The sequence below is a fragment of the Grimontia sp. AD028 genome, assembly GCF_000973155.1.
Classification (GTDB): Bacteria; Pseudomonadota; Gammaproteobacteria; order Enterobacterales; family Vibrionaceae; genus Enterovibrio; species Enterovibrio indicus.
Map to the genome: position 1 here is coordinate 1 of NZ_LASY01000021.1, position 49167 is coordinate 49167.

A 49167-nucleotide genomic window follows, 5' to 3' on the forward strand; every position below is an offset into this window, starting at 1 on the left:
TTACTACGATTGGTATTAGCATTGCCCCCTGCCACAAAAACACCAATAATGTGACCTGCTTTAAATCATTCAATGCCAAGGCGATATGTCAGCATCTACTTTCAAAACCTGGCTCGATGCCGCCCGTCCGAAAACTTTGCCACTGGCGATAGCCTGTATTCTGTGTGGCAGTGCTGTTGCGGCGCAGACCTCGCAATTTTCCTTCACCCTCATGGTATTGGCACTGGTGACCGCGCTGCTTCTGCAGATCCTGTCGAACCTTGCCAATGATTACGGTGATGCGGTAAAAGGCACGGATAACGATGACCGTCTCGGCCCTAAACGCGCGATTCAGCAAGGCCTTGTTACGCCAGCCACAATGAAAAAAGCCATGATTCTCAACGTGGTCCTGACAATCGTCGTTGGCGCGGTACTGGTACTGACGGCATTCGACAAGCCTGCTGACATCCTCAGTTTTATCGGCCTCGGCGCCCTCGCGATTGTCGCAGCCATTTGCTACACCGTGGGTAATAAACCTTATGGCTACCAAGGGTTAGGCGATCTGTCCGTGCTGATTTTCTTTGGCTGGCTCGGTGTAGCTGGTACCTATTATTTGCAAGCAGGCACGTTAAATTCCGTCGTCCTACTGCCTGCCACGGCATGTGGTTTATTGGCCGTTGGCGTACTTAACATCAACAACCTGCGAGACATTGATAATGATCGCGCCTGCGGCAAACACACCTTGGTAGTCCGAATGGGACCAAAATGGGGCCGTGCTTATCATCAGGTGTTGCTCGCCACTGCCTTCGTAAGCTTTGCCCTCTTCTCACTGCTTCAACCTGTGGGTTGGTCAGGTTGGCTGTTCCTGTTAGCACTGCCTTTGGCAGCAAAACACGGTCTTGCCGTTTGGCAATCGCCGGATGGTGAAACCCTTCGTCCAATGATGGGTGATATTGTAAAACTCGCACTGCTAACTAACGTCTTGTTTGCGGCAGGCATCTTAATTAGTTGATACAGTGACAAAGGTGACGACAAGCGGCCTGATGAATTGTGCCGTGAGTCATTGCAAAGCCTTAGCTTGTCGTATACTTTTTTGCTGAGGGTGACGCGAAACCCAATCTTGGCGCCACAACGATTCAGCTCCAATTGCCTAAGAGAAGTCTGACTATGGAATACAATACCTCCGAACTGTGTGACATGTACCTGGATCAGGTTGATGTTCTTGAACCGATGATGAGTTCATACGGTGGCCGCAGCTCTTTTGGTGGTCAGGTGACAACCATCAAGTGCTTTGAAGACAATGGACTGATTCGTGAAGTGGCCGAGCAGGACGGCGAAGGCCGTGTAATGCTGGTAGACGGTGGCGGCTCACTGCGCCGTGCATTGGTTGATGCAGACATTGCCGCCATGGCTGCTGACAACAACTGGGAAGGTATTGTGGTGTATGGTTGTGTACGCGATGTCGATACCATTGACGAGCTGGATATCGGTATTCAGGCGCTGGCATCTATTCCAGTGGGAGCAGATAGCCAAAGTATTGGTGAAGTGGATGTACCAGTGAATTTCGGTGGCGTGACTTTCTTGCCGGAAGACCACCTGTATGCAGATACCACAGGCGTTATCCTTTCTCAGGAAGCCATTGATATTGAGTAATTCGCTGCTTCCTGCAGAGAGAAAAACAGAGCCTTAAGGCTCTGTTTTTGTTTTGGCTTATTCGACTTCTTCAATTTTACCAAGCAGGCTGCGAATGCGTTGTTGCCATGCTTCGTGATCAGCCTTCAGGCGAGCATTTTCCTGCTCCAGCGCTTCACGGCCTTCACGAATCGAGTTTGATTCACTGCTCAGTGTTTCGTTCTTCTCTTTCAGTTCTTCGATTTCCATCTGCAGCAGAGAAATTGTGTCTACTGCCATCTGAACCTTGGCTTCAAGCTGCTCTAAAATTTCCAATGACATCAAGGCCACCTATGTGTTCCAACTTATCAATTCTCTCGCCAAGGCTCGCCATCTCTGGTTTCACGCCTTGTGCGTCCTAAAGAGCTATTCTAACTGCCCATGACATGAGTCGCACCTTCGGATTTCCATTTTCGGTCACAAGCGGACAAAAAATCACCATTTATGCGAATTCCTAACCCTTTGATTCTTTATGATTATGCTTTGCCACTCACAAAAATGACTAAAAATGCGATCACAGACAATTTTTATTCACTCAACCCGTGTTAGGGTAATGGCGATCGTATCTCTCTTGGATTACTCCAAGACTTGCCGAACTCGGCCGGGCTGACACTTTGCTGTCAGCCTTTTTCTTTTCTGGGAATCTCACCGCCTTCTTTCTCATTTCTAAGCATCCAATGCGCGAAAACGCTCACCAAAAGAACAAATAATGAGCGAACGCACATTTTGCTTGCCCGCCACTTTCCGAAAACTGTTTCGCCGATAAAGTAGTGAACATTAAAAACGCTATGCTTTAAGAAAACAGCGAGGAGATTTCATGAGCACCGAACCGAAATATATTGTCGCCCTCGATCAGGGAACCACCAGCTCAAGAGCCGTTATCCTTGACCACGATGCCAATATCGTAACGGTCGCCCAACGCGAATTCACCCAAATCTACCCTGAGTCCGGCTGGGTTGAGCATGACCCGTTGGAAATCTTCGCCACCCAGACCTCAACACTGGTAGAGGCCATGGGAAAAGTGGGAATACGCTCCGATGAGATCGCTGCTATTGGTATTACCAACCAGCGCGAGACCACCATTGTCTGGAATCGCCACACCGGAAAGCCGATTTATAATGCCATTGTCTGGCAATGCCGCCGCACCGCACCGATTTGTGAGCAGCTTAAAGCCGACGGCTACGAAGAGTACATTCGTGACAATACTGGTTTGGTGGTAGATCCGTATTTCTCCGGTACAAAAATTAAATGGATTCTCGACCATGTTGATGGCGCGCATGAGCTCGCGAAAAACGGCGACCTGATGTTCGGCACTGTCGATACCTGGCTGATTTGGAAGATGACTCAAGGACGCGTCCACGTCACTGACTACACCAACGCCAGCCGAACCATGCTGTTTAATATTAACTCGCTCGAGTGGGACGAAACCTTGCTCAAAGCGCTGGATATTCCGCTTTCCATGATGCCGGAAGTGAAGTCCTCTTCTGAGGTTTATGGTCAGGCTAACCTCGGCGGTAAAGGCGGCACCCGCGTACCGATCGCCGGGATCGCAGGGGATCAGCAAGCCGCCCTGTTCGGTCAGATGTGTGTGGAAGCCGGTCAGGCGAAAAATACCTATGGCACTGGCTGTTTCCTTCTGATGAACACCGGTAAAGAGAAAGTCACCTCTCACAATGGTTTGCTGACGACGTTGGCCTGTGGGCCGAAAGGCGAAGTGGCGTATGCGCTGGAAGGTGCCGTGTTTATGGGCGGTGCATCCATCCAATGGCTACGTGATGAAATGAAGCTCATTACCGACGCCAGCGATTCTGAATACTTCGCCACTAAGGTCGACACCAGCAATGGCGTTTATGTGGTACCTGCATTTACCGGTTTGGGTGCACCACATTGGGACCCGTACGCACGCGGTGCCATCGTCGGCCTGACGCGGGGCGTGAATTCCAACCACATCATCCGCGCGACTCTGGAAAGTGTTGCCTACCAATCTCTCGATGTACTGACCGCGATGGAAGCTGACTCCGGCATCAAACTCGATTTTCTGAAAGTCGACGGCGGCGCTGTGGCAAACAACTTCCTGATGCAGTTCCAGTCTGACGTGCTGAACACCGAAGTGCAGCGCCCGAAAGTCACCGAAGTGACTGCACTGGGTTCAGCCTACCTTGCCGGCCTTGCCGTGGGTTTCTGGGGTTCGATTGACGAGCTGAAAGACAAAGCCCAGATTGACCGTGTGTTTACACCATGCGCAGACGATGGCAAACGCGAGCGCCGTCATCGCGGCTGGCAGCGGGCAGTCGAGTGCGCCAAAGGCTGGGAGCAGCCATAACCTTTGTTGACGCGCCTTTCCATCGGAGGGGCGCGCCTTCGTCTCAAAAACGCAAACGTTTCCTTTTTCCTTATGGTAGAATCCGCGCCGAGATTTTTCGTTGCCGCTCAAAGATGTCGGCAACGCCCCACTTTCATGTATTAAATTCTCTGGAGTTAAGATGAAACGCGATTTAGCGATGGCTTTTTCACGCGTCACAGAAGGCGCAGCACTGGCGGGTTACAAGTGGCTTGGCCGCGGTGACAAAAATGCCGCTGATGGCGCTGCCGTAGAAGTGATGCGCGTTTTGCTGAACAAAACCGATATTGAAGGTGAAATTGTTATCGGTGAAGGCGAAATCGACGAAGCGCCAATGCTATACATCGGTGAGAAAGTGGGACTGGGTGGAGACGCAGTAGATATCGCGGTTGACCCAATCGAAGGTACCCGTATGACGGCAATGGGTCAGTCCAACGCACTGGCGGTATTAGCAGCAGGCGAGAAAGGTACCTTCCTGAAAGCCCCAGACATGTACATGGAAAAATTGGTGGTTGGTCCTGAAGCCAAAGGCGTCATCAACATTGAACTGCCGCTTCGCGATAACCTGATCAATATTGCCAAGGCGCTGGGTAAATCACTGGACGAGCTGGTTGTCACGACACTGGCGAAGCCACGTCACGACGACACCATCCGCGAAATGCAGACAATGGGCATCAAGGTCTTCGCCATTCCTGACGGCGACGTTGCTGCTTCCATCCTGACCTGTATGCCAGACAGTGAAGTGGATGTGATGTACGGCATCGGCGGCGCGCCAGAAGGTGTGGTGTCTGCTGCAGTGATCCGCGCACTAGGCGGTGACATGAATGGCCGCCTTCTTCCTCGCCATGAAGTGAAAGAAGACAACGAAGAAAACCGCCGCATGGGTGAACTGGAAATCGAGCGCTGCAAAGAGATGGGCATCGAAACCAATGTTCGCCTGAAGATGGAAGACATGGCGAGCAGCGACAATGTCATTTTCTCAGCCACTGGCATCACCAAAGGCGATCTGCTGGAAGGCATCACCCGCAAAGGCAACATCGCGACCACAGAGACCCTGCTTATTCGCGGTAAGTGCCGCACTATCCGTCGTATCAAGTCTATCCATTATCTGGATCGTAAAGACGACGCAGTGAAAGCAAACATCCTGTAATTGCAGTGATGATCCAGAAAAAAGCACGCCAAGGCGTGCTTTTTTGTTTATAGGCCAGAGCAATCAATGGCCGCCTGGCAAACCACCTTCCCGCTTCTCGCCTTTTTTGAACAGTGCCAATAAAGGCACCAAAAAGAAGTATGACACCATGATAAATCCGAAGGTGTAAACGAACGCGAGCAACGTCGATTGCTGGTGAAGCATATTGGTCACCGTCGCAATAAACCCCGGATCCGTGACCGACTGCCCCTGAGCGGCCGCAAATTGCTGAACCACCGGGTTTTCTGGCGTGATCCCACCACCCAGAGAATTCCACTCTTTTTGCTGGATACGGCTGAAGTAAGTGTTCACGATAGAGATACCGAATGAACCACCCAAAGTACGGCAAAGATTAAACACCACCGCCCCGCCCACCGCATGATTTGGCGCGAGCGTCGCGTATGCCAGTTGGCTCAGTGGTGCAAATACCAAGCCCATTCCAGCCCCCTGAATGATACTTGGCAGCAGCACCCAGTAGATATCGATATCGAGCGAATAGCGCATCATCATAAAGCTACCGATACCATTCAGAACCAGTCCAATCACTATCAGCATTCGCGGATCCAAACGGTCGATAATCCGGGAGATAGAGAGCAGCACAATGGCGGAAGCCAGCCCCCGCGGCGCCATCACAAAGCCTGTGGTGTCCACCGGGTAATTCAACAATTGCTCGAGCATCATCGGCTGCAGTTGGGTGATACCGAACATGCCCATGGAAAAGCCTGTCATGACGATGCAGGAAAGCGCTAAATTCCGGTCTTTTAACAGCCACATTGGGGCAATTTCACCTTTGGTACGGAACGAGCGCACCAGAAAGAATGCCCACGCCAGCACCGCAATCACCATCGAGAACAAGATAGTGTTCGAGCTGAACCAGCCATCCTCATTGCCCCGCTCAAGCACCATCTGCAAAAGCCCAATACCGATGGCCATGCCAAACACCAAGGGCCAGTCGACAGTAGTTTTACCCCGGCCATCGAGGTGCACAAAGAAATAGAGGAGTGATAGACATAGCGCCCCAACTGGCACGTTAACGTAGAAAATCCATCGCCAGTCCATGTTCTCAGTGATCAGTCCGCCCACCGTTGGGCCAAGAATGGGCCCCAGTAAAACGCCGACAGAAAAGAGCGCCATCGCTTTACCGCGCTCTTCCTTGGGATAAATCTGTACCATGATGGATTGCGATAGAGGGATAACCGCCGCCCCAAACGCACCCTGCATGATGCGGAAAATGATCATTTCAGTCAGGGTGTCCGCCTGCCCACAAAGTGCAGAAGTCGTAATAAATCCCGTGACGGACACCAAAAGCAGCTTACGCACACCGAATTTCAGGCTGAGGTAGCTCGCCAGGGGAATACATATCGCCTCTGCCATCGAATAAGAGGTCAGCACCCAGGTCACCTGCTCAGAAGTCACACCCAGCGCGCCCATCATATGCGGCAGCGACACATTGGCGATGGTCATGTCCAGCAACACCATGATGGCGGAGAGCATCACCGCCAAAGTGACCATCAACCTCGCACTGCCAGCCTCCATCGGCTGTGGAGAAACATCACTGTTGGCTGTCATTGGCTTTCGCCTTCGCAAGGGTATCAATGATTACTGTCGCACTGGCTCCCACCCGCAGCGGCGGCTCATCGGCATCCCGCGTTATGGTCAACCTCACCGGAAATCGCTGCGGCACTTTCACCCAATTCCCGGTGGCATTTTCTGGGGGTAATAAGGAGAAAGAGGTACCACTTGCCGGCGAAATCGCCTGCACCACGCCTTTGAAGGTCACATCAGAGTACATATCCAACACGATCGTGGCCGTCATATCAGGTTGGATATAACCCAGCGCATCTTCTTTGTAATTGGCCTCCACCCAGAAGGAATTATCCTCAATCATCGGCATTAAGGACTGTCCCGGCGCAACCACACTGCCCGGACGCACTTTCACATCCCCCAGCGTGCCGGAAGTCGGCGCAATAATCGTTGTGTAGGAAAGATTTAAAGACGCTTCTGAAAGTGCAGCTGCCGCCTGCCGCACCGCGGGGGCTTCAGTACCGGATGCACCCTGCTCATTAATGAGCTGAGACATTCTTGCCCGCGCGGCGTCGAGGTTGTTTTTCGCTGCAGCCAGTTCTGCTTTTAAATCGTCACCGGACTGTTTTGGTAGCACGCCACGCTCCACCAGCGCCATATTGCGTCGGTACTTCTCTTCGGTATCATTCAGCTGTGCGGAGGCAGACTGGATTTGCGCACTCGCCCCCACAATCGCATCGCTGGTTGCTTTGTTGGCGGCCACTGCGTTTTCGTATGCGGCCTTAGTCTGCTCGACTCTGGCTTGATAAGGCGAAGGATTAATCCGGGCAATCACCTGTCCTTTGTCGACATGGTCAAAATCAACCACATTCACTTCTGTCAGTTGACCGCTTATCTGGGGCGCGATGTAAAGAATGTGGCCATGCACATAGGCATCGTCAGTGCTGGGATACTGCTCTTGATGACGAATATAGAAATAGGCGGCAATCGCCAGTATCGCGGCAATCCCAGCCAGAATGACAAGATTTTTAACAGGGAAACTTTTTTGCTCCGTCATGCGACCTCCTGCGACCGCCAAAAACTGAGAACAGATAACCTGAATTCTCAAAACATCGGGAGAGTCTAGACAGGGAAATACACCTTCGTACCACGACCTTATGCGATCAGTTGACTTTCAGGTGTAATTTTTAAGGATGTGACAGTGCTTCTCACTTTGACGACACGGACTACGCCGCTGAATTTTTCGTTACTGAAATAGAGCGCCTCGCTCCACTGAATTAGCATTAAATAAGTAAAGACATTGCTTTATTTACCTACATCCCCGCATAATGAAGTATCCAAATCAGTGACGAAGATGCGATGAAAACAGTCGATAAAATCCTGCACAAGATAAAACGTGAAGGCGCAGTAAGTGCGCGAGTGTTGGCAGATGAAATGGGCTTAACCACCATGGGCATTCGCCAGCACCTTCAGGCCATGGAAGACGAAGGCCTGTTGGATTTTAGCGATATTCGCGTCAAAGTTGGCCGCCCGACGCGCCATTGGTCGCTGACCGCAGAAGGACATCGCCGTTTTGCAGACAGTCATGGCGATCTCGCGATTTCCGTCATCGACTCCGTGGAGTCCCTGTTTGGCGAAGCCGGGCTAAAGAAAGTCATTCAGCAACGTGAAGAAAAAACGTTGCAGCATTACCGCGACGCGCTCAAAGATTGCCACAATTTAAAGGCTAAACTTGAAACCTTGGCGTATCTTAGAGAGAGCGAAGGTTACATGGCCGAGCTTCAGGAAATAGAGGAAGGTTTCCTGTTGATCGAAAACCACTGCCCTATCTGTCAGGCGGCAAAACGCTGTCCGGCACTGTGTAAATCAGAGAAAAACATTTTCCGCACTGTACTGGGTGATGAGTATCTGGTCACGCGAGAAGAGCACATTATTGAAGGGCAACGTCGTTGTACTTACAGGGTTCAAGCACGAGAGTAATGCGCATAAAAAACTGACTTTTGAGGAGGATGTATGGCTACCTGGATCAAAGCGGAAGTTATTGAAAATCGTCGCTGGAATAAAGATCTGTTCAGCCTCGTCCTCGACGCAGAAGTCGATGCCTTTACTGCCGGGCAATTTACCAAGCTTGGTCTGGAAATCGACGGCAAAATCATTCAGCGCGCCTACTCTTTCGTCAATCCACCCAACAGCAAACACCTTGAAATCTATGCCACCCGTGTAGCAGATGGCCTCTTATCTCCAAGACTTCATGCACTCGAAACGGGGGACACGGTTCTCATCACCAAAGAAGCCAGCGGCTTTTTTACGCTGGAAGAAATCCCCGAGGGCGAAGACCTCTGGATGCTTTCCACCGGAACCGCCATTGGGCCTTTCCTGTCCATCCTGCAAGAAGATGAGGTATGGCAGCGTTTTCGTAAGGTCGTACTGGTACACGCGGTGCGTTTCTCGGCAGACCTCAGCTACCAAGCAGAAATTAACGAGCTGAAGCAAAAACGCAGCGATCAAATCATCGTCCAACCGTTTGTCAGCCGCGAACCAAAAGCCGGCGCGTTGTCAGGCAGGATCACACATGCCCTTGAAGATGGCCTACTAGAAAGAATGGTTGGTCTGACGATGACGCAGGAAAAAAGTCAGGTGATGCTTTGCGGCAACCCGCAAATGGTCAAAGACGTGCGTGCTATCCTGATTGAAAAAGGGTTAGAGAAAAACCTGCGCCGTAAGCCCGGTAACATCACGACAGAACAATATTGGTAAGGCAAGCACACAACCACTTGTCTAATTCTCTGGGAAAAACGTCCGTTTTTCCCTCCCCAAGAAAAAATCACCCACTTTTACGCAAATTCTCAACCGTGAGACTCCAAATTACCGTATGTCGTGTTTTGGGTCACAATCAACCAATTACCTGTATCACTCTCAAAACACACCCAACCCATTAACAGTTAATGTCTCACTTATGAGTCATTAGTGTGATTGATCGCTCATTTTTTAACCGTATAGTCAAAGGCAAGTCATGCGCAGCCAGAGGAGTAATGCCATGAAAACGTTGCCTTCATTTGACGAATTAAAAGCGTTAGCAGAAAACGATCCACAAGCACTGGAAGCGCTGAGGATTGAAATGAGCGAAGAGATCATTGAAAGCGCCAGCGAAAGCATGCAGCCAAAACTGCGCGCACAGATGAGTCACATTAACCGTGTAATCGCGTCGGGGAAAAACCCAAACCACGTGAATGCGTTGTTGATGAAAGAGTTGATGCGTCAGTTTGATCGCTTCTCAACCGCCATCAATAACCCAACAGCTTTAACTGAGCGAAGCGCAACCGTCACTACATTGCACCCGAAACGTAACGAAGCAACCGTTGCGATTGAAGGCTAACTCAGTTTTTGAGCGGTGGTTCGCCACCGCCACCTTTTTTGCCTTATCGCGCATTAAGTGTCGCGTTTTACTTTCGCGTACCAGCGTCTGTCCATATCCCTGACATCCACCGTTAAGCTCGCCACCTCCGGCGCATGCTGCTGCATCACATCCAAAAAGGCATGGCTGAGGTTTCGCTTTTGCTCTTCATCACGCCCGTCTAACAGCCACAAAGTGACGTGGATAAAGTTTTCCTGATCATCCTTATCCGCAACCAGCCAATCATGGCAGGCATAGGCGCGTGATTTAACGTCACTGACATCAAAGATGCCGCTGCCAATGGCGGTCTGATGCAAATCTTCCAAGAGTTGTCCAATGCTGACCCGCTCTGAAACCGGGTCACTGTACTCCATGACAATATGAGGCATAACTCACTCCTTGTTACGATAATGAGCCACTTTACCGCAGCATTTCGGACGATTGTTACTAAAGAGAAGAATATTCTCCTCAGATCACACCACGCCATCTTTCACTCGCAAGTGCTAATCCGAAAATTTATAACGAAATTTTGTTACTCAAAGGTTCACATTTGCGCGCAAAACGAGTACAAACGATGGCATTTATGATTTTGGACAGGAAACGCTGACAGCGCTGCTGTTATCGTTGCCGAAACTGAATTTCGATAATTGGATTACGGAGGAATTCCCTATGCGCCGTCCATTGGTAATGGGTAACTGGAAACTGAACGGCAGTAAAGCCATGGTAGCAGATCTGATCAAAGGTCTGGACGCACAACTTGCTGGCGTTGAAGGTGTAGACGTAGCGATTGCACCACCAGTGATGTACCTGGATCTGGCAGAGCAGCTGCTGGGCAAAGCAGAAAGCAAAATCCTGCTGGGCTCTCAGAACGTTGACGTTAACGCTAGCGGCGCGTTCACTGGCGACATTTCTCCGGAAATGCTGAAAGACTTCGGTGCGACTCATATCATCATCGGTCACTCAGAGCGTCGTGATTACCACGCAGAATCTGACGAGTATGTAGCGAAGAAATTTGCATTCCTGAAAGAGCACGGTCTGGTTCCTGTTCTGTGTATCGGTGAATCTGAAGCACAAAACGAAGCGGGCGAAACCGTAGCAGTGTGTGCACGTCAACTTGACGCTGTGATCAACACTCAAGGTGTTGAAGCACTGAACGACGCTGTTATCGCGTACGAGCCAATCTGGGCAATTGGTACCGGTAAAGCAGCGACTGCTGAAGATGCACAACGCATCCACGCTGAAATCCGTGCACACATCGCAGCGAAGAGCGAAGAAGTGGCGAAGAACGTTGTTATCCAATACGGCGGTTCTGTTAAGCCAGAAAACGCAGAAGCGTACTTCGCACAACCAGACATCGACGGTGCACTGGTTGGTGGCGCAGCACTGAACGCAGAAAGCTTTGCAGCTATCGCAAAAGCAGCGGCGGCAGCAAAAGCGTAATTCAGACCCGTTCTGAACCGAAAGGAGAAGCCAAGGCTTCTCCTTTTTTGTTTCTTTATCCGACCTTTCTCGCCCGCTATACTGCGTTTTTCTTTTTACGGCGAGCCTGCTTCCATGTTTCACATTGCGCTTCATGAACCCCAGATTGCCCCGAACACCGGCAATATCATTCGTCTCGCGGCTAATACAGGCTGCAAACTCCATTTGATTGAACCACTGGGTTTTGACTTCGAAGAGAAGAAACTGCGCCGTGCTGGGCTCGATTATCACGACCTGACCAATGTCACCCGTTATCCTGACTATGCGACGTTTCTCGAAGCCATGGGTGAGCGCCGTATTTTTGCCTGCACGACGAAAGGCAGCCGCCCGCATTCTGATGTCAGCTATCAAGCGGGCGATGTGTTTCTGTTCGGCTCGGAAACCAGCGGCCTGCCAGATGAGGTTCGCAACGCCTTCACACCGGATCACCGCATCCGCGTTCCTATGGTGCCGGACAGCCGAAGTCTGAATCTGGCAAACTCGGTGGCAGTCATTTGCTATGAAGCCTGGCGACAGCTTGGCTTTGAAGGTGGACTCTAAAAAAGAAAAGCAGGCCTTCGCCTGCTTTTTTTGTTTCATCTGCGTGGTTATCAGGAAGCCATCCCTACCGAGACACGAAGGTTTTTCGCAATCACATTCAGCTTATCTGTCGCATTCACCAATCCGGCCACCTGATGAGCACTTTCATTGGCCATATCACTTATCTTGCTGACGTTCACGTTCACTTCTTCCACCACGCCATTTTGTTCATCCGCGGCACTCGCGACCTGAAGATTCATGTCAGTAACACGAGACGTCGCCTCGCTCGACTGGTTTAGAAGATCAGCTGATTGATGAGAAAGCTCGATGGTCTTATCACCCATTTCACAGCTTTGCTGCATGGTGTCGACGGCTTCTTTCGTCACGCTGGTGAGCTGGGCAATCATGGTTTCAATCTCTGAGGTCGAATCATGAGTGCGCTGCGCAAGGCTTCGTACTTCGTCTGCCACAACAGCAAAACCACGCCCCTGTTCGCCTGCGCGCGCCGCCTCAATGGCTGCGTTCAGCGCCAACAAGTTAGTTTGCTCGGCAATTCCTTTAATCACGTCCAAAACAGAGGTGATATTGGCACTGTTTTTCTCCAGCTCTGTCAGCGCCGCACTGCTTTGGGTCAGACTTTCAATCAGTTGCTGAGTTTGGCTAACCGCCTCATCATTGATGCGCATACATTCAGATGATTTACCCGAGGCTTCTTCGGTCGCTTGCTGAGTTTGAGTGGCATTGTTAGCAATTTCCTGCGCCGTCGCTGACATTTCGTTGACTGCTGTGGCGACTTGCAAGATCTCTCCGCTTTGCGCATCCGAATTTCGCTTCACAGCCTGCGCCGCCTCATCCAGCAAATTTACTGCATCAGAAACTTCCTGCGCGACTTTGGCAATCATGCCGTTGGTGCTTTGACGGGTACCTTCGAGGTTTTTCTGTAACTCACCGATAATGCCGGGCTCATCCACCACGGTGGGTTTGCTGAAATCACCATCAGCCTGTACTGAAAGCGCCGCAGATACCTTATTCAAGCCTTCATAGATCCGGTTGAGAATCATCTTAGACATGATAATGGCGACAATTAGCGCAACAATCACAGAAGCGATGACGACGAACTCTAAGACGACAGCCTTTTCTTCAATATCGATAACCGCTGCTTCAGTGAACTTCCCCACGTCAGTCAACAAGCTGTCGACCATTTTTGTGGTTGTCTCTGCTTCCTCACCCACCACCACATCAAGGACTTCCGCTTCGTGGTAATGGCGCCCCTCAAGCTCTTTAAATACGTCTTCGACGTGGATCATCCACTTGGCATGTAAAGCTTCTAAATCGGCGAGTTTGACGCTAGCAGCCGCGAATGCAACTTGCTCTTCAGCAGTACCGTTGGTGGCACCATCGGCCAATAGCGTTTCGATTTTTGTCCAGTCTTCTCCGACTTTCGCTCCTAAATCATAAAAATAGGCTTTTTCTTTGTCGTAGTTTTCCTGCGCATTGGGTTCCTTGCCGATCTCATGCGCGTATCTGAAGGCTTTGTTGTAATGGACACGTTGCTCGACTTGATGCTCGGTTGCCTTACTGAGGGATTCGAGAACGGGAATATCGCGGTGAGCGACACCTTGGACGTGGCTTTCAATGTAAGCCAACTTGTAGAAGACAAACGCTCCGACGAGAATTTGAATACCACATACTAAAGCGACGAACATGGTCAGACGCTGTTTAATCGTCATTTTCTTTGCTGACATGAGTAGCCTCTCCGCTAAGCCTTCAACTGCATAGGTCGGGAGAGAGGGAGCCTCTCTCCATCAAACTTATCAATAAGGTTAGCAAAACGTTTCAAATATGAGAGGTTTATCGTAAAATTTAATGACGCTATTATCAGCTCAACGTTTTTAATGTCAGATCAACAGTCAAACCGCCTAGGCTGTTCAGGCTCGCTTTGGCGCTGCCATTATGCTGGCGCATGGCACTATCAGTAATCGCGAGCCCCAATCCTGTGCCACCGCTTTGCCTGTCACGCGCAGTCGACACGCGGTAAAAAGGCCGGAAAATATCATCCAGCATTTCTTCTGGTACGCCTTCCCCATCGTCACTGACGCTGACCGTTAACTCTCTACCACGCTGTGTGAAAGACACTTCGACTTTAGTGTCCGCATACTTAATGGCATTGCGCACAACGTTTTCCAACGCACTGCAAAGCAGGTTGCCATTTCCTTCAATGCTGGCGTCGGGAATCGTGTTGTACACCAGCGTTTTTCCACTTTCCCCCGCTTCGAACTCTGCATCTTCCAATAAGGTTTCCCACAGTTCTGCCAGCGTCAGCACTTCACGTTCGGCATGGCTGTTAAGCTGCATTCGGGAAAGAGAAAGCAAATCAGCAATCATCTGTTCCATGCGCTCTGCTTCGGTATCAATGCGCGCCAAATCTGTGCTTTCACCCTGTTTGCGAATCGCCAGTGCATTCGCCATACGAAGCCGGGTCAGTGGAGAGCGAAGCTCATGGGAGATATCAGACAGCAAACGTTGCTGCCCACTGATCATCTGATTTAATGCCGTCACCATCTGGTTGAAGCTGGCTCCCGCTTGTGCAAACTCTCGCGGCCCTTTTTCCAAAGAAGGGTCAGTTTCAAAGCGCCCTTCCCCCACACGCTCGGCCGCTGCCTGTAAGCGACGAGCTGGGCGGGTTACGGCCCACGCGAGCCAAAGCAATAGCGGCGTGCTGACCACCATGGTGACCAACAGCAGTTGAAAAGGTCTATCAAGAATTTGTACGTAAAACGGCGGTTTATCGCGCCAGAGCTTGCCGACGTACATCAATGCCTGAGCGCTGCCATCATCAATCAAAAACGGTCCAGCCAGCATCCATTTTCCATAAAGGCGCTGCATCGGGTCTTCTGGGTCATCAGCAAGCGTGGTGAAGTTTTTCAGCATTCTGCTGCCACCATGATGACCTCTATCCAGCAATTCACCATCAAGCGTCGTGAAATAGATTTTCATCGGTTTGCGTTCAGGTTGTTGTCTCTGTAAACGCAGCAGTTTTTGTTTGAGTGACCCTCTCATCTCTGACACTTCTTCCGAAATTCTCTGAGCCAGTGCTTTAAACTCAGTTTGCATCCCAGTGGGCACAGTATGTTGCTGACGAGGGTCACTGTGTTGCGCCGCCAATACAGCAATCAACACCAATAGCAAAGTCAGCCAGAAGATGGCAAAAATACGGCCATAAAGACTCTTGATGGTCGGCAGTTTCATTATGCCTCCACCAGCAAATAGCCACGGCCGCGCAGGGTTTTAATTCGCGGCTTGCCATCTTCACGTTCAGGCAGTTTTTTCCGGATGTTGGAGATATGCATGTCGATGGCGCGATCAAACGGGGCAAGACGTTTTCCGAGCACATTCAGGCTGATATCTGCCTTTGCTACCACGCTTCCCGACTGTTTGACCAGATACGCTAGCAAAGCGGTTTCCGTGCCGGTCATCTCAATCAGCTGAGACTGGCAATACACTTCCATTTTGCCGGGATAGATCACGATATCCTGATATTCGAGCTTGTCTTGGTTATCGTCTGATCGCTTCTCGTCGCCACCCTTCGCGGTGCGGCGCAAAATAGCGCGCATACGGGCGAGCAACTCACGATCAGAGAAAGGTTTTGGCAGGTAATCGTCCGCACCGAGTTCCAACCCCATCACGCGGTCAATCTCTTCACCCTTAGCGGTCAGCATCAATACCGGGGTTTCCCAGCTATCGCGAAGACGGCGCAAGGTTTCCATGCCATTCAGTACCGGCATCATCACATCCAGCAGCACCAAATCGGTGCTTTCACTGATCTTATCCAGACCTTCCTGACCATTATTGGCGGTATCCACCTGGTAGCCTTCCAGCTCCAATAAGTCATGAAGCAGGCTGGTCAGTTCTGTGTCGTCATCAATAAGAAGAATGTTTGCCATGGTGTGCGCCTAGTACTGTGTTGTTATGGCTAGTATCTGCCATTCATCGAACTGATTCCATGTGTAAGTCTTAGCTTTACCCGCCTTTACATTGCTTTACGTAGGCAGAACACCGGTTTACATCCCAGTGGGTAAAGTTACTCCCATCAAGCGACACAACAAAAACCGGAGAGAACACCATGAAATTTTCAAAACGTATTGCTGCAACTGTTATCGCCCTGCCTCTGATGATGGGCTCAATGTCTGCCATGGCATTTGGCGGCAAACATCACGGTGGTGAAGGTATGCACGGCGGTAAAGGCATGATGGGTAAACACCTGTTGCGTGGCGTTGACCTGACCGACGAGCAAAAGGCAGAACTGAAAACCCTTCGCGAGCAAAAACGCGAATCTATGAAAGCCAACAAAGGTGAACTCCGTACCCAGATGATGGCAGAACGCCAACAGATGCAAGAGCTGATGCTGGCAGATAACTTCGATGAAGCAGCTGTTCGCGCACTGGCAGAAAAGATGGTTGACCAGCAGGTCGAGCGCCGTATAGCCATGGTGAAAAGCCAACACGAAATGATGAGCATTCTGACCCCTGAGCAAAAAGTTCAGGTTAAAGAAAACATGGATAAGATGGCCGAACGCATGCAAAAACGCATGGAAGATCGCGGCTAATAGTCCTTTAACTCCAATAAGTTCCCCCAAATGCCGGCCTTCGCCGGCATTTGTCTTTCTGCCACTGAACGCCAGTCTGATGCGGTGCGTTAATTTGTCGTAAAAAAACGTTATACTGCGAACACTTAAATCACGCTGATAGTGCTCATGACTGAAAGATACGCCCGACTCGTTCAGACCGCTGCGTGGGCAGCAACCATTACTGCTACCTTCTTGCTTTTAATGAAGCTTTTTACCTGGTGGTATACAGGCTCGGTCAGCCTGTTGGCATCTCTTGTCGACTCCCTGATTGACCTTCTCGCGTCGGTCACCAACCTCGTCGTTGTCAGATATGCGCTTCAACCCGCCGACGAAGAGCACAAGTTCGGACACGGTAAAGCGGAATCTCTCGCCGCCCTCGCACAGGCGGCATTTATTGTCGGCTCTGCCTGCTTCCTGTTGCTTAATGGCGTCGAGCGACTGTTCAAACCGACTGAGTTGAACCACCCCGAGGCGGGTGTGCTCATCAGTGGTATCGCGACGCTGATCACCGGTGGTTTAGTCCTGTTCCAGAAATGGGTGGTTCGCAAAACAGGTAGTCAGGCAATTGCCGCAGATTCCCTGCATTACCAATCTGATCTTCTGATGAACATTGCGATTATCGTGGCACTCGGACTGGCATGGTACGGCTTCCCAATGGCAGACGCGATTTTCGCTATCGGTATCGGCATCTTTATTCTTGTCAGTGCCTTTAGGATGGCGAATGAGGCAGTGCAGTCGCTGCTTGACCGCCAGCTTCCGGTCGAAGATCAGGAGAAGATTTATACCTTGGCATCGACGGTACCGGGCGTGGAGGGCGTGCATGATCTGCGTACACGTCAGGCAGGTGCAACCCGCTTTATTCAGCTTCACCTTGAACTGGACGACAACCTCAAGCTGGTCGATGCGCACCGGATCGCAGATGCGGTAGAAGACCGCCTGGAGGTCGCCTACCCCGGCGCAGATATCCTCATTCACCAAGATCCGGTCTCAATCGTAGGAAAATCACCGCGCGAACAAATTTAATACACATTGGCGCACGAATATTTGCAACGGTTACTGATATTTATCAACGAAAAACGTTAGCAAAATTGTAATAGTCTTTCATAAGTAGGAAAGTTACAGTTTCAAACGAAGTGCCAGCAGGCTAAACTGGCACGTCTCGGATGTTGAGGCAAACCCGCGTTACCCGCTAAGACTTTCAACGGAAAGCAGGGGTGGGATGGTAGCGCCAACATAGAGTCAATGGATTTGAAATTTCAATTCCCAAAGTCAGAGGGTAACCATGGTTAGTAAAATTGGTGTTTTGACCAGTGGCGGTGACGCCCCGGGTATGAATGCAGCGATTCGTGGCGTTGTTCGCGCCGCATTGAGCGAAGGTCTGGAAGTTTACGGTATTTACGACGGCTATCAGGGTCTGCATCAAAATCGTATCGAGAAACTGAACCGCACCAGCGTGTCAGACATTATCAACAAAGGCGGCACCTTCCTGGGTTCTGCGCGCTTCCCTGAGTTCAAAGAAGAGAAAGTGCGTGAACAAGCCATCCAGAACATGAAGATGCATGGCATCGACGCGCTGGTTGTGATCGGCGGTGACGGCTCTTACATGGGTGCGAAGAAGCTGACTGAAATGGGCTTCCCATGTATCGGTCTGCCAGGCACTATCGACAACGATATTCCAGGTACTGACTACACCATTGGCTACCTGACTGCACTGAACACCGTTGTTGAAGCGATTGACCGTCTGCGTGATACATCTTCTTCTCACCAGCGTATTTCTATCGTTGAAGTGATGGGCCGCCACTGTGGTGACCTGACTCTGATGGCATCTATCGCAGGTGGCTGTGAATACTTCATTACCCCAGAAATCGGTTTGGACAAAGAGAACCTGATTTCAAAGATCAAAGAAGGTATCTACAAGGGTAAGAAGCACGCCATTATCGCTATCACTGAGCTAATGACTGACACCAATGAACTGGCGAAGTACATTGAAGCGGAAACTGGCCGTGAGACCCGTGCAACTATCCTGGGTCACATTCAGCGCGGTGGTCAGCCACGTGCGTTTGACCGTATTCTGGCATCACGTATGGGTGCTTACGCGGTTGAACTGCTGATGCAAGGTGAAGGTGGTCGTTGTGTGGGCGTTCAGAACGAACAGCTGGTTCACCACGACATCATCGATGCTATCGACAACATGCGCCGTCCATTCCGCAAGGATCTGTACGACGTGGCAACCAAGCTGTTCTAATTCAGCATTGGTCGAAAAAAAACGGAGCCTAATGGCTCCGTTTTTTGTATCCGCTGTTCGTCTCGTTTCAGGCAGGTGACACTCAGATACCATCACCTTCGCTAAAGCTCTGCCCGCACTTAAACTTCTGGTCCATATCGAACGAAGGTTTGTCACTGCTTGGCGCACCGACAATCTTGGCAGGTACACCCGCCGCTGTGGTGTGCGGTGGCACATGGATAAGCACCACTGAGCATGCCGCCACTTTCGCCCCTTCACCCACTTCGATATTGCCAAGGATTTTTGCCCCGGCACCAATCATCACACCGGAGCGGATTTTAGGGTGGCGATCGCCGGACTCTTTACCGGTACCACCTAAAGTCACATCCTGTAGGATGGAAACATCATCTTCAATCACCGCGGTTTCACCTACGACAATGCCAGTCGCATGGTCAAACATGATGCCGCGGCCAATACGCGCCGCCGGGTGAACATCGACCTGACAGGCTACGGAAATCTGATTCTGCAAATAGACAGCCAATTCACGGCGGCCTTGATGCCAGAGCCAGTTAGCCACACGGAACCCTTGCAGCGCATGGAAACCTTTTAGATAAAGCAATGGCGTGGAGTAAAGCTCAACGGCTGGGTCGCGTTCCACCGTGGCGCAGATATCACAAGCCGCCGATTCAGCAATACTGCTATCACCGGCATACGCTTCTTCAATCACTTCACGCACCGCCATGGCAGGCATGCTCGGCGTAGCAAGCTTGTTAGCCAGAATATAGCTCAGCGCACCACCCAAGGAGTCATGTTTGATGATAGTGGCATGAAAGAAGCTCGCGAGCATAGGTTCACGCTCTGATTGCTCCTTCGCCTCACGCTTGATGGCCTTCCAGACTTTTTCCTGCTGGCATTTTTTATCGCGGCCTTCACCGCACATCCTTTGCATCTTTTTACCCATACCTGCTGTCAGTACATTGCTTTATGCTTCGATCATTCCATGCTCTCTCTGCGGCATTTCGGCGAAGCATTGACCTAAGTGTGACATAGAACGCCAAACAACCCAACACTACCAATAGGTCTGTCAGCTTGGTTGACCTTCTCCTTGCTGTTTGTCGCAAAAACAAAAAACGCGAGACCTTAGTCCCGCGTTTTGTTAGACCCGACTGAACGGAGAAACTATTCAGAGGTACGTTGTCGCGCCAACAGATCCTGCGCTGCCTGTCGGGCATCTTTGCCTTCATACAGCACTTGGAAAATCTGCTCGACGATAGGCATCTCAACGCCAGTGCGTTTTGCCAGTGCGCGAACTTCCTTTGTATTACGGTAGCCTTCAACCACCTGACCAATTTCATCCTGCGCTTCATCAACGCCTTTACCTTGACCCAGTGCCAGACCAAAACGGCGGTTTCGGGATTGGTTGTCGGTACAAGTCAATACCAAGTCACCCAAGCCTGCCATGCCCATAAAGGTCTCACGCTCTGCGCCGAGTGCCACGCCTAAACGCGTCAACTCTGCCAAACCTCGGGTAATAAGCGCCGTACGTGCGTTAGCACCAAAACCAATGCCGTCCGACATCCCCGCGCCAATCGCAATGACGTTTTTCACTGCGCCACCAAGCTGCATACCGATAAAGTCGCTGTTGGCGTAAACGCGGAAAGAGCGCGCACAGTGCACTTTTTCCTGCAGCTCAGCCAGAAACTCAGCGTTTGGTGAAGCAACCGAGATAGCGGTAGGCAAACCTGCCGCCAACTCTTTGGCAAACGTTGGGCCAGACAATACTGCCAATGGCACGTCCTCGCCCAATTGCTCGCGCGCGACGTCCTGTAACAGGCGGCCGGTTTCAGGCTCAAGGCCTTTGGTCGCCCAGCAGATACGCTGGTCATCACGAAGGAAAGGTTTCACCTGTGCCAGCACCAGACCAAATACATGGCTTGGCACCACCACCAGAATATCCCGGCTGGCTTGAATAGATGCTTCAAGATCAGCGCTCAGGATGAGTGAGTCGGGAAATGCGACACCCGGCAGAAACGCTTCGTTTGAGCGATCAATTTCGAGCTGTGCCATATGCGCTGGCTCGTGCCCCCACAACACCACATTGGCACCATTCCGGGCCAGTGAGATTGCGAGAGACGTACCGTAAGAGCCTGCGCCCAGTACGGTCATGGCCACATTGGCGTTGGCGATATCTGTCATGTGTCGACCTTAAAATTGCTTATTACGCGTCAGCGCCGTCTTTAGCTTGCGCTTGTTGGCTTTGTAGGTAGTTCATGAACAACGCATCGAAGTTAACCGGTGCCAGGTTCAGTTGTGGGAAGGTACCTTTCACTACCAGGCTAGAAATCGTTTCACGCGCGTATGGGAACAGGATGTTCGGGCAGAACGCACCCAGGCAGTGTGCCAGTTGTGGCGCTTCCATACCGTCTACAGAGAAGATACCACCTTGCTGAACTTCACAAAGGAATGCGTTCTCGTCGCCGTTTTTCACGGTCACAGTCAGACGCAGAATCACTTCGTATACACCTTCGCCCAGTTCACGGCTTTGAGTATCCAGATCCAGGTTTACATCTGGGTTCCACTCTTGCTGAAACACTTCTGGAGAGTTAGGCGCTTCGAAAGAAACATCTTTCAGGAAGATACGTTGAATCGCGAAGTTCTGTTGCGCTTGTGGGTTGGTTGCTGCTTCAGCCATAGTGATAAATCCTTGTTATTTAGACAAATGCTTTCACGCATTTTAAAACGATTCAGGCAGCTCACTGAGCTGCCTTCAGAATAGTGAACCCGTCTTTGGTTACTTTTTCTTCTTGCTGCGGATCAGTGGCAGGTTCGCCTCGTTCCACGAGATCAGGCCATCTTTCAGAACATTCACGTTCTCGAAACCGGCTTTTGCCAGCACGTTGGCGCATTCAATCGCCGTTTGACCAGTCTTACACACCAAGATGATTGGGTCAGACTTATGTTTTTCAATCTCAGCGGCGTTATTCGCTTTGATGTCTTTCGCCAAAACGTGAAGTGCGCCCGCAATATGACCCGCGCGGTAATCATCGCGGCTACGGATATCAACAAACACACCCTTTTCACGGTTAACCAAGATAGTCGCATCGCTTGGCGTAATGATTTTATAAAGTGCGGTTTTCTGTTTGATGACTGACAGGATCAGCGCAACAACCAGACCCACCCACACCAGGGACAAGATCAAGTTAGCTTGTACAAATTCAATAAACTGCTGCATGGCTCGCTTCTACTAAGTGTCGGCACAAAAAATCGAACCCGAGTATAACCTTCAAACTGTGCAAATACAGCATGGGCTTGGATTTCCATGCCCCCGCTCACTGACAACAGGATCAAAAAGCTTGAAATCGGTCACATTCGCCTCAATATCTGTCCTACAAGGAGAATGTTATTTCCGGGCGTATTCGGCTCAGCTCACCTAGTTGAAGCGAAAGATAAGCGACTGATCTGTTTACTTACTACAAAATTTTCTTTGGTGCTCTTCAATAACGAGACCCTTTCGAAAAGGTAAGACTCTTGCGCAGACCAGTAAATGCAAGGCTCGGCACCCTCCATTACAGTTTTTGTTGAAGATTTAGCGAAAAAGTTTGCCTACTGCTTAACCAATAAAATGTAGTAAAGTTACGCTAATTCACGAATATTGAAATCGACATAAAGAGGACACCGTATGTCTGCTAAGAAGCCTTTGGCACTCGTTATTCTGGACGGATGGGGTTACCGCGAAGACAACAGCGACAACGCAGTTGCGAACGCGAATACACCTGTTCTTGATGGCTTGATGGCGGGCACCAGCACCCTGATCTCTGCATCAGGTATGGATGTTGGTTTGCCAGACGGTCAAATGGGTAACTCAGAAGTAGGCCACACCAACATTGGTGCAGGCCGCATCGTTTACCAGGACCTGACTAAAATCACCAAAGCTATCCAAGATGGTGAGTTTTTCGATAACCCAGTACTGACCGGTGCTATCGACAAAGCAGCGAAAGCAGGCAAAGCGGTTCATATCATGGGTCTGATGTCTCCAGGCGGCGTTCACAGCCATGAAGACCACATTGCAGCAGCTGTTGAAATGGCAGTTCAACGTGGTGCTGAAGAAGTGTACCTGCACTGCTTCCTGGACGGTCGTGACACCCCACCTCGCAGCGCGAAAGCATCACTTGAGCGTTTCGACGCCCTGTTTGCGAAACTGGGTAAAGGCCGCACGGCATCTATCGTAGGTCGTTACTACGCCATGGACCGTGACAACAACTGGGATCGCGTAGAAAAAGCTTATGACCTGATGGTTGAAGCAAAAGGCGCGTTCACATACGGCTCTGCAGTAGAAGCGCTGGAAGCCGCTTACGCCCGTGACGAAAACGATGAATTCGTTCAAGCGTCTGAAATCCGCACTGCAGGCCAGCCTGTTGCGTCTTTCAACGACGGCGACGCAGTGATCTTCATGAACTTCCGCGCTGACCGCGCGCGTCAAATCACCCGCGCATTCATGCCTGGCTTTGATGGCTTCGCTCGTAACAAAGTTGCAGCGCTTGCAGATTTCGTGATGCTGACGGAATACGCGGCAGACATCGACACCGCATGTGCTTATCCTTCAGAAAACCTGGTTAACACCCTGGGTGAGTGGCTGTCTAAGCAAGGCAAAACTCAGTTGCGTATTTCTGAAACCGAAAAATACGCGCACGTCACTTTCTTCTTCAACGGTGGTGTTGAATCCGTATTCGAAGGCGAAGAGCGTGCTCTGGTTGCCTCCCCGAAAGTCGCAACTTACGACCTGCAACCAGAAATGAGCTCTGAAGAGCTGACTGACAAGCTGGTTGACGCGATCAAGAGCGGCAAGTTCGACCAAATCATCTGTAACTACCCGAACTGTGACATGGTTGGCCACACTGGCGTTTACGATGCAGCAGTTAAAGCCGTTGAAGCTATCGACCACTGCATTGGCCGTGTTGTTGAAGCGATCAAAGAAGTTGATGGTCAACTGCTGATCACTGCTGACCACGGTAACGCGGAAATGATGGTTGACCCAGCAACCGGTGGTATTCACACTGCGCACACTAACCTGCCAGTACCACTGATTTACGCGGGCAGCAAAGACATCGACCTGGTTGATGGCGGTAAGCTGTCTGACCTGGCGCCAACGATGCTGGCACTGACCGGTGTTGAAGCGCCAGCTGACATGACCGGTAAACCACTGTTCGTTGCTAAGTAATTAGCCACACTCTTCAGTGATGAAAAGCGCGCTCTTCGGAGCGCGTTTTTTTATGCAATTCTGACAACTCACTTCCTGATTTTCTCTTAAAATAGAGGAAGTAAACTTCACCGATTTTATTCTCGAACTTGCGATGCTGAGACAGGCAGAGTAATGCCAACTCCAGATCGGCTTGATATACTGCCTGCCATGAAGGGAAGAACGTTGCGCCACTTAAAATTGTTGCGCGCCAGTGCCATAAGCGCTGGCGTTTTGTTGTGCCTGCTTACCAGCCCAGCCTCTCTCGCCAGTGACGAGCAGCTTTCTGGCATGAAAAGTGAAATCTCCCGTCAGGAACAGCAGCTCAATTCCAAATCGAAAAAACTCAACGCGCTGCAATCCAATCTCAAATCCCAAGAGCAATCCATCGCCGCTATCGCAACACAGATGCGCGATGCCAATGCTGATTTAAGCGTTATCGAAAAAGATATCGCCACACTAAACCGTGAAAGCCAGCGTCTTGAACAGCTTAAGCTTGGCCAGATGGAGCTTTTAAAAGAGCTCTTAAACAGCCAGTACCGACAAGGCCAACACAGCCAACTGAATGCGCTATTAAGTGGTGAAGACTCCACGGACATGGATCGTATGACGGTGTATGCAGAAAAACTTTCCAAGGCGCGAACGGATGCTATCAACGAACTCGCTGCTACCGATACTGAGCTGCAGCTAAAACGCCGCACCCTGCAGCAGCAAACCGAAAAGCAAAAGACACTAATTGCCTCTCTTGCCGCTGATAAAGCTAAGCTGGAAAAAGAGCAGCAGGCTCAGAAGAAAACAGCAGGCGCTATCCGCCGTGAAATCAACAGTGACAAGGGTTACCTTGCTGAGCTTCGTAACAACGAGAAGCGTCTGAAAGTAGAACTTGAACGCGCTGCTGAACAAGCCCGCATTGCCGCAGAGCAAGCGAAAGTCAAAATGGATGGCCTCGGTAAGTACAAAGGCAAGATGCAGTGGCCAGTAAAAGGGAAAATCCTGCACCGATATGGCACTGAGCAAACCGGACAACTGCGCTGGAATGGCATGGTTATCGCGGCTAAAGAAGGTAGCGAAGTCAAAGCCGCACATGATGGTACTGTGGTGCTTTCAAACTGGCTACGCGGCTATGGTTTGATGGTGGTGGTCGACCACGGCAAAGGGGACATGAGCTTCTACGGCTACAATCAGGCTTTGCTGCGCAATGTCGGTGATACCGTCAAAGCGGGTGACCCGATTGCCCTTGTCGGAAACAGTGGCGGTCAGGATGCCTCGGCGCTCTATTTCGAAATCCGGCGCAAAGGTAATGCCACCAACCCCAGCCCCTGGCTGACACGGTAAAGGCCCTGTAGGTTTCAGATGCAAAGGATTGTTGCTGTTACCACCCTACTCCTTCTCTTTCTGGCTGCGCCCATCGCAGCCAAACCTAAAATCGCCTTTATTATCGATGACCTTGGCTACGAAATGATGCCAAGAGAGATTGCCGCTTTGCCGCCGCAAATCAGTGTCTCCATCATCCCCTTCACCGAATTCGACACGGCGGTTGCGCTGACCGCCTTGAGCCAACAGCGCGAAGTCTTGCTTCACCTTCCGATGCAAAGCCCTGATGGCACGCCGCAAGAGCCTAACTCACTGACGCTTGCCATGAGTAAAAAGGAAATGCAGGGCTCAGTGAAAGAGGCGCTGTATCGTGTCCCGCAGGTAGTGGCAGTGAATAACCATATGGGTAGCCTGCTGACCCAACACAAGGCACCGATGCATTGGATCATGGAGCTCCTTGAAGAACGAGAAATTGGCTTTATCGACAGCCGCACCACGCCCAAAACCGTCGCCCAGCGGATTGCCCGCGAGCATGGTCTAGCCACCAATCGCCGTCATGTGTTTCTCGACCATTTCCCCAATGAAGCCTTCATCGAAAACCAGCTCAAACTTGCCGTACAACAAGCCAAACGCCGCGGTGTTGCTGTGGTGATCGCCCACCCCTTTCCTGTAACGCTGGAAACCTTACAAGCACAGCTTCCTGAACTTCAAAAAGAAGTGGAGCTGGTGCCCATCTCACTGGCGCTCAGGCAGTAAAAAACCCGCCGAAGCGGGTTTTGAAATTCAAGCAACAGACGATGATTACTTGGTCCAATCGAGGATAACTTTACCTGACTGTCCAGAGCACATCACATCGAAGCCTTTCTGGAAGTCATCCACACTGTAATGGTGCGTGATGATTGGGCTTAAATCCAGACCAGATTGGATCAGGCTTGCCATCTTGTACCAGGTTTCAAACATTTCGCGGCCATAGATGCCTTTAATCACCAGACCTTTGAAAATCACCTGGTTCCAGTCGATACCCATGTCTGACGGCGGAATACCCAGCAGCGCAATACGACCACCGTGGTTCATGGTTTGGAGCATGCCGTTGAACGCAGACGGATTACCGGACATCTCAAGGCCCACGTCGAAGCCTTCGCGCATGCCCAGTTCTGACATCACGTCTTCCAGTTTTTCTTCTGCCACATTCACCGCGCGGGTCACACCCATCTTGCGGGCAAGCTCCAAACGGTATTCGTTCACGTCGGTGATCACCACATGGCGCGCGCCCACGTGCTTCGCGACTGCTGCCGCCATGATGCCGATAGGACCAGCACCTGTGATCAGGACATCTTCACCGACAAGATCAAAAGACAGCGCAGTGTGAACCGCGTTACCGAATGGGTCGAAGATAGAAGCCAGCTCGTCTGAAATATCTTCTGGGATTTTGAATGCGTTGAATGCTGGGATCACCAGATACTCGGCAAACGCACCTTCACGGTTTACACCTACACCAATAGTGTTGCGGCAAAGGTGCGTACGACCAGCACGGCAGTTACGGCAATGCCCACAGGTAATATGACCTTCACCTGATACGCGGTCGCCAATGGCGAAACCACGCACTTCCTGGCCGATACCAACCACTTCACCCACGTACTCATGTCCAACAACCATAGGCACAGGAATGGTCTTTTGTGACCATTCATCCCAGTTGTAGATATGCACGTCGGTGCCACAAATCGCGGTTTTGCGGATTTTGATCAGCAGATCGTTATGGCCCAGCTCCGGCTGCTCAACCTCGGTCATCCAAATGCCCGGTTCTGCTTTCAGTTTTGCCAGCGCTTTCATTTTGTTCGTCATCGTTGCTTATCCAATCAGACCCATGTCTTTGCCGACTTTGATAAAGGCGTCGATTGCCTTGTCCAGTTGCTCACGGCTGTGTGCCGCTGACATTTGCGTGCGAATACGTGCCTGACCTTTCGGTACCACAGGGAAAGAGAAACCGACTACGTAGATACCTTCTTTCATCATGCGCTCTGCAAATTCGCCCGCCACTTTTGCATCACCCAGCATCACGGGAATGATGGCATGGTCAGCACCTGCCAGCGTAAAGCCCGCTTCACTCATACGGGTACGGAAATGGTTGGCGTTGTCCCACAGCTTGTCACGCAGATCGCCGCTTTCTGCCAGCAGATCAATCACACGGATAGACGCTGAAACAATCGCTGGTGCCAGTGAGTTCGAGAACAGGTAAGGACGTGAGCGCTGACGGAGCCAATCAATCACTTCTTTCTTGCCTGACGTGTAGCCGCCTGACGCGCCGCCCATCGCTTTACCCAAAGTGCCGGTGATGATGTCGATACGATCAATCACGTCATGATATTCGTGGGTACCACGACCGTTTGCGCCCATAAAGCCCACGGCATGAGAGTCATCCACCATCACCAGTGCGCCGTATTTTTCTGCCAGATCGCAGATAGCAGGCAGGTTTGCGACTACACCGTCCATCGAGAACACACCGTCTGTCACGATCAGTGTATTGCGAGCACCTTTTTCTTTCGCCGCAATCAGCTGTTGCTCCAGCTCTTCCATATTGTTGTTGGCATAGCGGAAGCGCATCGCTTTACACAAACGCACACCGTCGATGATAGAAGCGTGGTTCAGCGCATCGGAAATGATCGCATCTTCTGCACCCAAAATAGTTTCAAACAGGCCAGCGTTGGCATCGAAGCAAGAAGAGTAAAGAATGGTGTCTTCCATACCGAGGAAGGCAGAAAGCTTTTCTTCCAATACCTTGTGCGAGTCTTGGGTGCCGCAGATAAAGCGTACCGACGCCATGCCGAAGCCATGCTCATCCATCCCTGCTTTTGCCGCTTCAATCAGCGCAGGGTGGTTAGCCAGACCCAGATAGTTGTTGGCACAGAAGTTCAGCACTTCGTCACCGGACGTTACTGAGATGTTCGCCTTTTGGGCTGACGTGATCACACGTTCATCTTTGTACAGGCCTTCAGCTTTTACTTCTTCAAGCTGCTGGCGGATTTGCTGGTAAAAAGCGGCAGTCATCGCTTACTCCGTCGATGGAAACAGGAACAGGTTGATATCAATATGATTATTGCACCACTGAAAGCTAAAGTGTCTAAATAACACCTAGCTTACAGTATGACATATTAGAAAGAGTGTAGATGATAGAGTTCTGAGGAAGGTCGCGTCTATTGAATTAGTACATCTTATTGTGCTCGATCACGCTGAGTCGGAAGCCGCCTTGGTGCTTTCCATCTGTTCGCGGTAGTGCCCTATCAAACCTGATACTACTGCCCTGCCTTTATCGGTCGTCATCGGTGACACCATGTTGAGGATTTGCAGCACGCCCTGATAAATCACCACTGGCGTCACTTTCGCCTGCGGTGACTGCGCACTTTGATAGAATATCCAACTCGACGCGACAAGTTTCAGCGTGCTGCAGAGCGATTGCAGCGCTTCATCGTCCATATCCAGCCATCCCGTTTCACGAAAGCGGCTTAACATTGCAAAGAGATTGGCTTTCAATGCCTGCTGCGCTTCCAGGTATTTGTTCTGAAGCTCGGCATCGCGACTTAGGATATCGGGCAGATTGGCGTAGAAGAAACGGTATCGCCACATTAGTTGGAAGGTGGCATCAAGGTATGCAAGCAGCCGTTGTTCGTCAGATTCTGCTGGGACTTCCGGCTGGAAACCTGTCGAAAGATCGAGCGCGTATTGATCGAAAATACTGTGTATAATCTCTTCCTTATTACGGAAGTGGTAATACAGGTTTCCCGGGCTGATCCCCAGATCGGCAGCAATATGGTTAGTGGTGACGTTTGGCTCACCCTGCTCGTTGAAGAGCGCCAGCGCTGAATGAATAATGCGATCACGGGTTTTCATGGTTAAACTGCTATCCTCAAGCCCAGAAAGGGAAATATTACCATAGCCTCACTGAATTACTGGTGGGGTCTTCTCATAATTCAGGTCAACAGAATTTAGGTAAAGATATGATTATAGTGACTGGCGGCGCCGGCATGATCGGCAGCAATCTGGTTAAAGCGCTGAACGAACAAGGTTACAACGATATTCTGGTAGTTGATAACCTGAAAGACGGCACCAAATTCGTGAATCTGGTTGACCTGGATATCGCTGATTACATGGACAAAGAAGACTTCATCGCACAAATCATGGCCGGTGACGATTTCGGTCCGATCGAAGCGGTATTCCACGAAGGTGCGTGCTCTGCAACTACTGAGTGGGACGGCAAGTACATGATGCTCAACAACTATGAGTATTCAAAAGAGTTGCTGCATTACTGTCTCGAGCGCGAAATCCCATTCCTGTACGCATCATCGGCTGCAACTTACGGCGGCCGCGACCACGACTTCATCGAAGAGCCACAATACGAAGGCGCACTGAACGTTTACGGTTATTCAAAGCAGCTGTTTGACAACTATGTTCGCCGCATTTGGGCAGACGCTGAAGCGCACGGTGAGACGCTGTCTCAAATCACCGGTTTCCGTTACTTCAACGTATACGGCCCACGAGAGAACCACAAAGGCAGCATGGCCTCTGTGGCTTTCCACCTGAATAACCAAATCAAAGACGGCCAAAACCCGAAACTGTTCGAAGGCAGCGAGACCTTCAAGCGTGATTTCGTATATGTTGGTGACGTATGCAAGATGAACATCTGGTTCTGGCAAAACAGTCAATCAGGCATCTTCAACTGCGGTACCGGCCGCGCAGAACCTTTTCGTGCGGTCGCTGAAGCCGTCATCAAGCACCATGGTCAAGGCGAAGTGGAAGAAATCCCATTCCCAGACCACCTGAAAGGCCGCTACCAGGCTTACACTCAGGCAGATCTCACCAAAGTTCGCGCAGCCGGTTATCCAGACGAGTTTAAAACCGTTGCGGAAGGCGTTGCCGAGTACATGGCGATTTTGAATAAGTAATTAGCTGAAAACGGGTGGAATAACGACGTCACCCGTTTTTTCTTCCTAAGTTCGATTTCTGTAGTTCCGACTCTATGAGCCAAGATCCGAAAAACAGCTCTTACCTACCAACCTTTGAATGGGCGTTTCTGCACCCACGCTATTGGGGTACCTGGCTGGGTATTTTCTTTGCTGCCATCATGGCCTTTGTGCCATTCAGACTTCGCGACAAATTCGCTGAGTTTCTCGCCAAACGTATGGTAAGAATGAACAACCGCGCCAAAAAGCGTGCAGTGATCAACCTTCAACAATGTTTCCCAGAGAAAACCGACAAAGAGCGTTTCACCATTCTAGAGCAAAGCTATATTAATGCGGGATGCGTTCTCTTGGGCTTCGCCACCATTATGATGCGCAGCAAGCGTTACTTGGAAAAGCGTACTTTGTTCCGCAATGAGGAAATCCTGACAGAGCTTGTCGAGAACGGTGAAAAAGTCATTTTGCTGGTGCCTCACAGTTGGGCGATTGACTACCCAGCGGTGCAGCTTGCTTCACGCGGTTTGCCTGTCGCAGCCATGGTAAAAAAGCAAAAGAACAAAGTGGCTGACTGGTTGATGAACGTCCAGCGTTTGAAATACGGTGGTCGCACTCACGAGCGTGCAGATGGCATTAAGCCCTTTATTAAATCCGTGCGTGAAGGCTACCTTGGCTACTACCTGCCGGATGAAGATCATGGCCCGGATTACAGCGTGTTTGTGCCTTTCTTCGCCGCACAGAAAGCAACACTGTCTGGTTTAGGCAAGCTTGCGACATTAAGCCGCGCTAAAATCGTTCCACTGATGCCTGTTTACAATCGTGAAACCGGAAACTTTGAGGTGATTGTACAGCCGCCACTGGCTCCTTTCCCATCAGGTAGCGAAGAAACGGATGCACGCATGATGAACGAACGCATTGAGCAGTTTTTGGAAAACGACCCTGGCCAGTATATGTGGATTATGAATTTGCTGAGATCTAGGTCTGATGGTACTGAATTGTACTAATTTTTATAAAGAAAAGCCTGTACTAATACGCTAAGAATGTAAGTGGCTATTTATTGGTAGTGATATGGAGAGAAAATGAGAGCATTAGTTTCACCAAAATTCGCAATCAACTCTGCGATTTTTTTGGTCCCTGCTCTGCTATTGTGGACACATAACCTAAGCATACTAGTTATTGCTTTGCTCGTTGTTTATTCAATTTTTTACCACATTAAAACTGCAAAAAAAACATCACTCACCAAAGTGGATTTTCTGGTTGTGATGGCTTTTTCTAGTTATTTTATAGCAAACATACCAAATGTGATAATCGACAGTTGGAACTTCCGATACGTAGATGGGCCAAGTAGAATTCTTCTGTGTATCCCAATCTATTTCCTCCTGAAGTCTGAGATAAGAAATTTTGATGTGAGAAATTCTTTGGAGCTAGGTTTGATCGCTGGCTCTATTGGAACTGCAGCAATCTCAACATACCAGTATTTTACTCTAGGTATGCCAAGAGTGGATGGATTTTTATTTAGCATTAACTTCGGTTACCTAGCTTGCTCTCTAGCATTCTTAAATTTATCTCTCATAAATGGCTCCATAAGAAAGCACTGGCTTTTTTTGGGTTTCTTATTTTGTATCTATTCAACAGTCTTAACTCTTACGAGGGGGGCAATTCTTGCTGCTCCTCTATTGCTAATACTTACTTGTGTACTAAACTGGTCCGCACTTAAAAAGAAGTTTTTCCTTATGAGTGTAATTCTCTTATCACTTACTTCTATAGCCTCCTACCAAATTTCAGATGCCATTAAAGAAAGAGTCGAATTTACAATACAGGAAGCCAAATGGGTTTTGGCTGGAAATATGTCAGAAGCCCATTCATCAGGAGTACGCATCCAGCTTTGGTATGCCGCATCAGAAAGTTTCAAACAAAATCCGCTTCTCGGCTTAACTTATAGCCAACGAAAAGAATTAAATGAAGACCTTTACCAGCAAGGTAAAATTGATAAACAAACGGCCGGAATGCGCAGAGGGCATGCCCATAGCCAGTATTTTGAAATGATAGGCTCTACTGGGCTGCTGGGCATAATCGCTCTTGTTGCAATGCTTGTCATCCCTGCAGGCCTTATGTATCAAAAAAGGAAAAACATCTGGGCTTCAACTGGGCTAGTTTTTGTTGTTGGTATAGCCATTTTTGGGTTAACTGAAGTGCTCTTGCAGGGCAACATGATTAGCTCTTACTACGGATTCTTCTTGGCACTTTTTTTAGCGGCCAGCGTTTATCCAAACAAAACATCAGAAGTGCACAATGGAAATTGAAAAATTTGACTCCATACCAGAGAAAATCTTAGTTGTTGGGCCTTCTTGGGTTGGTGATATGGTGATGTCTCAAGCACTATACATCATATTAAAACACCAGAATCCAAAAGTAGAAATTGATGTATTGGCTCCAGCTTGGTGTAAACCTATACTTGAACGGATGCCGGAAGTGTCAAGGGCTATAGATATGCCCTTGGGGCATGGCGACTTTGCTCTTTCCACTCGCTGGGATTTAGGCAAAATGCTGAGGGCAACGCAGTATAGCAAGGCGTTTATACTACCAAACTCAGCTAAGTCAGCCCTCATTCCGTGGTTTGCAAAGATTCCAAAGCGTATTGGTTGGAAGGGAGAGTTCAGATACGGGTTGCTAAATGACCTAAGACCAGACAAAAGAGTATTTCAATACATGGTAGAGCGCTACGCCGCTCTTGCGCATGATAAAGACAACATGATCAATAATACAGCTCTGGCAATGATTCCAAAGCCAAGGCTCAGTGTTGACTCTATAAACCGAGACGCCTGTATTTCGAGATTTGGAATTGATGCAAATCGCAAGACCATAGGGATTTGTCCTGGAGCGGAGTTTGGCCCAGCCAAAAGATGGCCAGAACGTCACTACGCAACTATTGTGGAGCATTTTGTTAGCAAAGGGGCGCAGGTTTGTTTATTCGGTGGCCCGAAAGATACACTAATTTCTAAAAATATAATAAACCTCATAGAACCCAATACAAAAGAGCATTGTTTTGATCTGTCAGGAAAAACATCTCTTGTTGATGTCATTGATTTGCTATCTTCTTGTGAAACTGTATTTTCCAATGACTCGGGTTTGATGCACGTTGCCGCCGCTGTAGGGTGTAACATATTAGGAATTTATGGTTCAAGCTCTCCAAATTACACGCCACCGCTTACCGATCGCGCAGCCATAGTAAATACTGATATTTCTTGTAGGCCTTGCTTTAAGCGGACATGCCCTTTGGGGCATATGAAATGCCTAACGGAGCTGTCACCTCAGTTAGTTCTTGAAAAGTATGAAAACCTTAAAATAAGCGTTTCACACTAACAAAGCGCAGACCAAACTGACTATATAAATGCACTTAAGAGTTAGTCACATGAATATTTTTGTAATTTCCTTACCTCGTTCACATGACCGAAGAAAGCATATCTTGAGTACCATGGAAGGAAAAGGTATCAATTTTCAATATTTTGACGCAATTGATGGTAGAGAGAATCCTCATCCTTTTTTTCATAAATATAATGATAAGAAGAGGCTAAATCGTAAGGGCTATTCTCTCACTCCTGGAGAAAAAGGATGCTTTACCAGCCACTATTTATTATGGCAGAAATGTGTAGAGCTTAACGAACCTATTGTTGTATTGGAAGATGACATTGGAGTTCTTGATAACTTCAAAGAAGACGTAAAAAAAGTTATAAATATAGTCGACAAATATGGACTAGTCCGTTTAATTACTTTTTTAGAAGATAAGTATGTTTCAGATAAATACGAGCATAAAAACCTATGCATAGTAAGTTATAAAAAGCCAGTTCTTGGAACGCAAGGATACGTATTATCCCCAAATGCTGCGCGAAAGTTAATAACTGCATCTGAAGAGTGGTACGAGCCTGTTGATGTATTTATCGATAACGAATGGAGACACAAAGCCGGTATTTATTGTGCGATTCCATCATGCATCACTCATTTAGACGAAAGTTCAGATATCGGCTGTAGACGAAAACCAAAAGTATCTTTGACACAGCGCGCCAAGAGAGAAATATATCGTTTTATCGAGCAGCAAAAACTAAACCTATATATTAAATTTTCCAAAAAAAGAATGTGTGAATTAGAATGAATACAATGAGTAATATTAAGAACATTCTTCTTAATAGCTGTAAGAACGAGAAAGTGTTTTATTTTTCCAATCCGGGTAATGCTGGAGATTCTATTATTGCGCTTGGAACATTTGACTACTTTAACCATATTGGATTGGATTATGAGCTTATCAGTGAAATCACTCCTGACATAAAGGATAGTATAGTTATATATGGGGGAGGGGGTTACCTTAACAGCTATTACTTTGTTCCAGATTTACTCAATGAAATAAAAGAAAAAGCCAAAAAATTAATTCTTTTACCTCAAACAACTGTTGGATTCGAAGACTTCCTATCCAGTTTAGGGGAGAATGTTATAATTTTCTGCCGTGAAGAGACATCTTATGCACATGTAAAAGAACATGCATTATCAGCTGAAGTTCATTTATCCCACGATATGGCTTTTTATATCGAAATATCGAAATATCAACAACTGAAAGATTATAACACATTCAATCTAATTAAAAGATCTGCTATCAAAAATAAACGAGACTCAGTAAGAATAAAGCACATTTGGCGCATGATTAGACATAAATTATCATATGAGTCTAAGGCATCAAATCATACATTGAATGCGTTTCGAAAAGACGTTGAATCTATGGGATGGGACTTAGACTTCCCTAATATCGATATTTCTAGGAGTTTCGCTTTCACTACACAAAGTGAATACAAGATCAGAGCTTCCGCATGTAACTTCATTCAATTCATTGATAAATTTGACATAGTTAATACCGATAGGTTGCATGTGGCAATTACAGCTGCTTTACTTGGGAAAAATGTTAATTTCTATAGCAACAGTTATTTTAAGTGCGAGGCCATTTACAATCAGTCACTAAAAGAGAATTATAAAAATGTAACATGGAAGGGTCAGGAAAAACCCATCATTAAATAGTAGAGAAAATAACATACAGAAAAATATAAAGAGCAAGCAATGAAAAAAATAATTGTAGATTTAGATAACACTATCACACTTGGAGATACAAACGATTATAAAAATGTATCTCCTAACTTACCCGTGATTGATACTCTTAAGGAGTATAAGAAACTAGGTTTTGAAATCGTAATAAGTACAGCTCGAAACATGCGAACTTTCTCTGGTAACGTTGGAAAAATCAACATATTCACTTTACCTACAATTACTGCTTGGCTAGATAAACACGATGTTCCGTATGATGAAGTGTTAGTCGGAAAACCTTGGTGTGGAAAAGAAGGTTTCTATATCGACGATCGCGCAATTCGTCCAAGTGAGTTTGCATCTAAAAACTTTGACGAAATCACCGCGCTTTTAGAGCAAGAAAAGGTGGAGATCCAAAAGCTATGTTCTTGATTGCATCAGGAGCATATTGCACGGCTGAGCTCCAGTCGGAGTTTGGCGCGCTTCCTCCAGCTTTTTTACCTCTCGGAAACAGGCGCCTGTTTCAGCATCAGATCGCCCGTATTCCAAAAGGCAAAAGTGTCTATATGACCCTGCCAGAGAGTTTCAACATCGACAAACATGACTTAAATTGGCTGGCATCTAACAATGTTAAGATTCTATTTCTGCCGGAAGATCTTAGTTTGGGAGAATCTATCGTTGCTGCTCTTAACCTAATGGACTTTCGTTCAGAAGAAAGCCTGAGTCTTCTTTATGGTGACACACTTTTACTCAGCTACCCTGAGCAAGAAAATTGCATTGCTGTAAGTCATGTAGAAGATAATTATCAGTGGGCGTACATCAATAGTGGTGATGAGCCTTGGCTACAAGAGGGCTCAAACCTCCAAACTGAAAATACCCACTCAGTGGTAAATGGGTACTTTCAATTTGAAAACCCTTCAGCACTTATTAAGTCCCTCATAGCTAAACGATGGAATTTTCTAGAGGGTGTGAATGACTACCATGCTAAGCATCCCATGAAACCACTGCATATTGAAGATTGGCTGGATTACGGTCACATTCATACCTATTTTCACTCCAAGGCAGCGTTTACCACTCAACGCAGTTTTAATGAACTAACAATCTCTGCTGACTGCGTAAAAAAATCGAGTATTAACAACACAAAAATTCAAGCTGAAGCCCTTTGGTTCCAGAATGTGCCGCCAAAACTACGAAAATTTCTCCCTCAATTGTTGGGCGTTGAACTGAGTAATGAAAATGTGTCGTACGAGTTGGAGTACCTTCATCATACTGCACTGAACGAGCTGTTTGTTTTTGGTCGGCTGCCAGTCATGACATGGAAGCGTATTCTTGCTGGGTGCTTTGATTTTCTGGATACGTGTCGGCTTTATACAAACACTGAAGACTCCTCTGATACACTTGATCGCCTATTTAAAGACAAAACTAAGGAAAGGCTGGCTTCATTTTGTGATTCCTTTTCCATTGATAGCAGCGCGATTTGGCATGTAAACGGACAGTCCAAACACTCTATCGACACTCTATTGGCTCTGGCGAATAAGCACTTGCCAAAAGCTCCAGGAGCGATCAGTGTCATTCACGGCGATTTTTGTTTCAGCAATATTCTGTTCGATTTTAGAACATCGAATGTTAAAACCATTGACCCTCGCGGCTTGACGTCCAATGGTGAATTTTCGGTTTATGGCGATATACGGTATGACATTGCCAAATTGAGCCATTCAATTATTGGTGAATATGATTGGATCATTGCAGGCTACTACACACTGACCCGCAAAGACTACAGCATTGCTTTCGAGCTTTCTTCAAGCGATACACTGCATGAAATTCAAGCCATGTTTGTGGAAAAGATCGAGCAAAAATATGGTGTCAGTTATACAGAGTTGCTTGCCATGCAGTTGCATCTATTCTTATCCATGCTGCCGCTGCACAGCGACGATGAAGCAAGGCAGTTTGCGTTATTTGCCAATGCTTTCAGAATAGCCAATCTACTCGAGGAGTCTCAATCGTGATTGTTATACCAATGGCAGGCCTCAGCTCACGCTTTTTTAAAGCAGGTTATAAAGAGCCTAAATATATGCTCGAGGCGAAAGGCATTACTGTATTCGAACATGCCGTAAAAAGTTTCGAGCGCTATTTCAAGTCAGAGCCATTTCTCTTTATTGTTAGAGATGTTTTCGACACGCCTAAGTTTGTCTCAGAGAAGGCGAAGTCTTTGGGTATCAAAACATGTCATGTGGTTGCACTGGAAAGCGAGACACGCGGACAAGCAGAAACCGTTTTCCAAGGATTGAAGGACAGCAGCGATGCCGCAGAGCCTATCACCATTTTTAACATAGATACCTTCCGCCCAGGGTTTCAATTCCCTGCTGCTTTACTACCAAGTAAAGACTGTTATCTGGAGGTGTTTCAAGGAAGCGGTGACAACTGGTCTTTTGTACTTCCGAAAAGTAACACTTCAACGGAAGTTACCGAAACAGCAGAAAAGCGCCCAATTTCAGACCTTTGCTGTACAGGCCTCTACCACTTTGCATCCGCGGCAGATTTTCTTGAAGCGTATAACTTCTACTCAGAAAGGGAAGAGCTTTGGGAAAAAGGTGAGCTGTATGTTGCCCCGCTCTACAATCATCTCATTCAGCAGGGCAAGTCAGTCCACTATCACCTCATTCCTAGAGAGGACGTCATTTTCTGTGGCGTACCCGATGAGTATGAAGCGTTTAAAAACGATTAACGCTTAAAGGTCTGATAAAAAAAGCGGTATGTGTTTTCGACAGTGTTTCGAAAACACCTTACCGCTTTTTTTACATTAAACGGCTGAGGTTCAATACCTGCCAGCTCTTTCCAGTCGGCTAAATCGTATTCGAATACCAGATTTCCGCGATTGTAAAAACGCTCCGTTGTATCGAGACCAATTTCTTCCGGTTTTGCCACAATTAAGTTTGCTGCAATGCAACGACCCCAGAAATCGCTTCCCAATCCCGCATCATCATTCACCCGGGTATTAATTTTCAAATCTACCCCCTTAAGTTCAGAAATCCATTTCAAGCATAAAAATTGCTCTGTCGCTGGAGGGCGACTTTTATAACCTGGCACAGGGTAAAAGTACTGGTCATCCAACAGCTTGTCTGACCATATTTTTAACAGATCGGAAGTAAGGCCAAAGTCGAACAAATCACTCTTGCAGAAGTAATTAGGTGCACCACGGTGATGGGAGATGAAAAAAGCACTGCTTGTTAAAACACGAGATTCAAACAAAGCATCTTCAGCTTTTCTATTAGCATTGTGGTATTGCTCAAAAAGCGTCACAAACTGCCGTCCAGAAAGAAGGTTATCGCTACGCAGTTTCACCGCATAGCGAGTTTTCACGGCTTTCAAGCCTTGGTGGGTACTGTACAACTGTCTATTGTTGTTGAGGCGTTGTTCCACATCGTTATTGAAAACAGTGTTTTGCCCAGGGTCGTCAAGTTCAAGCAACACATCGTAATCGAGATTATCAAGCTTTTGATTTTTCCAAGTTGATAAAACAATCGTCGCACCTGGAAAATAACGTCTTACACTCTCCAAGCATCGCTGGGTTATCCCCGGGATCTGAGAACGGATATCACTGGCTTGAACTGGTCCTTGGACAACAAAGGTAATATCTTCATTATGTATCTGAATGGACATTAGGCATTACTTTTTATGTGGTTAGGTCTGAAGTATTGAATATCAACAAATGGAATACAATGTTACGATCTCAATCACTCTTCAATAATGCAGATCGCTTTACTGAAAGTTGATAACGTTACGCCACTTTTTTGAAAATACTATCGAGTAAGATATATGGCATCACCCTCTATCTCTATCGTCTGTCCCTGCTATAACGAGCAGGATGTGCTGCCTGCATTCACGGCTAAAATTACAGAGATTTTATCGCAAACAGATTTCACTTACGAACTGGTGTTTGTCAACGATGGCAGTAAAGACAATACATTGGCCTTACTGGCAGAAATGGCAAATAAAAATAGCCATATTCGAGTAGTCAACTTATCCAGAAACTTTGGGAAGGAGGCCGCACTCACAGCAGGTTTAGACCATGCAAGCGGGGACGCAATCATCCCTATAGATGCAGATTTACAAGACCCCCCTGAGCTTATCCTTGATTTTATTCGAGAATGGAAAAAGGGCTTCGATGTTGTGGTTGCCAAGCGTATTGACCGTAGCAGCGATACATGGGCAAAGAAAATCACGGCAAATCTCTTTTATAAATTCCACAACAAAATTGCGAACGTAGAAATTCCTGACAATGTGGGTGACTTCCGTTTAATCACCCGAAAGGTCGTGAATGCCATCCAACTGCTGCCAGAAAACCAACGCTTCATGAAAGGCATTTTTTCTTGGGTCGGTTTCCGCACTTCCGTGGTTGAGTATGTCAGGCAGCCAAGAGCTGCAGGAGAAACCAGTTTTAATGGCTGGCGACTGTGGAATTTCGCGCTGGAAGGCATTACCAGCTTTAGCACCGCCCCACTGCGCATTTGGCTCTATTTAGGCGTCTTTTTTTCTTCCATAGCCTTCATCTATGGATGCGTCATTGTCTTCAAGACATTGATTTTTGGTATTGACCTCCCAGGATATGCATCCATGCTTACCGCAATTCTGTTTTTCGGGGGCATTCAACTGATTGGCATGGGCGTCATGGGCGAATATATCGGCAGGCTATATATGGAATCCAAAAAACGTCCTGTATACATTACAGATGACACTGCGCCTAAGCCGAAGGAAAAGCCCGAATGACGACCTGGATGAGTACATTACTTTCTCATCGTATCATCCGTTATGGTCTAGCCGGTGGACTGGCAACCCTGACACATATTAGCGTAGCCTTTGCGTTACTTCATTTTATGGCTGTTAGCGTCTTTATCGCCAATCTTTTGGGCTTCTTGACGGCCTTTAGTGTCTCCTATTTGCTGCAGTCTTTTTTTGTTTTTCAGCAATCATTGTCACTGAAAAATGTAAGCCGCTTTTTTGTAGTGCAGCTAACCGCGTTATTGGTGTCACAATTAGTTAGCGAAGCCTTCCAGGATACAAACAATTATCTTCGTGTCCTACTAGTGGTGTTTATGATCCCACTTGTGACTTATATCATTCATCGTTTTTGGACATACAACAACACCATCAATTAGCAGAATTACTAATTTCACATGAACGAAAACTATCTTAATCGACACTTTGCAATATTTCAGGGCACTGGCTTTTTTATCGGACTAATCCTTGCTTTGTTGTATTCCAATCACCAAATCATGACGGGTGACCAGTGGCAAATGCTCCACAAAGGCTATCTGGGGGCTTATCAGGATATTTGGCAGCCTTTCGGTAATGCCGCCAGCGCGGTAGGCAATGTGCCGGGCTCCCTGTCAGCATGGGTTGTCGGTGGACCACTTCTGCTTTGGGATAACCCATGGGCGCCAATGCTGCTACTGATTGGGCTAAGAGTCCTGTCTTTTCTGATGTTTGATGCTGTGATTAAAGCGGTATTCAGCCAACCAGTGCGTTTGTTGTTTATGGTGGGCTATTGGCTAAATCCATGGCTTTTATATGATAGCCAACTCTACAACCCAGCTTATCTGTGCTTTTTCACCGCATTGCATTTCTGGTCAGCATTTAAACTGCGTGAACAACCCAATTTTCTCTTCAGTTTTCTTCACGTACTTGCAATTGGCGGCGCCATGCAGCTCCACTACTCGTGGCCAGTGCTCGCCGTAATTTCGTGTTACTTGCTGTACCGTAAAATGGCTTACCCTAACTGGGCTGGCGTATTTGCGGCAGGTGCCGTCATTCTGCTGTCCTTGGTACCATATTATTTGGAATACACCACCAACGAAGCGCTCAGCCGAGAAAGCGACCGTTATATTGGCTATGGTTTAGTCCACGTCTATCCAGTACTGAAAGCCGTTTTGTACTGGCTTCGTTATGCTTCAACTCTGTTCTCAAACCGTATCATTACCGATGCAAGCTTCGATTGGATAACCACCATCAGCTGGCTGCAAGCGGTCTTCCAATACATGTGGCAAGCCATTTTGTATCTGGTAGGTGCCGCGACTGTCGTCATTGCGGCTAAAATAAACTGGCGTGCGTGGAAAAGCATCAAACCGCTTATCAAGCGTGGAAGCGGTGACATTGATAGTCAGCAATGGTTACTGCTCTACGCCGCAGCAACCGTACTCGCTATCATTATTAATGCCATGCTATCCCCAATTACATTTTCATACTGGCACCTCATACTGACATATCCGATCGCGTTGCTCCCAATATTGGTCGCTTCGGAAAGATGGCGAACCTCTACCCCGCAACGCTTTGTCAAAGGGCTTCTTTGGCTGGCTGCTTTTTTCATTGTTGTAAATCTTGTGGCCGCATGCGACAGCGAAAAGTACACCCACAAAGTCGATTACGCCGAACAGGTCGAAGTGCTTCTCACCCAGGAAGGTTTAACAAGACTACGATAGTTTTCGAGAAAGGGTTCTCTCTTGATAGAGCCCTTTGTACACTAGCCTTTCAATTTTAAAAAAAGGCTCAGCCGTGCGCTTTATCTATACTTTTTTATTGCTTATCGCCGCTCCGTTTCTGCTCTTTGGCCTATACAGAGCCAAAGATGGAAAGCCCAAGGTCGGCAAACGCTGGGTTGAACATTTTGGACACACGCCCCCTTTAAACGGCGAGAAACCCATTTGGGTCCATGCTGTCTCTGTCGGTGAAGTTATTGCCGCAAAACCCGTCATTCAAGCACTACAAAAATGCTATCCCAATGAGGCCATTGTGGTGACTACTACCACTGCGACAGGTGCAGAAATTGCCTCGAAGATTGAAGGTATAGAGCATAGGTACATGCCCATTGATTTTAGCTTTGCGGTTAAGGGCTTTATCAAGTGTGTTGACCCAAAAATCATGCTGATTATGGAAACTGAGCTGTGGCCTAATACTCTGACCACAGTAAAAAAGGCGGGTATTCCCATTGTTGTGATGAACGCGCGCCTTTCTGAAAAATCAAAACGCGGTTACCAACGAATCAAAGCGCTATTTAGAATACTTTCTGACAGTATTAATCATATTCTCTGCCAATTCGACGATGATGCCCGACGCTTTGTCGAGCTTGGTGTCAGCAAAGATAACGTTTCTGTTTCCGGTTCGGTCAAATTCGATTTGCCAGACTTTGACATCAACTCACCCGCAGTCACTGAGCTGAAATCACAGCTTGCCCAAAGACACGTTTGGATTGCCGCGAGTACACATCCCGGCGAGGATGAAATATTGCTGCACGCGCACAAGTTAGTGCTTGAGAGCCAGCCTGAGACTCTGATGATATTGGTTCCAAGGCATCCGGAGCGCTTTAGTGATGTCGCAACCCTCGTCGAATCTCATGGATTTTCACTGGCAAGACGCAGCTTAGGACAGGCAGTCAGCAGAGATATTCAGGTTTACCTTGGCGATACCATGGGCGAAATGATGAACCTCTTTGCAGCAAGCGATGCGACCTTTATGGCGGGGAGTCTTATTGGCGATAAAGTTGGCGGGCATAACCTTTTGGAACCGGCTTCGCTATCCAAGCCGCTGGTAACTGGCCCAAGCTACTTCAACTTTCAAGTGATTGCTGAGCAGCTTATCGATGTCGGTGCATGCACGGTAAAAGAAAGCCCAGTAGAGATAGCAGCTCAGATTGTCTCGCTGCTAAATAACGATGAACAGCGTGAAAAAGCCGGCAAAGCTGCATTGTCAGTGATGGAGAAGAACAGAGGCGCAGTTTCGAAAACACTCGACACTATCGCCCCTTGGATAGATTAATTTCCGTAGCCTTGAAGTAAAAACTGCCAGTCTGACTCCTGCCATTGAATTTGTCGTTTGCCCACTTCTTTACGAAAAGATCGCTGCAGACGGCTTAAGTTTGCGGCTTTCCAACCCTCACCTGAGCGACGGCCGCACTTATCAAAATCAATCAACCAAAAAGCGCCTTTGTCGTCGAGCAGGATATTGTGAATGTTCAGATCAGTGTGGCAAACACCTGCGTCATGGAGCTTTCGAACTAGCTTTCCTATGTCGCGATACTTGTCTTCAGTGAGCGGAGAGGCACTCAGCACATCAACCAAGTCTTTCGCACCCTCAATCTTTTCGACCAGAATATCGGCTTGATAAGCCAACCCGTCTTTCATCGCTCTTGCTGCCAACGGACGTGGCACAGGAATGCCCTGTTCGCGCAGGTAATGGAGCAGGTTAAACTCCGCGGCAGAGCGGGTACTTTCCCATCCGGTAAAGAAATAACTGTCGCTGACTAACTTGCCAAATAGCCCACCGCGGCGATAGTGACGCAGCGCTGCAGGAACGGTTTTCGTTTTCACAAACCAGGTAGTGCCACGGCCTGTGGCTGAACCGATCACCGCGCCTTTATCTTGCCAAAAAGCAATGTCGAAACTTTTCAATGCATCTTCTTGCAGCAAAGCCTCGTCGAACCAAACACGGATATTGTTATCAGCCAGCAATTCCACAGGCGCTCCCATTAATCGGCCTATTCTCATCGAAGGCATTTTACATTGCAGATCGGCAACTGCATAATTTCAGGCAAGATAACCACATAAGCAGCATCATGGCCCTTTTTTCCACCGCTCCTCAGTCCCTTTGTATCCTTCGTCTTTCTGCGATTGGTGATGTATGCAACGCAATGGCTGCCGTTCAGGCCATTCAATCTCAATGGCCCGATACCAAAATCACCTGGATAGCGGGTAAAGCAGAAGCCGCCTTGCTGACGCCACTTTTGCCAGATGTCACTGTTATTGCCTTTGATAAGAAGCAAGGATTCAAGGGAATGAAAGCGGTGTGGCAATCACTGAAAGGGCAAAAATTTGATGCGCTTCTGCACATGCAAAGCGCCATTCGCGCCAGCTTGCTTTCAGTCGGCATCAAAGCCAAATACCGACTCGGTTTCGACAAAGTAAGAGCTAGCGATCTTCAATCCTTATTTACCAATGTCAAAGTGCCATCACCCCAATCGCTTCATGTTCTTGACGGCTTTATGGCGTTCACTGAGGCGCTGGGGATCCAGCCCCAAACGCCCACATGGTCATTACTCATTGCGGATGAGGACCTCACTTGGGCAAAAGGCCAAATGAATGGAAAGCCTATCCTTGTGGTTGCGCCTGCGGCCAGCAAAGCATTTAAAAACTGGACAGCAGAAGGCTACGCGGGCGTCATCGAGCATGCATTACGCAAGGGTTTTGACGTTATCCTCGTTGGTGGCCCTGGAAAAATTGAAGTTGGGTTAGGTCAGGCGATTGAGCGCCAGCTATCACAACCCGTGAAGAACCTCATTGGCAAAACCACCCTGCTCCAACTACTGGCACTGGAAAAACACGCTTCGTTGGTACTGGCACCCGACAGTGGCCCTGCTCACCTTGCCAATGCAGTCGGTACACCCGTGATTGGGCTTTATGCTCATCACAACCCAGCCCGAACCGGCCCCTATAACTGGCGACAATATGTGGTCAGTGCTTATGCCGAAGCTATTGAAGCGGAGACGGGTAAAACTGTCGACGAAGTTTCCTGGCGCACCAGAGTGAAAGACGAGGACGCCATGCAACGCATTACGATTGAGTCGGTGATAGCTCGATTCGATGAAGTCACCGAGAAAGAGGAACTGCTATGAGCCAGGCTCAGCGCGCCACCATCAGCGCGATTATCATCACCAAAAACGAAGAGCAGATATTGCCTGAATGCCTCTCTTCTCTTGATTGGGTGGACGAAATCATTGTTGTCGATTCTGGCAGCGCAGATAACACCGTAGCTATTGCAGAAGCCGCGGGCGCTAAGGTGTTCGTGAACGCTGAGTGGCCCGGATTTGGTAAGCAAAAGCAGCTTGCACAGAGCCACGCCACCAAAGATTGGGTGCTGGCGATTGATGCGGATGAAGTGATCACTGAAGAGCTAAAAATCAATATTCTAGACGTACTTGCTAACCCACCGCAGAAAACGCTATTTATTCTTCGTCGTACGACGTGGGTCTTTGGCAGATTCCTCAAACACTCTGGCTGGTATGACAAAATCGTGCGCCTGTATCCTCGCGAGCTAACTGGCTACAACGACGCACTGGTACACGAGAAAATCATTGAGCCTGAAGGCTCCACCAAGCAGACGCTTAATGGTGATATGTTGCATTACTCTTATCGGGATCTGCACCAGTATCTGGTGAAGTCTGCATTCTATGCCAAGTCATGGGCTGACGGACGTCAGGCTCGGGGAAAGAAAAGCAGTATCAGCCAAGGGATCCTTCATGCACTGGGATGTTTCCTGAAGATGTACGTGCTGAAACGTGGCTTTCTGGATGGCAAACAGGGGTTTCTCATCGCGGTGCTGTCAGCGCACTCCACCTTTGTGAAGTACGCCGATTTGTGGATCCGTGCTAACGACAGCCGCGCCGCTAAATAACGCGTCCCAAGAAGCTCTTCACTTCTGGCAGAATGGCTTCGATTGCAACCTTAGACATGTCTGCCGCCTCTTCCTTGTCTTTCGCTGCTGGCGGCGCAAATGCAATATGACGCCCTTCACTGTTAATTGGCTTCCAGCGAAGTGGTGTGGCACTGCGCTTAGCGGGGAAAAAGCCAATGGTTGGCACATCAACCGTCGCGGCTATGTGCAAAGGCCCTGTGGAACCTGCAATAAATGCATTTGCACACGCGATGGATTGGGTGAAATCCTGCAAGCCGTCGTTCTTGTCATAGACGACAGCGTGAACCGACTTTTCCGCTAGCAATGATTGCAGTTCCGCTGCTTTCTCTTCTTCCCCTGGACCCGCGGTAAGCACCACTTCAATCTCTTTATCTGAGGCAATACCCACGACCAAATCTGTGTACTGTGTCAGTGACAGGTTGTTCGCTGAGCCGCCACTCCCTGCATGTACATAAAACCAAGGTTTATCGGCGCTGAGTCCTAATGCCGCAGAGAGTTTTTGCTTTTGCGTTAACAGTGTTTCGTGAGCAAAAGACAGGTAAGGCGCACTAACTTCTTTTGCATCAACCCCCTGCTTGCTGAGGAAAGCACGGATAAGGTCGATATTGTATTCAAATTCCGGCTTGGCTGATTGCGAACGGCGCTGCGTTACCCTGTGGTTGTAGAGGAATTGGGAGATTTTGGTCGCTGGTGCCAATCGGAAAGGGATGCCCGCTCTCCAGACCAGCAAAGCGTTGTAGCTGTCTGAAAACAGACAAATTGAAGCACCAAACTGCTCGGCTTGAATTTGGCTGACAAGCTCTTTCTTACTCAGCTTATCCGCTTTCTTGCCGCAATCTACCAGTACCTTGTCAATCGAAGGACAAAGCTCAGCCAACGCTTTGGTGTAGGACGGCACCAAAGCGGTAATTTCTGCGTCTGGCATAGATTGCTTCAACATGGCAAACGCCGGCCATGCCAGCATAAAGTCGCCAATTTTATCGTTTCTGATGACAAGGATTTTTTTCATTATCGCTACCTAACGCCAAGACTCCCTCGATCATACCTGATGAGCGGCTTGTCGCTAAGGGTTGGATGGAAAGAAAAAGTGTCGGATCTGTTGGTATTTTCATCATCTTGGGTTGTAGTAGGGAATCAAATTCCACGAGTTTTTGATAGCATGTCGCCAGTTTAGAAAATTGCAGGATACGACTGTGAGCAAGAAAGCCATTACCCGTGTGATCTATCCGGGTACTTTTGATCCGATTACCAATGGCCACGTTGACTTGGTTGAGCGCGCGGCTTCAATGTTTGATGAAGTCGTCGTGGGTATCGCTGCCAGCCCAAGCAAAAAGCCACTGTTTGACCTTGAAGAGCGTGTCCAATTGGCAAAAGCGGTAACCGAACATCTCGACAATGTCTGTGTGGTGGGTTTTTCAGGCCTTTTGGTGGACTTTGCCAAACAGTATCAGGCAAATATCCTTGTACGCGGACTTCGTGCAGTCTCCGACTTCGAATATGAGTTCCAGTTGGCGAACATGAATCGCCGTTTGATGCCGGAACTTGAAAGCGTCTTTCTCACGCCTTCTGAAGAAAACTCGTTTATATCTTCCACGCTAGTGAAAGAGGTAGCCCTTCATGGCGGTGACACCAGTGGTTTTGTTCATCCTAAAGTGCTGGAAGCATTGAAATCTCAACTGAAGAAATAACAACGACTAAGCCCGCTTAAGCGGGCTTTGTTATTTTTGGCACTCGGGACAAAACACCGTATTTCGCTGCCCTATCTTCACGCTCTCAAGCTCAGTGCCACACACCGGGCACGGTTTTCCTTGCTTGCCGTACACCAACAACTCTTGAGCAAAGTAGCCAGGCTTACCATCGGCTTGGGTGAAGTCTTTCAGCGTCGTACCACCTTGTTTGATGGCGGTCGCCAAAACATCTTTGATGTCTGCCACCAGTGTATTAGCTTCATCAAGATTAAGCTGTCCTGCTGGACGCTTTGGGTGAATTCTAGAGGTGAACAGGGATTCATTGGCGTAGATGTTCCCCACCCCGACAACAACGGCGTTATCCATAATAAACTGCTTAATAGCCGTACGTTTCCCCTGCGCGCTTTCAAACAGATATTCACCAGTAAACGCGTCAGTGAGTGGCTCGGGACCCAATTTGTCCAAAGCGGGATGGTCACCTCCCTTTTCCTGCCAAAGCCACGCGCCGAACCGGCGCGGATCGTTGTAGCGAATCACTTTTCCATTGGAGAGGTGTAAATCGACATGATCGTGCTTATCAGGCGCTGTCGCCTGTGGCAATACTCGTAAACTACCGGACATCCCCAAATGCACCAGTGCGTAGCCAATATCGGTTTCCAGTATCAAGTACTTTGCGCGGCGTTTCACTGCACGAATTGTCTGGCCTTCGATATCAAATAAGGTGTCTGGAACAGGCCAACGTAGTTTGGGCTGTCTGACTTCCAGCTTGGTGACGACCTGCTCCATCGCATGGGGCTTAATACCCATACGGCTCACTTCAACTTCCGGTAATTCTGGCATCCTGCTAATTCTGATTGGCAAATGGGAACAGGTAGTTTGGATCAACTGAGACTGCAAGCCAACGGTTTTCCCAGTTTTGAATGAGCCAGAATTGAGGCAATTGATAATAGGTCAGACGTAAAGGCTCGACAGCTTCACCTCTATTCACTACCAAAGTCGCCGGTTCACGAAGACCAGGCTTTAACTTGTCGTAGGTGTCTGTGTCAATTTCTGTGCCAGACAGGTTAATCCATCGGTTTGCCAATTCAGTGGCTGATATAGAAAGCTTTTTATCGGTTTGCCATGGCATGGCATTGGTGAGGGTAAATTTCGGAAAACGCAGCGCTTTAACTTCCACATCGGATGGCATCAAAGCAATGACCCCATCAGGCAGTACCTGCTCAACCGGTTGTTCAGCCTCACTTTCTGCCAGTTGGCTTCTGAGGTAGGTTGGTAGGTTTATCAGTGTGATAAACGCCAAAATCCCCAAGATAAGGAAGTTATTGAATGTTCTGCGGGACGGTGTAGCCATCACTCACTCTCAGTGTTATCAATCGTCATTCAAAGTGTATACCCAAACGACCTGAAAATGCTCGCATTCAGAGGTCATCAATGCGTTCAATTCGAGGCAAATTCCGCGAGGAATAGTCATTCTATTTCCGTGGAATTTAACGAAGAAGTGGGCGCAT

General features: G+C 48.5%; 50 protein-coding genes. 31 read left to right on the forward strand and 19 right to left on the reverse strand.

Annotated elements, in window-relative coordinates; translation table 11 throughout:
* Positions 1–85: 85 nt before the first annotated feature.
* The gene (locus RN22_RS05390) at positions 86–991 is read left to right on the forward strand and encodes a 1,4-dihydroxy-2-naphthoate polyprenyltransferase (RefSeq protein WP_046303426.1); all 906 of its coding nucleotides are present in this window, start codon (positions 86–88) and stop codon (positions 989–991) included.
* Positions 992–1146: 155 nt separating this feature from the next.
* A complete protein-coding gene (gene rraA / locus RN22_RS05395) occupies positions 1147–1632 on the forward strand; it encodes a ribonuclease E activity regulator RraA (RefSeq protein WP_002535263.1) in 486 nt (161 codons plus the stop codon).
* 57 nt (positions 1633–1689) lie between these two features.
* Here the strand turns inward: rraA and zapB are convergent, their stop codons facing one another.
* Positions 1690–1932, reverse strand: coding sequence for a cell division protein ZapB (zapB, locus tag RN22_RS05400; protein ID WP_046303427.1), 243 nt, complete (start codon positions 1930–1932; stop codon positions 1690–1692).
* Positions 1933–2467: 535 nt separating this feature from the next.
* On the opposite strand from zapB, the gene glpK reads away from it, so the two are divergent.
* The gene (gene glpK, locus RN22_RS05405; protein WP_046303428.1) at positions 2468–3973 is read left to right on the forward strand and encodes a glycerol kinase GlpK; all 1506 of its coding nucleotides are present in this window, start codon (positions 2468–2470) and stop codon (positions 3971–3973) included.
* Between the two features lie 160 nt (positions 3974–4133).
* On the forward strand, positions 4134–5141 hold the full coding sequence (gene glpX / locus RN22_RS05410; RefSeq protein ID WP_046303429.1) for a class II fructose-bisphosphatase: 1008 nt from the start codon (positions 4134–4136) through the stop codon (positions 5139–5141).
* 63 nt (positions 5142–5204) lie between these two features.
* Here glpX and RN22_RS05415 read toward each other — a convergent pair whose 3' ends face one another.
* Both RN22_RS05415 and RN22_RS05420 read right to left on the reverse strand, forming a co-directional pair.
* Positions 5205–6749, reverse strand: a complete 1545-nt coding sequence (locus RN22_RS05415; RefSeq protein ID WP_046303430.1) for a DHA2 family efflux MFS transporter permease subunit — start codon at positions 6747–6749, stop codon at positions 5205–5207.
* Complete coding sequence (locus RN22_RS05420; protein WP_046303431.1) at positions 6733–7761, reverse strand: HlyD family secretion protein; 1029 nt, start codon at positions 7759–7761, stop codon at positions 6733–6735. The genes RN22_RS05415 and RN22_RS05420 overlap by 17 nt, the downstream gene beginning before the upstream one ends.
* Before the next feature lie 302 nt (positions 7762–8063).
* Between RN22_RS05420 and RN22_RS05425 the strand changes: the two genes are divergently transcribed.
* The 3 genes from RN22_RS05425 (at position 8064) to RN22_RS05435 (ending at position 10080) form a co-directional block, all read left to right on the forward strand.
* On the forward strand, positions 8064–8684 hold the full coding sequence (locus RN22_RS05425; RefSeq protein WP_002535271.1) for a metalloregulator ArsR/SmtB family transcription factor: 621 nt from the start codon (positions 8064–8066) through the stop codon (positions 8682–8684).
* 33 nt (positions 8685–8717) lie between these two features.
* Positions 8718–9461: a ferredoxin--NADP reductase gene (locus tag RN22_RS05430; RefSeq protein WP_002535273.1), complete on the forward strand. Its 744-nt coding sequence runs from the start codon at positions 8718–8720 to the stop codon at positions 9459–9461.
* Positions 9462–9741: 280 nt separating this feature from the next.
* A complete protein-coding gene (locus RN22_RS05435) occupies positions 9742–10080 on the forward strand; it encodes a DUF3135 domain-containing protein (protein ID WP_002535274.1) in 339 nt (112 codons plus the stop codon).
* A gap of 53 nt (positions 10081–10133) precedes the next feature.
* On the opposite strand, the gene RN22_RS05440 is transcribed toward RN22_RS05435, so the two are convergent.
* Positions 10134–10487: a 5-carboxymethyl-2-hydroxymuconate Delta-isomerase gene (locus tag RN22_RS05440; RefSeq protein WP_046303432.1), complete on the reverse strand. Its 354-nt coding sequence runs from the start codon at positions 10485–10487 to the stop codon at positions 10134–10136.
* A 280-nt stretch (positions 10488–10767) separates the two neighbouring features.
* Between RN22_RS05440 and tpiA the strand changes: the two genes are divergently transcribed.
* Both tpiA and RN22_RS05450 read left to right on the forward strand, forming a co-directional pair.
* Complete coding sequence (gene tpiA / locus RN22_RS05445) at positions 10768–11538, forward strand: triose-phosphate isomerase (RefSeq protein ID WP_046303433.1); 771 nt, start codon at positions 10768–10770, stop codon at positions 11536–11538.
* A gap of 114 nt (positions 11539–11652) precedes the next feature.
* Positions 11653–12117 (forward strand): tRNA (cytidine(34)-2'-O)-methyltransferase, encoded by a 465-nt coding sequence (locus RN22_RS05450; protein ID WP_002535277.1) that lies wholly within the window; start codon positions 11653–11655, stop codon positions 12115–12117.
* A 50-nt stretch (positions 12118–12167) separates the two neighbouring features.
* Here the strand turns inward: RN22_RS05450 and RN22_RS05455 are convergent, their stop codons facing one another.
* The 3 genes from RN22_RS05455 to RN22_RS05465 all read right to left on the reverse strand — a co-directional run bounded on the left by RN22_RS05455 (position 12168) and on the right by RN22_RS05465 (position 16040).
* A complete protein-coding gene (locus RN22_RS05455; RefSeq protein ID WP_231590854.1) occupies positions 12168–13841 on the reverse strand; it encodes a methyl-accepting chemotaxis protein in 1674 nt (557 codons plus the stop codon).
* Positions 13842–13974: 133 nt separating this feature from the next.
* Positions 13975–15345: an envelope stress sensor histidine kinase CpxA gene (gene cpxA, locus RN22_RS05460; protein ID WP_046303434.1), complete on the reverse strand. Its 1371-nt coding sequence runs from the start codon at positions 15343–15345 to the stop codon at positions 13975–13977.
* Positions 15345–16040 carry a response regulator gene (locus RN22_RS05465; protein ID WP_046303435.1) on the reverse strand — a complete coding sequence of 232 codons (696 nt, stop codon included), beginning with the start codon at positions 16038–16040 and terminating at the stop codon, positions 15345–15347. The genes cpxA and RN22_RS05465 overlap by 1 nt, the downstream gene beginning before the upstream one ends.
* A 179-nt stretch (positions 16041–16219) precedes the next feature.
* On the opposite strand from RN22_RS05465, the gene RN22_RS05470 reads away from it, so the two are divergent.
* From RN22_RS05470 to pfkA, 3 genes are all read left to right on the forward strand, one after another.
* A complete protein-coding gene (locus tag RN22_RS05470) occupies positions 16220–16702 on the forward strand; it encodes a CpxP family protein (RefSeq protein WP_046303436.1) in 483 nt (160 codons plus the stop codon).
* Positions 16703–16849: 147 nt separating this feature from the next.
* Positions 16850–17746: a CDF family cation-efflux transporter FieF gene (gene fieF / locus RN22_RS05475; protein WP_046303437.1), complete on the forward strand. Its 897-nt coding sequence runs from the start codon at positions 16850–16852 to the stop codon at positions 17744–17746.
* 259 nt (positions 17747–18005) lie between these two features.
* Entirely contained in the window at positions 18006–18968 is a 963-nt protein-coding gene (gene pfkA, locus RN22_RS05480; RefSeq protein WP_002535284.1) for a 6-phosphofructokinase, read from the forward strand.
* Positions 18969–19050: 82 nt separating this feature from the next.
* Here pfkA and cysE read toward each other — a convergent pair whose 3' ends face one another.
* The 4 genes from cysE to RN22_RS05500 form a co-directional block, all read right to left on the reverse strand.
* Complete coding sequence (cysE, locus tag RN22_RS05485) at positions 19051–19896, reverse strand: serine O-acetyltransferase (RefSeq protein ID WP_046303467.1); 846 nt, start codon at positions 19894–19896, stop codon at positions 19051–19053.
* 230 nt (positions 19897–20126) lie between these two features.
* Positions 20127–21143 carry an NAD(P)H-dependent glycerol-3-phosphate dehydrogenase gene (gene gpsA / locus RN22_RS05490; protein ID WP_046303438.1) on the reverse strand — a complete coding sequence of 339 codons (1017 nt, stop codon included), beginning with the start codon at positions 21141–21143 and terminating at the stop codon, positions 20127–20129.
* A gap of 22 nt (positions 21144–21165) precedes the next feature.
* Complete coding sequence (gene secB, locus RN22_RS05495; protein ID WP_046303439.1) at positions 21166–21639, reverse strand: protein-export chaperone SecB; 474 nt, start codon at positions 21637–21639, stop codon at positions 21166–21168.
* Positions 21640–21738: 99 nt separating this feature from the next.
* The gene (locus tag RN22_RS05500) at positions 21739–22179 is read right to left on the reverse strand and encodes a rhodanese-like domain-containing protein (RefSeq protein ID WP_046303440.1); all 441 of its coding nucleotides are present in this window, start codon (positions 22177–22179) and stop codon (positions 21739–21741) included.
* Positions 22180–22626: 447 nt separating this feature from the next.
* Here RN22_RS05500 and gpmM point away from each other — a divergent pair, with 447 nt between their 5' ends.
* The 3 genes from gpmM (at position 22627) to RN22_RS05515 (ending at position 26253) form a co-directional block, all read left to right on the forward strand.
* Positions 22627–24165, forward strand: coding sequence for a 2,3-bisphosphoglycerate-independent phosphoglycerate mutase (gpmM, locus tag RN22_RS05505; protein ID WP_046303441.1), 1539 nt, complete (start codon positions 22627–22629; stop codon positions 24163–24165).
* A 189-nt stretch (positions 24166–24354) separates the two neighbouring features.
* The gene (locus tag RN22_RS05510; protein ID WP_046303468.1) at positions 24355–25518 is read left to right on the forward strand and encodes a peptidoglycan DD-metalloendopeptidase family protein; all 1164 of its coding nucleotides are present in this window, start codon (positions 24355–24357) and stop codon (positions 25516–25518) included.
* 18 nt (positions 25519–25536) lie between these two features.
* Positions 25537–26253: a divergent polysaccharide deacetylase family protein gene (locus RN22_RS05515; protein ID WP_046303442.1), complete on the forward strand. Its 717-nt coding sequence runs from the start codon at positions 25537–25539 to the stop codon at positions 26251–26253.
* A gap of 45 nt (positions 26254–26298) precedes the next feature.
* Here the strand turns inward: RN22_RS05515 and tdh are convergent, their stop codons facing one another.
* The 3 genes from tdh to RN22_RS05530 all read right to left on the reverse strand — a co-directional run bounded on the left by tdh (position 26299) and on the right by RN22_RS05530 (position 29382).
* Complete coding sequence (gene tdh / locus RN22_RS05520; RefSeq protein WP_046303443.1) at positions 26299–27339, reverse strand: L-threonine 3-dehydrogenase; 1041 nt, start codon at positions 27337–27339, stop codon at positions 26299–26301.
* A gap of 6 nt (positions 27340–27345) precedes the next feature.
* The gene (locus tag RN22_RS05525; protein ID WP_046303444.1) at positions 27346–28542 is read right to left on the reverse strand and encodes a glycine C-acetyltransferase; all 1197 of its coding nucleotides are present in this window, start codon (positions 28540–28542) and stop codon (positions 27346–27348) included.
* A 177-nt stretch (positions 28543–28719) separates the two neighbouring features.
* Complete coding sequence (locus RN22_RS05530) at positions 28720–29382, reverse strand: TetR/AcrR family transcriptional regulator (protein WP_046303445.1); 663 nt, start codon at positions 29380–29382, stop codon at positions 28720–28722.
* A 107-nt stretch (positions 29383–29489) separates the two neighbouring features.
* On the opposite strand from RN22_RS05530, the gene rfaD reads away from it, so the two are divergent.
* From rfaD to RN22_RS05575, 9 genes are all read left to right on the forward strand, one after another.
* Positions 29490–30434 (forward strand): ADP-glyceromanno-heptose 6-epimerase, encoded by a 945-nt coding sequence (rfaD, locus tag RN22_RS05535; RefSeq protein ID WP_046303446.1) that lies wholly within the window; start codon positions 29490–29492, stop codon positions 30432–30434.
* 74 nt (positions 30435–30508) lie between these two features.
* A complete protein-coding gene (gene lpxM, locus RN22_RS05540; protein ID WP_046303447.1) occupies positions 30509–31450 on the forward strand; it encodes a lauroyl-Kdo(2)-lipid IV(A) myristoyltransferase in 942 nt (313 codons plus the stop codon).
* Between the two features lie 75 nt (positions 31451–31525).
* Positions 31526–32749, forward strand: a complete 1224-nt coding sequence (locus RN22_RS05545) for an O-antigen ligase (RefSeq protein ID WP_046303448.1) — start codon at positions 31526–31528, stop codon at positions 32747–32749.
* On the forward strand, positions 32739–33809 hold the full coding sequence (gene waaF / locus RN22_RS05550) for a lipopolysaccharide heptosyltransferase II (protein WP_046303449.1): 1071 nt from the start codon (positions 32739–32741) through the stop codon (positions 33807–33809). The genes RN22_RS05545 and waaF overlap by 11 nt, the downstream gene beginning before the upstream one ends.
* Before the next feature lie 49 nt (positions 33810–33858).
* The gene (locus RN22_RS05555) at positions 33859–34596 is read left to right on the forward strand and encodes a glycosyltransferase family 25 protein (protein WP_052737496.1); all 738 of its coding nucleotides are present in this window, start codon (positions 33859–33861) and stop codon (positions 34594–34596) included.
* A 5-nt stretch (positions 34597–34601) separates the two neighbouring features.
* Entirely contained in the window at positions 34602–35507 is a 906-nt protein-coding gene (locus RN22_RS05560; RefSeq protein ID WP_197076254.1) for a polysaccharide pyruvyl transferase family protein, read from the forward strand.
* Positions 35508–35546: 39 nt separating this feature from the next.
* Positions 35547–35942: an HAD-IIIC family phosphatase gene (locus RN22_RS05565; RefSeq protein WP_046303451.1), complete on the forward strand. Its 396-nt coding sequence runs from the start codon at positions 35547–35549 to the stop codon at positions 35940–35942.
* Positions 35933–37516, forward strand: a complete 1584-nt coding sequence (locus tag RN22_RS05570; RefSeq protein WP_046303452.1) for a capsular biosynthesis protein — start codon at positions 35933–35935, stop codon at positions 37514–37516. The genes RN22_RS05565 and RN22_RS05570 overlap by 10 nt, the downstream gene beginning before the upstream one ends.
* Entirely contained in the window at positions 37513–38235 is a 723-nt protein-coding gene (locus tag RN22_RS05575) for a glycosyltransferase family 2 protein (RefSeq protein WP_046303453.1), read from the forward strand. The genes RN22_RS05570 and RN22_RS05575 overlap by 4 nt, the downstream gene beginning before the upstream one ends.
* Here RN22_RS05575 and RN22_RS05580 read toward each other — a convergent pair.
* On the reverse strand, positions 38232–39170 hold the full coding sequence (locus RN22_RS05580) for a WavE lipopolysaccharide synthesis family protein (protein WP_046303454.1): 939 nt from the start codon (positions 39168–39170) through the stop codon (positions 38232–38234). The two genes, RN22_RS05575 and RN22_RS05580, sit on opposite strands and share 4 nt — an antisense overlap.
* 156 nt (positions 39171–39326) lie before the next feature.
* On the opposite strand from RN22_RS05580, the gene RN22_RS05585 reads away from it, so the two are divergent.
* The 4 genes from RN22_RS05585 (at position 39327) to waaA (ending at position 43319) form a co-directional block, all read left to right on the forward strand.
* A complete protein-coding gene (locus tag RN22_RS05585; protein ID WP_046303455.1) occupies positions 39327–40277 on the forward strand; it encodes a glycosyltransferase family 2 protein in 951 nt (316 codons plus the stop codon).
* Positions 40274–40666: a GtrA family protein gene (locus RN22_RS05590; RefSeq protein ID WP_046303456.1), complete on the forward strand. Its 393-nt coding sequence runs from the start codon at positions 40274–40276 to the stop codon at positions 40664–40666. Before RN22_RS05585 ends, RN22_RS05590 begins: the two co-directional genes overlap by 4 nt.
* Positions 40667–40684: 18 nt before the next feature.
* Positions 40685–41986, forward strand: coding sequence for a hypothetical protein (locus RN22_RS05595; RefSeq protein ID WP_046303457.1), 1302 nt, complete (start codon positions 40685–40687; stop codon positions 41984–41986).
* 73 nt (positions 41987–42059) lie between these two features.
* The gene (waaA, locus tag RN22_RS05600) at positions 42060–43319 is read left to right on the forward strand and encodes a lipid IV(A) 3-deoxy-D-manno-octulosonic acid transferase (RefSeq protein WP_046303458.1); all 1260 of its coding nucleotides are present in this window, start codon (positions 42060–42062) and stop codon (positions 43317–43319) included.
* On the opposite strand, the gene RN22_RS05605 is transcribed toward waaA, so the two are convergent.
* The gene (locus RN22_RS05605; protein WP_046303459.1) at positions 43316–44017 is read right to left on the reverse strand and encodes a 3-deoxy-D-manno-octulosonic acid kinase; all 702 of its coding nucleotides are present in this window, start codon (positions 44015–44017) and stop codon (positions 43316–43318) included. The genes waaA and RN22_RS05605 overlap by 4 nt on opposite strands.
* Before the next feature lie 98 nt (positions 44018–44115).
* Here RN22_RS05605 and RN22_RS05610 point away from each other — a divergent pair, with 98 nt between their 5' ends.
* The gene (locus tag RN22_RS05610) at positions 44116–45171 is read left to right on the forward strand and encodes a glycosyltransferase family 9 protein (protein ID WP_046303460.1); all 1056 of its coding nucleotides are present in this window, start codon (positions 44116–44118) and stop codon (positions 45169–45171) included.
* Positions 45168–45950 carry a glycosyltransferase family 2 protein gene (locus tag RN22_RS05615; protein ID WP_046303461.1) on the forward strand — a complete coding sequence of 261 codons (783 nt, stop codon included), beginning with the start codon at positions 45168–45170 and terminating at the stop codon, positions 45948–45950. The genes RN22_RS05610 and RN22_RS05615 overlap by 4 nt, the downstream gene beginning before the upstream one ends.
* Here RN22_RS05615 and RN22_RS05620 read toward each other — a convergent pair.
* Positions 45943–46980 carry a glycosyltransferase family 9 protein gene (locus tag RN22_RS05620; protein WP_046303462.1) on the reverse strand — a complete coding sequence of 346 codons (1038 nt, stop codon included), beginning with the start codon at positions 46978–46980 and terminating at the stop codon, positions 45943–45945. The genes RN22_RS05615 and RN22_RS05620 overlap by 8 nt on opposite strands.
* A gap of 184 nt (positions 46981–47164) precedes the next feature.
* On the opposite strand from RN22_RS05620, the gene coaD reads away from it, so the two are divergent.
* On the forward strand, positions 47165–47659 hold the full coding sequence (gene coaD, locus RN22_RS05625) for a pantetheine-phosphate adenylyltransferase (protein ID WP_046303463.1): 495 nt from the start codon (positions 47165–47167) through the stop codon (positions 47657–47659).
* Between the two features lie 30 nt (positions 47660–47689).
* On the opposite strand, the gene mutM is transcribed toward coaD, so the two are convergent.
* Complete coding sequence (gene mutM / locus RN22_RS05630) at positions 47690–48499, reverse strand: bifunctional DNA-formamidopyrimidine glycosylase/DNA-(apurinic or apyrimidinic site) lyase (RefSeq protein ID WP_046303464.1); 810 nt, start codon at positions 48497–48499, stop codon at positions 47690–47692.
* A 4-nt stretch (positions 48500–48503) separates the two neighbouring features.
* Positions 48504–49010 carry a hypothetical protein gene (locus RN22_RS05635; RefSeq protein ID WP_046303465.1) on the reverse strand — a complete coding sequence of 169 codons (507 nt, stop codon included), beginning with the start codon at positions 49008–49010 and terminating at the stop codon, positions 48504–48506.
* Positions 49011–49167 lie beyond the last annotated feature (157 nt).

Coding starts and splice junctions, on each gene's coding strand:
- RN22_RS05470 (WP_046303436.1), top strand. CDS start 16,220: ATGAAATTTTCAAAACGTATTGCTGCAACTGTTATCGCCCTGCCTCTG.
- RN22_RS05425 (WP_002535271.1), top strand. CDS start 8,064: ATGAAAACAGTCGATAAAATCCTGCACAAGATAAAACGTGAAGGCGCA.
- secB (WP_046303439.1), bottom strand. CDS start 21,639: ATGGCTGAAGCAGCAACCAACCCACAAGCGCAACAGAACTTCGCGATT.
- gpmM (WP_046303441.1), top strand. CDS start 22,627: ATGTCTGCTAAGAAGCCTTTGGCACTCGTTATTCTGGACGGATGGGGT.
- gpsA (WP_046303438.1), bottom strand. CDS start 21,143: ATGACAGATATCGCCAACGCCAATGTGGCCATGACCGTACTGGGCGCA.
- glpX (WP_046303429.1), top strand. CDS start 4,134: ATGAAACGCGATTTAGCGATGGCTTTTTCACGCGTCACAGAAGGCGCA.
- cpxA (WP_046303434.1), bottom strand. CDS start 15,345: ATGAAACTGCCGACCATCAAGAGTCTTTATGGCCGTATTTTTGCCATC.
- RN22_RS05560 (WP_197076254.1), top strand. CDS start 34,602: ATGAGTAATATTAAGAACATTCTTCTTAATAGCTGTAAGAACGAGAAA.
- RN22_RS05635 (WP_046303465.1), bottom strand. CDS start 49,010: ATGGCTACACCGTCCCGCAGAACATTCAATAACTTCCTTATCTTGGGG.
- RN22_RS05465 (WP_046303435.1), bottom strand. CDS start 16,040: ATGGCAAACATTCTTCTTATTGATGACGACACAGAACTGACCAGCCTG.
- RN22_RS05510 (WP_046303468.1), top strand. CDS start 24,355: ATGAAGGGAAGAACGTTGCGCCACTTAAAATTGTTGCGCGCCAGTGCC.
- RN22_RS05455 (WP_231590854.1), bottom strand. CDS start 13,841: ATGTCAGCAAAGAAAATGACGATTAAACAGCGTCTGACCATGTTCGTC.
- pfkA (WP_002535284.1), top strand. CDS start 18,006: ATGGTTAGTAAAATTGGTGTTTTGACCAGTGGCGGTGACGCCCCGGGT.
- waaF (WP_046303449.1), top strand. CDS start 32,739: ATGGAAATTGAAAAATTTGACTCCATACCAGAGAAAATCTTAGTTGTT.
- RN22_RS05565 (WP_046303451.1), top strand. CDS start 35,547: ATGAAAAAAATAATTGTAGATTTAGATAACACTATCACACTTGGAGAT.
- RN22_RS05590 (WP_046303456.1), top strand. CDS start 40,274: ATGACGACCTGGATGAGTACATTACTTTCTCATCGTATCATCCGTTAT.
- RN22_RS05430 (WP_002535273.1), top strand. CDS start 8,718: ATGGCTACCTGGATCAAAGCGGAAGTTATTGAAAATCGTCGCTGGAAT.
- tpiA (WP_046303433.1), top strand. CDS start 10,768: ATGCGCCGTCCATTGGTAATGGGTAACTGGAAACTGAACGGCAGTAAA.
- RN22_RS05435 (WP_002535274.1), top strand. CDS start 9,742: ATGAAAACGTTGCCTTCATTTGACGAATTAAAAGCGTTAGCAGAAAAC.
- RN22_RS05595 (WP_046303457.1), top strand. CDS start 40,685: ATGAACGAAAACTATCTTAATCGACACTTTGCAATATTTCAGGGCACT.
- mutM (WP_046303464.1), bottom strand. CDS start 48,499: ATGCCAGAATTACCGGAAGTTGAAGTGAGCCGTATGGGTATTAAGCCC.
- tdh (WP_046303443.1), bottom strand. CDS start 27,339: ATGACGAACAAAATGAAAGCGCTGGCAAAACTGAAAGCAGAACCGGGC.
- fieF (WP_046303437.1), top strand. CDS start 16,850: ATGACTGAAAGATACGCCCGACTCGTTCAGACCGCTGCGTGGGCAGCA.
- RN22_RS05390 (WP_046303426.1), top strand. CDS start 86: ATGTCAGCATCTACTTTCAAAACCTGGCTCGATGCCGCCCGTCCGAAA.
- RN22_RS05610 (WP_046303460.1), top strand. CDS start 44,116: ATGGCCCTTTTTTCCACCGCTCCTCAGTCCCTTTGTATCCTTCGTCTT.
- RN22_RS05585 (WP_046303455.1), top strand. CDS start 39,327: ATGGCATCACCCTCTATCTCTATCGTCTGTCCCTGCTATAACGAGCAG.
- lpxM (WP_046303447.1), top strand. CDS start 30,509: ATGAGCCAAGATCCGAAAAACAGCTCTTACCTACCAACCTTTGAATGG.
- RN22_RS05580 (WP_046303454.1), bottom strand. CDS start 39,170: ATGTCCATTCAGATACATAATGAAGATATTACCTTTGTTGTCCAAGGA.
- rfaD (WP_046303446.1), top strand. CDS start 29,490: ATGATTATAGTGACTGGCGGCGCCGGCATGATCGGCAGCAATCTGGTT.
- rraA (WP_002535263.1), top strand. CDS start 1,147: ATGGAATACAATACCTCCGAACTGTGTGACATGTACCTGGATCAGGTT.
- RN22_RS05500 (WP_046303440.1), bottom strand. CDS start 22,179: ATGCAGCAGTTTATTGAATTTGTACAAGCTAACTTGATCTTGTCCCTG.
- RN22_RS05615 (WP_046303461.1), top strand. CDS start 45,168: ATGAGCCAGGCTCAGCGCGCCACCATCAGCGCGATTATCATCACCAAA.
- RN22_RS05440 (WP_046303432.1), bottom strand. CDS start 10,487: ATGCCTCATATTGTCATGGAGTACAGTGACCCGGTTTCAGAGCGGGTC.
- RN22_RS05415 (WP_046303430.1), bottom strand. CDS start 6,749: ATGACAGCCAACAGTGATGTTTCTCCACAGCCGATGGAGGCTGGCAGT.
- RN22_RS05450 (WP_002535277.1), top strand. CDS start 11,653: ATGTTTCACATTGCGCTTCATGAACCCCAGATTGCCCCGAACACCGGC.
- RN22_RS05420 (WP_046303431.1), bottom strand. CDS start 7,761: ATGACGGAGCAAAAAAGTTTCCCTGTTAAAAATCTTGTCATTCTGGCT.
- RN22_RS05545 (WP_046303448.1), top strand. CDS start 31,526: ATGAGAGCATTAGTTTCACCAAAATTCGCAATCAACTCTGCGATTTTT.
- RN22_RS05525 (WP_046303444.1), bottom strand. CDS start 28,542: ATGACTGCCGCTTTTTACCAGCAAATCCGCCAGCAGCTTGAAGAAGTA.
- RN22_RS05620 (WP_046303462.1), bottom strand. CDS start 46,980: ATGAAAAAAATCCTTGTCATCAGAAACGATAAAATTGGCGACTTTATG.
- RN22_RS05515 (WP_046303442.1), top strand. CDS start 25,537: ATGCAAAGGATTGTTGCTGTTACCACCCTACTCCTTCTCTTTCTGGCT.
- cysE (WP_046303467.1), bottom strand. CDS start 19,896: ATGCAAAGGATGTGCGGTGAAGGCCGCGATAAAAAATGCCAGCAGGAA.
- RN22_RS05530 (WP_046303445.1), bottom strand. CDS start 29,382: ATGAAAACCCGTGATCGCATTATTCATTCAGCGCTGGCGCTCTTCAAC.
- RN22_RS05555 (WP_052737496.1), top strand. CDS start 33,859: ATGAATATTTTTGTAATTTCCTTACCTCGTTCACATGACCGAAGAAAG.
- glpK (WP_046303428.1), top strand. CDS start 2,468: ATGAGCACCGAACCGAAATATATTGTCGCCCTCGATCAGGGAACCACC.
- zapB (WP_046303427.1), bottom strand. CDS start 1,932: ATGTCATTGGAAATTTTAGAGCAGCTTGAAGCCAAGGTTCAGATGGCA.
- RN22_RS05570 (WP_046303452.1), top strand. CDS start 35,933: ATGTTCTTGATTGCATCAGGAGCATATTGCACGGCTGAGCTCCAGTCG.